The organism is Clostridium sp. cel8, assembly GCF_014050525.1.
In the GTDB taxonomy this organism is placed as follows: Bacteria; Bacillota; Clostridia; order Clostridiales; family Clostridiaceae; genus Clostridium_B.
Genome location: NZ_JACGAG010000001.1, coordinates 1 through 57,671 on the forward strand (window position 1 = coordinate 1; position 57,671 = coordinate 57,671).

Consider the following 57,671-nt stretch of genomic DNA (forward strand, 5'->3'; position numbering starts at 1 on the left):
ATTTTTATGTTACCATTAATTGTAATGTGCGTTTTCATAAGAAATTTTTAACTTTTATTTTTCAATCTATAATATTTCCTTTTTCTTGTATTTAATTTTTTAATTATGCTCATATCTATTTTAAATGATTGTAGTATATTTTATTTCCCAATTACCTTTTCCATCAACATTTCATAACTTCCTACTGCCTCATATTTTACAGTATTATTGCTTATTTTCTTAAAATGTTCTCTTGCACAATGTATTTTGGCTTTTTCAATATCATCTGTACGAATTTTTAAAGAATCAAGTGTTCCCTTAGTTTCTGCTATAAAATATATATGTCTTACCTTATCTTCATTAAATACTATAGCCCAATCTGGATTGTAGTTTCCTACAGGAGTTTGTATGAAAAATCCTTTTGGAAGCTTAGCATATACACAAACTTCTTTGCTAGCATCAAGTTCCTTTGCAAATTTCATCTCAAGTTTTGAATCAGTAACTACATAATCGTAAATATGTTTTTTAACTTCTATAGTGTCTTTACCTAAGGTACCTTTTAAATTATTATTAGTAAATATATTTTCATCAAAAACTTCGTATATAGGATTATAAGTAATATGTTGTATTATCAAAGTAGCTTTTTGCTCATTTATTATTCTTGATACTTTTAATATAAATTCTTCTGGGTTTTTTCTAAATAGATAGAAAGTATCTGGTTTTATCCCTTTTAATATCTTCGCTATAGCATTTCTAGTAAGCTTTGTTTCATCTACTAATTTACCTATTAAATCATATTTTAACATTGTAGTTATTTTGGAATAATTTTTGCTCATTTCAGATTCTTTTACTACAAAGGATTCACCTTTTTCTAATTTTTCTTTAGAATATATAGACTCCATTTCTCCTACTTTTATTTGATAAGTTAAATCTGATACTTTTAGATCTTTATCTAAAACCTTTATGCAATTTTTAATCAGTTCATCTGTATCAAAATCTACATAATATGAAGTTTTCATATTTATTTTTTTCCACAATTCTTTAAACTCTTTTTTCTTAAAGTTTTCATTAATTTTTAACTCTTTAATATTTTCAGCTCTACTATTTTCAACAAGAGGAGTAACACTTTCTGTATAAATTTTTTCTACTAACTGCACAACACCTTCCTTAAAATTTTTAAATTCATCAGGTACTATTAATTTACCTTTTTTTGCTTGTTTATAATACTTTTCAGTTAAATAATCATTATCATCAACATATTCATTTTTTATAAATGAACGATGAAGAATATTTGCTAAAGTTTTATCTATAATCAATTTCTCTCCTCTATCATTCTTAATTGCATTATTTAAGAAGAATTCTGCATTAGCTTTTTGTGGTCTATCAGTCAATGTTTCAGCAATTTCAGATTGAAGTCCCCTTGCAAAAGATTCATAGGATTCACTAGCTATAACTGTTAAGACATTTATATCATGGACATCTATTCCTGGCGTTTCCATATCTATTCTATTCCCATTTTTATCTACACAAAGTCTAAGTCCTCTACCTACCTCTTGCCTCTTTCTTATAACAGAATTGCTATGTTTTAGTGTACAGATTTGGAATACATTAGGGTTATCCCATCCCTCTCTTAATGCAGAGTGTGAAAAAATAAATCTAACTGGTTCATCAAAGCTTAGTAATCTTTCTTTATCTTTCATTATTAAATCATAGGCTGACTCATCATCAGATAGCTTTTCCTTTCCTTTAGCTTTAGGATCAATCATCCTTCCCTTTTTATCTATAGAAAAATAACCATTATGGGTATCTTTAACATCTATACTTTTTAAATACTCTACATAAGGGTCATTAAATAAAGTTATATAATCATTGAGAATATTTATATACTCTTCTTCAAATATTTTTCCATATATTCCATTTTTCTCTTCTCCATTTTCATCATACTGTCTATATTTATCAACTTCATCTATAAAAAATAAAGACAATACTTTTATACCCTTGTTATATAAAGCCTTTTCCTTTTCAAAATGAGATTTAATAGTTTCTCTTATTTGTATTCTTCTAAAATTTATTTCACTTACATCCCCTTGAACATCTCCTGCATATAGTGTAACCCCATTAGTAAAGGTTATAGTGTTTTTATATCCATTTATTTCTGCTACTCTGTATCCTTTATATTGTTCCATATAATTAGAATGTGTATATAAGTCATAACCTTCATCTACGTTTCTAGTCACTCTTTTTATACCTGACTTTTGTTTTATCTCAAACTCAATTTTAGCCATTGGTTTATTCTTTTCTCTTAAATCTATACCTTCAAAATAAACATATCCGTCAGTTCCTGTTAAACCTTTTACAGAGATTCCCTTTACTTTGATTTTCTTTACTAATTTTTTATTATAGGCGTCTAATGCATCTAATCTATAAATTTTATTAAAATCTTCTTTATGAGTTGCTGAATACCTTAAAGTAAATAATGGATTAAATAATTTTAATGCTTCCTTTGTCTTTTTACCTTCTACAGATTGAGGTTCGTCTATTATAAGTATTGGATTAGTCTGAGCTATTACATCAATAGGTCGTCTTGAAGCAAAATCATCTAACTCCATATATATTCTTCTTGCATCTTTTCCCCTTGAATTAAAAGCTTGAGAGTTTATAATCATAACATTAATACTTGAATCTGAAGCAAATTGGTCAATTTTATGGAGTTGCTTAGAATTATAAATAAAATACCTAATCTTAGTTCCATATAAATTCATAAAATGTTCTTCTGTTATTTGAAATGATTTATATACTCCTTCCCTAATAGCAATAGATGGAACTACTACAATGTATTTACTCCAGCCATAATGCTTATATAGTTCATACATAGTTCTTATATAGGTGTAGGTTTTTCCTGTTCCAGTTTCCATTTCTATAGTTAAATTATATTTTCCCTCTAATTTTTGAGATGGTTTTAATCCATTTTTTATTTGAACTTTTTTTATATTTTCAAATACATCTTCTTCTGTCAATTCTACTGCTTTATTTTTAAATCCTTCTTCATGTAAAAACTGAATTTGTCCCTTTATAACACTCTTTGTCCTACCTCTATCTAATGTAAATTTAGAATATGCATTTTTTTGTCCTTTAAAACAATCAACTACAGATTGAACAGCATCTAATTGGAATTTTTGTTCTTTAAATTTAATCTTCATTTAATCACCTCCTATAAAACATTAATCTCAGTATTAGGTGAAAAACTTTTAAATATTTCCTCTAAATTTATTTTGTCAGGACAGGACTTAAAAGAATTATCTCTAAAAACTGCCTTTAAAGGCTTAATTTTTGCTATCTTCTTAATTAATTCTTCATCTATATTTTCATCAAAACAAGCAACTAGAGAATCTTCAGCTACAAAATGAACTTCTTTTCCATTAATAATTTTAGTTTCAATTGGTAATGACAGCTCTAATCCTAGTTCTAACATTACTTGTATAAGTAAATCCAGCCCCGTTCTATCTTCTTTGATATTAGACTCCAGCTGTTCTATCATATTTTGATCTAATTCATCAGGCAAATAATATACATCCTTCATATTAGATGAATCTATTTTAAATACTCTAAATCCATAATCAATATCTGCACCAGTTTCTTCTTTAATCTTCCTGCCAGCTCTACGGATACGTTCTTTACCTATCTCTGCTATATTTTTAAAACCTGCTTTATAGGCTTCAGATTTTTCATCTGTAGGTTCTGGAAGTTGAACCATTATATATTTTCTATTACCTCCATCTTCTGCATTGAGCTGCATGACTGCATGGGCTGTGGTGGCGGAGCCGGAGAAGAAGTCGAGAACTATCATATCTTTGTCAAAATAACCTAATGTATAAATGACATATTTTATTAATGATATTGGCTTTGGATAATCTAAAATTTTTTCTATTTTAAAGATATTTTTTAATTCAGTATAAGCATCTTCATTCGTTCCAATCTTTAATTTATAATCTAAAATTGTTGTTGGTCTTTTAATTTTTTCTCCTTGATCTGATCTAAATACATTAAATCCAAACATAGATGATAATGCTATCTTTGTACCAAGTCTTAATTCATATTCTAGTTTTTCTTGTGTCCATACAAAAGGTCCTTTAACAATAACTTTACTAACAACAATTCCATCTTGTACTATAAAATCATTTAAAAATTCTATTGCTGAACTTCCTTTCCCATAAATTCCTTTTTGATAAATCCCATCATTTAATGTTGTTATAATAACATTTTCATTAATGGATAGTTTCTTGTGAGAATTAGTACGTTTAGCAAGTGGCTGCCACTTATCTGAATATGCTTTCTCTCCAAACAACTCTACTTTATTGAAATTCTTTCCATAAATTAAAATATATTCTGTCATATTCCTTATTGTCTTTGAAAGATGACTTCCTTTCTTTTTCTTCACCCACGTCATAATAGCTATAAAATTCCTCTCGCCAAATATCTCATCACATATTTTTCTTAAATTATGTACTTCATTATCATCTATTGATATAAATATTACTCCATCCTCAGATAATAAATTTCTTGCTAATTTAAGTCTTGGATACATCATAGTAAGCCAATCGCTGTGATATCTTCCATTGTACTCTGTGTTTTGAAAAAGCTTATTTCCATATTCATCAACTTGTCCTGATTCTTCTAAGTATTCTTCTTTTTCTTGGATGAAATTGTCCTTATATATAAAATCCTTTCCTGTATTGTAGGGAGGGTCTATGTTCTTACCGTCTTTGATACAATTTTATAATGTAGAATTTATATGTTGGTAGGTTTTATTAAGCAGGAAAGCCCTTATATCAAGGGCTTTATGAGGTTTAATTCTCTTTTAAAGAGTATATTTGTTTAGGTAATCTATGGAGAATAGATTCATCTCTACTAAGTTTATTCTAATATAATTATTATTGCACACACCAGCAGTGCTAATTATGTCAATAATTAAAATGTATAGATATAATTAAAAGGTTCTAATATTAAAAAGCAGATAAGATAAAACACACTTAACTAGGCTCTCTATTTTCTATTTCTTTTAGAGTTGTTCCATCTTCTGTTTTCCATTCTACAAGCCCATTTGCATGGCCACCAATAACAAAAGCTGCAGCATATGAAGGGCTATTAACTAAAACATTTTCTTGCAAAATACCATGCTCATCTATTTTTGCTTTTAACCTTCGTTCCTTTATTCCTGGTGGGATACTTTCAGAGTCAATGGTTTCAATAAGACTTCCCTTCAATATAACAAAACCTTCTCTTGTCTGCTTGCAACTTGCCTCAATTAACTTCCCACTTTTACGGCTATTCCTCTTCATAAAAAGTGTTAATTCATCATCATCAATTATTTCTTTTACTTTTGGTGTGCTGGACTTTTCAGCTAAAGCCTCAAATAATTTATGCCCCAAAGTCCCCATTACAATCTTGGCATAATCTATAAATTCTTCTAGTTCACTTTCTTTTTCTTCTGTTATATTCCCCATGGTAGGATCATTGCTGTTTTTTACTAAATAACGACCTGCTTCTGTTGCCATTCCAACAAAGCGATTTTCAAGGTAGCTTATTTCTGTCGGTCCAAAAGAGTTGTTAGAAGTTGTAAAAACGATAGCTTCCGTCCAATAATCTTTGTCGGGATTTCGTTTATGCTCTATTAATCTATATAAAATACCTTCTCCATTTTTACGAATTCCTGCCTGTCCTATATAAACGACATTTTCTCCTGTCTGGTCAGAAGTCCCAAAAAGAAAATAAACGCCACTTTGCTTAAGATCATCCCGTTCTTTACATTTATCTAGTTCTGTTCTAGGTATTTTATATGCAACGCCTGTCCAATTAGCGAGAGTGCATTTTATCCTCCCAACAGCTGTCCCATCCATCAGAAATAAGTTTATGCTTTTCCCTCGTACAGCCACAACAAAACCTCCTTTCTACTTTACTAAAGCCAAAATTTAAATTGTATCTATCCATGCAGATACTTTTTCTAAGAAGTCTTCTCTTCGGTATTGATCATTATAAAAAGGTAACCCCATTATTTTATACTCATTTCCAGATATTAAAGTTTTAGAAATATAATGCTTTTCCCCTATTTCATTTAAAAATTCCTCTTTCCATTTATCTTCCTTAAGTAAATGATTCCCTTTAGGTTCAATATAGGTTTGGTAGTTAGATATATTATCACTGTTCTTTTTAGCCACAAAAAGCAGATAATCAGGCTCAAATCGTTCACCATGTTCAAAGCTATAAATAGCAAGTTCGGGTATTCTTTCATTTCTAACTACATAATACTCTAATCCCTTAGCCTTTAATTTTGGTTCAATATCAGTTTTGAAAAATTTAATAAATAATTTTTCTTCACTAGTTCCATAATTATCGTTGAAAACATACCAACTCTCTTTTGATAAATCAATCTGATATTCTGGATTGGGACAATTCACTTGTGATATACCTTTCCCACCATTTTCATCAAGCCTAGATAGATAAATACTTTTATCCTTAATAACAGATTTAATTGCTTTTGGCTCAAATTCAGTCGTTCCAATATATTCTGGTTTCAAGGAAATTATATAGCTTGATACTTTCTCAAATGCTCCTATACAAGCCTTAAATAAATCCCTACCAGTGATGTTTTCAGTAAAATATTTAATCTCAATCGTAGAGTTCCCCAGGTATTCTTCTGAGGTTAAAAATTCTTTCAACGTTTTTACATGCGGGAACTTGCTTTGTATCACACTAAATCTAAGTTCATTAAACTTTTCACTTGCACCAAGCAATACATTATAATCAATATCTTTAAATTTTATAGTTTTTATTTCTGAAGCAGTTGTTGATGTTTTATTATCCCCAATTAAATTTACTACTGCACCTCGGGTTGTTTTTTGTGTATATCTATATACCTTATTTCTAATTCTTTCTTCTAATGATTTTACTTCATCTCTTCCTTTTGGAATACGCTTATTTGAGAATACTAATCCTTTTTTATAAAGCTCAGTATCTTTAAATTCCTTTTTTAGTTTATATTCTAATTTAATAGGATTTTCATCCTGAAGCCCTGTTGCAATTAAAGCCTGTCTTAATTCAGCTATATAACGTGAATCATTTCTGCTATGAAAAAACATAGTTTCTAATATGCGATACTCATTGTTAAGATCATTGTCATATTTTCTTTTAAATCGATCTTGTTCCTCTGAAACTTTAAATGGACAATATCTCGCACCACGACCAATTAACTGAGCCTCTTTTATAGTGTATGCACCGATTTTACCAGCTTTTCCACTTGCTTGTCTCGTATCATAAAGCCTTACTATATCGAATAGATTAAGCACATCCCAACCTTCATTTAACATATCTACAGCAAAAATAAGACGAATTGGATTGTCTTCGTCCTCTAGGGAGTTAACAAGCAATTGATTTTCTCTGCTATTATCTGCAGCTCCATTAATAATAATTGAGTTATCCTTAGTAAAACTACTTTTTAAACTATGTTCTAACAGTTGAAAGCTTGAGTCTTTAGCTTTAAAGTAATCTAATGCTTGTGTAAGTATATCTATCTTTGCGGAATAAAGTTCTTGTATTTCTGAGCCTGTTAAAGAATCTATTTTAGAGAAGAACTCCTCGTAAAAGTCCTCCGATTCTTTAATTTTTTGGGATTTAAGCATAATAACGGGTTTAATATTTAGCTTACAGTCTGCAAAAAGATACTTACGATATTCACTCATAATAAGAGCTATCAAAGTTCTCTCCCATGGTTCACTGTCTGTTCCAAAATTTTGAAAATCCTTAGTGTATCCACTAGACCTAAAGTTAATGAGTGGATAGTTGTAGATTATTTTATCTAGGTATTTATTTTTAACATTTGTATCTTTTAAATCTGCTGTAGCAGTAAATTCGAGCATTATATTGTCTCTATTTCTGTAAAAAGCATTAGTAACAGAATACTCCCAGCTATTTTTAGCTTCTTTTTCCGCTTTTGATGCCCTTTTGGTAAGAGTATTTACATGATGACTTTCATCTGATATAAATACAATTTTATTATTTTCAAAATCTTCATATGTTAAAGAGTTTTCTTTCGGTGTGAATAAATCCATATGAAGCTTCTGTGTTGTAGTAAAGCAAATTTGTATATCTTCCTCTAAATCATTTCCACTAAAATTATCCACCATTTTAATATTAATTTTATTCCCTAAATATTCAATTACATCATTGAAAAGATACTTTGACGATAGAGGATTAGTAAAGTTTTCTTTTGTTTTTTCCAATATATTAGTCTGATTAACAAAGAACATGAAATTACGATACCCTTTAGTATACAAATAAAGAATTAAGCCCGCCATAATCACTGTCTTTCCGCTACCTGTAGCCATGTGAAAAAGATTATGTATTTGCTTATTTTTCCTTAAGTTTTCTTCCTCAAAATAGGTAATAAAATAGCGAAAAGCCTCTTCTTGATACTCACGAAGATGAATATGGGGTGCTAATCCTTTTTCAATTATTTCAGGTATATCTTTTAACTGACCTAGTTCTTTTACAACATTTAATTTTTCATATAAAAACCTTTGTTCCATTAATTAAACCTCCCTTTTATAGAAGGATTCTGTAAATTTTCTATCTTTATCACTAATATTGTATGCTTTATCGTCAATATCAGATAAATTAACATACAGCTTGTTTTTATCTACCAATGCACATAAAGCCATCTTTTTCTCCTCGAGGGTCAACTTTTCAAACTCTACATCAATCGCCTCTAATTCATCTCTCGTAATATATGGAACTATTCTTTCATCTCTATATATTTTTTCTTTTATATCAGTAATTGTTGCATCCGTTGCATTTTGAATTTCATCAATAAGCTCTTTGGAGTTTTCTAGGAGCTCACAATAGACAAAAGAACCACCACCTTGCCAGTTTAAATTTTTAGATACTCCTGTTTGTTCTCCCTCAATCACCTTTTGCAACCTAGGTATTGAAACCGTATTAATATAATCCATTTGCTCTAATCCTATAAAACGTCTACCAGCTTTTAAAGCCACGGCTTGCGTAGTTCCGGAGCCCATAAAGAAATCCATAACCCAATCATTTTTTGTTGTAGAAAGTTCAATCGCTCTTAATATCAAATCTTCAGGTTTAGGATTTGTAAAAACGGTTTCACCAAATAGCTCCATTTGATCTTTTGTCGCATTAGTATTAGCATCCAATTCCTGCCAAATAATTGATTGAGTTACATCGTGCCAAATTGTGCTACTTGCTTTTCCTTTTCCAGATTCTTTTGCTTCTAAATAATAGGTTTTCAATTGTGGCTTAGCTGTTCCATTTACTCCAAATCTAATTCTACCATCCTTTAACAAGTCTAAATATGTTTTCTCTTCTGTCCTCCAACAACGGCCTACAGGCGGATAGTATTCTTCTCCTGTATTAGGATTTATTATTTTATAGGATAAGTTTTTTCTAATGTTTGGAGCATCAAATGGCTCTAAACGGTATTTCCCACGACCGTCTTTATCATCATACTTAAAAGATTCAATATCAAGAGATAAACGAAAACTATTTTTATCTATCCTATTTTTGTTTTTAGCAAAAACCAGTATATGATTACTGTTTTGCGAAAACAGTCCATCACTAGATACTGACTTTCTCGATTCCCAAGTAACATCTGCTATAAAATTTTCCATATCGAAGATGTCATCTGTAATAACTTTCAAATAATGTGCACCCTCATCTGAAATTGCCATAAATAGTACACCTTCTTCACTTAGCATTTTATGAGCAACTTCTAGTCTATTCTTCATAAAAACTAGCCAAGAGGATAATTTGAAATTTGAGTTATATGAAAAAGTATCTGATGGCTTTGTCTTATTAAAAAAATATGGTGGATCGATAAATATACACTTTACTTTTCCTTCATATCTTTTAAGTATGCTCGATAGACCTATAAGATTATTACCCTTGATAATTAGGTTGTCATCATCTTTCATCTCAATATTTTCTTCGATACCTCCCTTTGTATAACGTTTTGCATTAGTGAAAACTTTAGGTGCGAGCATTCTAGTTACTTCATCATTGGCAATAGTCTCGTGGTAGAAGATTTCTTCTCTTTTCTGATCTTCCTTATCTTGACCGCCCTGCAAATAACAATCTTTATAAGGAAAATCTAGAACCACGTCGTTCTTCTGAGAAATGAAGTTCCCATTTGATGTTAAACCTATTTTATTTGAATATCTTGTATAGCTGTCTGGAAGAAATTCTTTCGATTCAATAAGCCATGCAAATTTTTGTTTGTCAAAAATTAGAGTATTTTTTACTTTCGTAAAAAATTCTTCCTTTATTCTTTCATTGCTTAACAAAAGAGATAACAACTCTTCATCCATCATCATTATGTCTGAGTACACTTTAGCTTTTAACAAATTGTTATCTTCTGATTGGTACTTATCAGCACCTAAAAGTACCTCTTGTACTATTTCAAAAATATTTTTCATTTTCTATATTCTCCTTCTATTCAAATTTATTTATTTTTTTATTTTAATCATTACCCTTCTTTTATCAAGCCCTATACTATTTAATCCACGAATAACTCTGGTATATTGTATTTAATATCTTCAACTTCTTTTTGGACACTGACATTCCCACAATCCGCCAAACTGCTTCTTAATTTTATATCTCCATCTATTGTTTTAACTACATACTCGTCTCTATTCCTTCTTATATAAGTTGAAGTTTCCCTAGAAAAGCCATTTCTTTGAAGCATTATAGATAGTGGATTTGTTGTTCCATACTCTACATATTCATACCAGTCATTGTTAAAGGACTCTACCTCATGTATCCGTTTGTATTCTGTCGAGAATCTTAAAAAATAATTAGATATACTAAAGAGGATAACATTTTCTATTGCATCTAAAGCTTCTGATATTGCAATATTTCTATGTTCCTTAGAGTCATTGTAATCTAAAATTTTTCCGTTTACTCGGACACCTGTCTTGGGTCTATTACGCTTATACTCTAAACCTTTTTCCATTATATAACTCAAGCCTGTCCCCTTAATCCATTGAGATAATATAACAGCATACCATCTTAATTTACCGTGTCTTCCATCTTTACTCTTAAAGCCTAGAGTAGATTTTTCATATATTTCCCATTTGAATATTTTGCAAAGTTCTTCTAAAAAGTCTAATAATTCACCATACACAACATTATTATTTTCATTAATTGTAGGATATTTTAGCCCTTTCATGATTGCTGTTGTTAAGTTACTTGATTGATCAACTGAAACATTAATGTCATCATCTGGTCTGTTTTCTCTTTGACTAAACACATTCCTTATATTTTCCTCAATCTCTTTACCTAATAAATGCGAAAATTCCTTCCACACTAAGCTTTTATTGCCCTGCATTATATCTCTTAATAAAATTCCAGTAAATTTCCTCATAAGAGAATACTCTTCAACAGTTTGATTCTTAGGATATTGAGTCAGCTGAACATCGCCTTTGATTAAACTTTCAACTATTTTTACTTTTTGATTGTTTGACAATTCAGTTACAACCGATAGCTTCTGTTCTGGAATATCTTCCTTTAGTAACTCAACAAAAATTTCTGATTTTATTTTTTCTTCTGGCCGCATGAGAAATACATTGCCATAGAGGTTATATTCTATTCGTCCGACCCTTCCAATAAGATTCTTAAAATCTATGGCTGACATTCTACCTCTTCCTATTTTATAATCTGTAACAAACAAATTATCTGCTGGCAAATTAACCCCTTCCATTAGGGTACTTGTGCAAAACAAAGTTTCAATTAATCCTTCTCTATAAAGTTCCTCAATACGCATTTTTATAGTTGAAGGCAAATAACCGATATGATAAGCGACACCTTTAGGAATTAAATCAGCCAAGTAATAATCCCTATGAACTTCATTTTTTATATCCTTAGCTAAGGTAATAAGTTCCTGATTATCTTTTTTTCCTTTGTTTTTAGCGAAATCAAGTGCGTATGTAATTGCCTTGTTTATTCCAGGGCAATAAATAATATTTTGGCCTTCCCCACCTAATCGAGTTATCAATTCACATACTGTTGCCTCTCTCTTAATTTCTGCAACTTCAATAAAGTTTTTATTATTATCATTGAATACTTCTATTTTCTTGTTAGGCAAATCAATCAAATATTTCATTTGGCTTACAGGAGCAAAAGAAGTAGTTAGCTTTTGTTCATTAATGTTATATGCTTCTGGTATAAGCTTTAAATATATTTCTGGGTTAGGGATATTTGGTGATGCAAAAATAACATGAGGTTTTTCCTTTTTTCTACATAGCATATCCACTACTTTATAGTAAAACGCACTACGACTTCCTTTAGTTGAAATTTTATGTGCCTCGTCTATAAACAAATATTCAATATTAATTGCTGGATTGTCTATTAGTAAATAAAGAAGTCGCTCAGGAGTAAGCACAAAAATAAAATTATGTTCCTCTTTTAAAGATAATGCTCCTGCAGAAGTAATTAACCTATAGTTATGTTCCTTAAGAAGCTCTTTCAAATCATTAATTATTTTACTGCTAACTTCATTAATTAAGGCTTTTGTAGGAACTATTAAAGCAAAGTTAGAACGGATACCATCCATAACTTGTTTTTTCAAAAACATACGCATAATAAACGATTTTCCCATTGATGTAGGTCCCGAGTAGCTAAAGTAAGAATCCTCTAATCTATCATATACAATCTTTTGCGAACGAAAAAAATGTTGTTCTGGCTCTGCAGGAATACTCAAATAATCTTTATTAAATCCTGTATATAGTTTTTCCAGTAATGTCGTAGGCTGGAAATCTGGGGTAATCATATCCATCCCACGGTAATTACCTGTACTTTGAAGTACCGACCCCATATAATGTTTAATCCTATAATCCTGTGGATAAATCATATGTAAAAGAGCAACTATTTCTTGAGCCCAAATCTTATGTTTGTCTGATTTTTCTTTATGTACGGACTTTGAAAGTATATCAGCAAAACGTAAAGCTGCAGATATATCCAACTCACGACTTTCCCTATTAATTTTAAATAATTTCAAGGAATAATTATATAGGATGTTTTCATATAGCTCATTAAGATATTCATTATCATCAATATCTTTATAAAGTAATTCCCCAAAAACAACATTGTCATATCCACCCATTAAGACACACCTCCTGTTAGCATATCTTGTATTATTTCTTTCTTCTCTACAGGAGCATCATTAAATGGTAGGACATAAAAATAAAATGAATATCCCCCCATGCCCATACTATTTATTTTATCAACAATGTAAGGTGTAACAGACTTTATATCCTCTTTTATCTTATTAACTGCTTCAACACGGAATTGAGGATTTGATAACACCGATGAGTCAATCTCCAATGTGTAACCTAGGAATATGCCATAAGCATGGTCTATGGCACCAAGCCCACCCTTACTTGGTATAATAATATTTTTCATATATTCTGCTGTTGAATTGTCAAATACTCGTCCAAATAAAGTGCTATCTACAACACTTAATTCAGCTGACGGATCTTCCTTTATTTCTTTTACAGTATCCATTGCTCTATCAACTGCATTACGCAAATCACCAATAATCTGTGACGCTCCAAAAACTAATTGATGGTATGGTTGTCCCATGCCACTATCAATCGCCAACAAATGTATACCATCACTTTTACATCCATAATGACTCGCCGTAGTAGTTAACTCAATTTTACTCATGATTTTTGGTGCGTCTAAAACCTGCTCTAAAAAGGTATATAGAATCATATCACCAAGGGTATCGCCTGTTAATTGACCAGCTCCGCTATATTTTTTTAGTTTAGCCAATGCTGTGAGTCCCACACTTTCAACATCATCCTCTATAACAAATCGCTCTAGCTCGGCCCTTGAGTAGACATATCTTCCAATATTGCGTAGAAGAAATCTTTTTAACTCCCTATCAGAGAATTTATTATTAATCACATTCAAATGAAAAACTCTAAGCTCGTTATTATTTTTTAACGCAAGTGCCTCTGAATGCTTGACCTCATTAAATATCCCATTGAAATTTTTATCTTTGATAGTTTTCTGTATTGAGGCAGTAGATGAAACTTTATTTTTTCTAAGAGAAATACTATCTATCATTGGAGTAAACGAATTTAAGTATTCATCTGTTACTTCTATGATATCATTTTTCAATTCAGAACTTTTTACATTGGCAACAGTATATAAAAAAACATTAGCTATTAATTCTGCTGGATCAAATACAGTTTCATTAATGATCTCATCTTTAGTCTTAAAGCTTTCAAGATATATCGGAGTATCCCCTGGAATAGAATTATCATCGGCAAGGATATCCCTCAATGCTAAAATTGCAGTCTTAATCTTCGCTTTATTGAGTAAAGGGATAACATTATCTCTAAAATAATCGACAACGATAGAGACTTCGACATTCCTTGCCTCTGCTCCAGCTTCAGGAGAAACATTTCTATGTCCTGTAGCCATCCTTGATGCAGCATTATCATCTCCAGTCAAATCTTCGTAATCGTCTAATATTAGAAGCATTGTACCATTGATTAAGCTTTGCGAAACATTGTAAGGTTTACAATGATATAGGACTTTTAATAAAGAAGCATAACAAAGCCGTTTCATCTAATTCTCCTTTCTAGAAAACTATCATTTATCTTCGTTTATCACATCTACAATATCCCCTATATTACAATCTAACGCTTTGCAAATACGTGCCAAAACTTCCATGCTAACTGGTAGGTCCTTTCCCATCTTAGCCATTGTAGATGAAGTTATATTTGTCATAGCCATTAAGTCCTTTTTCATTAACTTCTTATCAATTAGCAATTTCCATAATTTATTATAGCTAAATCTCACAATCTCGCCTCCACATAAAACAGATTCAACTAATAATTTCTCGTATTATTTTACATTTTATCATGCAACTATATATCTTACAATCTTTTTTCTGTATTTCTGTATTTGTCCTTTACATTCTCAAAGTTGAATATAGGCTTTTTAAAATTAAAGTGATAGTAAAGTCAAAGTAAAGTCGCAGCCATGTAAACTCAATTTCATAACTTATAAACTGTTATTGTACAAACCAATAGCAGTTTTTTTATTTCGATTTATTAAAGATTCTTCTGTACTTATAAATCTATGAAAGGAGGAAGTCACCATGCAGGAAGTCAGAAACATCAACAACAAACGCATCTGTGATATCAGTAATGACAAAAAAGTTGTAGAGATTCGCTTAAAAGACTGTCTTACAATAATTACTGCAAATCCAGATGGAACTCTAAACATCACTCATGAATTTATAGAGTCTGTGGCATAAAACCGTTTAACAACAACTTAATAACTGGAATCCGCCAGAACGCTAAGACGGCCGTGCGGGACACTTTTATAGGTGTTCCCCCCTGCCGTCTTTTTGTTTTGAGGATTTCAGGGCTCTGGCGGATTTCAAATTTGAAAACCAAAGGAGCCAATCTAATGAAAAACTATCAAAGAGTAAATTACAGAAAATACTATGCACAAGATGAAAATGGAAACTATGTGGAGGTAGACAGGAAAACATGCTTTGCCTCTTCCGAACCACCTACTGAGGATAACCCCTATAAACAAAGATGGTTCTACGATGAAGAGGCTGGTTATGTAGTTAGGCTTAGCAGGACCAAAGAAAGTGAAGATATTCATAGATTCAATAGTAGCTCACTAAAAAGAGAAGAAAGATATCGCAATAGAAAATTCGCCTGCATCTATAAAGACACGAATAAATGTAATCAAGTCTGCGATAGATGTGAATACAAAAACACTAGCCGTACTGTAGAGCTAGATAAAAATTGGTCCAGTGACAATGATGAAATGGGCAGCTTTTTCACTCCAGCTGATGATAGCCAGGATATTCTTAGTATTTTAGAAGATAAAGAATTAAGTAATATTTTACAGTCAGCTTTTGAAAGTCTATCCCTTGAAGATCAGCTACTATTTAATTGCCTTATTGAAAAGAAAGCTAAAAAAGTAGTAGCTAAACTCTTAGGCATCACAGTTGATGGTGTTCGATACAGAGAACTTCAACTTCGTAAAAAACTCCTTTCCAACAATAATTTAAAAGAATTTTTAGAGAAATAAAAAGTTTTACTACGGATTTTGCCCTTCGATGTCCTTTAGATATTGAAGGGCAAAAAAATTATGAAAGGAGCAAATCTATATGAGTAAAATGAACGAACTATCACAAACCGTAGACGAGTTAAAGAGTGCTGCTAATTTACTTTTGTCTGTAGCTGATTCACTTCTAGACTTATTTTCTGGAACTGGTGAACCCCCAGAAGAAGCGAAAGAAACTAAAAAGCAACCTGCGGCAACTAAAGAAAAGCTTACCCTCGAATCGGTTAGAGCTATTCTAGCAGAAAAATCTCGTAGTGGTTATACAGATGAAATTAAAGCTTTATTAGAAAAACATGGTGCTAGTAAGTTAAGTGAGATTGACCCAAAAAAGTATAAGAAGCTACTGGAAGAAGTGAAGGTATTAGGTGATGGGTAAACATGCTCTCCTCTCGCCTTCTTCAAGTCATCGCTGGTTGAACTGCCCTCCGTCTTTAAGACTTAGCCAGCAATATGAAGATACAACAAGTTCTTATGCCGCTGAAGGAACGGAAGCCCATACCCTATGTGAATATAAGCTAAAAACCATTTTAGGTATGAGGGTAAAAGACCCTACTGCTAATCTTGAGTATTACAATGAAGAAATGGAAGAATGTGCAACAGATTATGCAACCTATATTCTAGAACTTTTAGAAGATGCAAAAGCCAAATGCTTTGACCCTTTAATTCTAATAGAGCAAAGACTAAATTATTCAAAATATGCTGAAGGTGGCTTTGGAACTGGTGACTGCATTATTGTTTCAGATGACACTCTTCATGTAGTAGATTACAAGCATGGGACTGGCATTTTAGTTGATGCCAATGACAACTCGCAGATGAAATTATATGGACTTGGGGCATTGGAGCTTTTCGATGGTATTTATGATATTGAAACTGTAGCTATGACCATCTATCAGCCTAGAAGAAACAATATCAGCACCTTTACTCTTTCAAAAGATGAACTTTATAAATGGGCTAATGAAATTTTAAAGCCTACTGCAAAACTAGCACTTGAAGGTGAAGGCGAGTTTAGATGTGGCGACTGGTGTACCTTTTGCAAGATTAAACATGAGTGCAGACATAGAGCTGATCATAATCTTGAACTAGCAAAATATGAGTTTAAACTCCCACCTCTATTAGAAGATGAAGATATAGAAGAAATCCTTGGAAAAATTGATGAACTCACATCTTGGGCTTCTAATATTAAGGACTACGCTCTTCAATCAGCACTTCGTGGAAAGCAGTGGCACGGTTTTAAGCTAGTCGAAGGAAGAAGTAATAGAAAATATATCAATCCAGAAAAAGTGATTGAAGTTGTTACATCGAACGGCTATGACCCCTACGAACATAAAATCAAAGGAATCACAGCCATGGAAAAAACTCTAGGAAAAGCTAGGTTTTCAGAACTTCTATCTGATTTAGTCGAGAAACCTCAAGGCAAACCTACTCTCGTTCCAGAGAGTGATAAACGTCCAGCTATTAATACAGCTGTAGATGATTTTAAAGAAAATTAAGGAGGACAAACATATGTCTAAAAATGCAAATCCAATGAAAGTTATAACAGGACCAGATACAAGGTGGTCTTATGCAAATGTGTGGGAAGCAAAATCAATTAATGGTGGTACACCAAAGTTTTCAGTATCACTCATTATCCCAAAATCTGATACTAGAACTCTTAATAAGATTAAAGCTGCTATTGAGGCTGCTTATAAAGAAGGCGAAGGCAAACTAAAAGGCAATGGTAAAACCGTACCGCCTCTATCTTCTATTAAGCAGCCCTTAAGAGACGGGGATATTGAAAGACCTGATGACGAAGCTTATGCTAATGCCTATTTTGTTAACGCAAATTCAGCAACTGCCCCAGGCATTGTAGATAGCAATCTAGACCCTATTCTTGAACGTTCTGAAGTTTACAGTGGTGTATATGGTAGAGCAAGTATTAACTTCTATGCTTTTAATAGTAACGGAAATAAGGGAATTGCTTGTGGTCTTAATAACCTACAAAAAATAAGAGATGGTGAATCACTTGGAGGAAAATCAAGAGCCGAGGATGATTTTGCAACAGATGTAGATGATGATTTCCTTTCATAAAAACTTTAAGGGCAGCAGGATTAAATCTTGCTGCTCTATTTCTATCTAGGAAAGGAGAATTTAATGAAAACATTAGAAATTGATATTGAAACCTTTAGTAGTGTAAATCTTTCTAAGTCTGGAGTCTATCGCTACTGTGAGTCACCCGATTTTGAAATCTTACTATTTGCCTATTCCGTTGATGGCGGAGATGTTAAAGTTGTGGATTTAGCTATGGGAGAAAAATTACCTCAAAATATATTAAATGCTTTATCCGACCCTAGTATTATCAAATGGGCTTTTAATGCTAACTTTGAACGTATATGCCTATCACGTTTTTTAGGTTACCCTACTGGAAAATATCTTGATCCTAAATCATTTAGATGCAGTATGATTTGGTCTGCCTATATGGGACTTCCTCTATCTCTTGAAAGTGTTGGTACGGTGTTAGGACTAGAAAAACAAAAGCTTAAAGAAGGAAAAGATTTGATTAGATACTTTTGTACTCCTTGTAAGCCTACTATCTCTAATGGTAAAAGAACAAGAAACCACCCCTACCATGACCTTGATAAATGGTCAGCATTTAAAGAATATAACAAACGTGATGTGGAGACTGAATTAGAAATACAGATGAAACTATCAAAGTTCCCTGTTCCAGAACAAGTATGGAATGAATATCACCTAGATCAAGAAATTAATGATAGAGGCGTTCTTCTTGATTTAGATTTTATAAAAAACGCAATTGAAATAGACGACTACTCTCGCACTAAGTTAATTGATGAAATGAAGGCACTAACAAATCTTGATAACCCCAATTCAGTGCAACAATTAAAAGGCTGGCTCTCTGATAATGGCCTTGAAACTGAAAGCCTTGGAAAAAAGATTGTTTCCGAGTTATTAGAAACAGCCACAGGAGATTTATCAAAAGTGCTAACTCTTAGGCAGCAGATATCAAAATCATCTGTAAAGAAATATCAGACCATGAAAAATGCCATAGGTTCTGATAATCGTGCTAGAGGAATGTTCCAGTTTTATGGTGCAAATAGGACAGGACGATTTGCAGGGAGAATTTTACAACCTCAAAATCTCCCAAGAAACAATATCCCTGATTTATCTGAAGCTAGAGAATTAGTTCTTAATAAAGACACTAAGGCCTTGGATATGCTTTATGATTCCACATCAGAAGTCTTGTCCCAGCTTATTCGTACATCGTTTATTCCAAAAGCCAATCATAAGTTGATAGTCGCAGACTTTTCTTCCATAGAAAGAGTTGTCCTAGCTTGGCTTGCAAATGAAAAATGGGTTCTTGATGCCTACAACAGAAAAGAAGATTTATACACTGCCACTGCTAGTCACATGTTTGATGTTCCTATTGAAAAAATAGATAAAAGAGGTCCTCTAAGACAAAAAGGAAAAGTTGCAGATTTAGCCTGTGGCTATGGTGGATCTGTCGGTGCTTTAATTTCAATGGGTGCTCTTGATATGGGGCTTACTGAAGAAGAATTAAAACCCTTAGTTAATTCCTGGAGAGCTGCCAATTCTAAAATTGTCGAATTTTGGTGGAGTGTTGATAGAGCTGCCCTTAAAACTGTTAGAGAAAGAACTACTACTGATACTCATGGTATTGAGTTTTCTTACAGAAGCGGAATGCTCTTTATTACTCTTCCATCTGGCAGAAAACTATCCTATGTAAAGCCTCGTATTGGTCTAAATCAATTTGGCTCAGATTGTGTAACTTATGAAGGCCTTGGTGGAACTAAAAAATGGGAAAGAATACAGTCCTATGGTCCGAAATTTGTGGAGAATATTGTTCAAGCGATTAGTAGGGATATTCTTGTTTTTTCTATGGAGAAATTAAGGCACTTTTCTATCGTCATGCATATTCATGATGAGATAGTTATTGAGGCAGAAAAGAATATTACTGTAGATGAGATATGTGAAATTATGAGTCAACCTCCTCCTTGGGCTGGTGACTTAAAGTTACGTGCTGAAGGCTTTGAGGGAAGTTTTTATAAAAAAGATTAAAAACACTACGGATTTTGGCAGGTGCTGTCCTTTAGATAATAAGGGCAGTACCTGCCTATTAAATTTTGGAGGTGTTTTTATGTTTTATGTAAAGGAAAAAGTAAGTCCCAGTCTTGATGTCACTGTAGAAATTCATGATGATAATGTCTTTTGCACCTGTCCTGAATGTGGCTGTGAAGTTGAAATAGACCTGGCCCAACTTTTTAGCGATGGTGAGGGCGACCTTTATGGTACTTCTGTATTTTGTCGTGATTGTAGTAAATCCAAGCTAGAAGCTTTAAGAAAGTAAAGGAGGTTGTTTAGATGAAACTTGAGGTTTATAAAAATCCAGAATTTGGTTCTATCCGCACTGCCCTTGTTAATGAACAAATCTATTTTGTAGGCAAAGATGTAGCTGAAAGTCTAGGCTATTCAAATACAAAGGATGCTCTTTCAACTCATGTTGATAAGGAAGATAAGACAATACTTCAAAGGTCGGAAAACACGACCTTTGCTATTCCAAATAGAGGTCTGACAATAATTAATGAATCTGGTCTATACAGCCTTATTCTTTCTAGCAAGATGCCCAAAGCTAAGGAATTTAAACATTGGGTAACCAGCGAAGTCCTCCCTTCTATTCGCAAACATGGTTTGTATGCAACAGATGAATTATTAAATGATCCTGATCTCGCTATTGCAGCTTTTACTGCACTAAAAAAAGAAAGAGAAAAGGCAAAAGCACTTGAAGAAACTATTGCCATTCAAAATCAACAGATTGTGGAGATGAAACCGAAGGCATCTTATTATGATTTAGTTCTTAACTGCAAGGATTTAGTAGCCATTTCTGTTATAGCTAAGGATTATGGCTGGAGTGCTAAAAGAATGAATAGCTATCTAAAAGAAAAAGGGGTCCAGTTTAAGCAGAGTTCTATTTGGCTCTTATATCAAAAGTATGCCCAGATGGGATACACCAGTACAAAGACTCATTCCTATAACGGGAACGATGGAACAATACACACTAGGCCACATACCTATTGGACACAAAAAGGAAGATTGTTTATTTACAGTCTCTTAAAGGAAGATGGGATTTTCCCAATTATAGAGAAGGAGGAAGCCTAATGACTATAAATAAATTCAACGGAGAGGGTTATTACGACCCTACTCCCTACGAAGCTTTAAAGAAGAAGTACAGGCCTCTTGTTTACATTGCCTCTCCCTTCTCTGGTGATATGGAAAGAAACACAAGAAAAGCACAGGGCTATTGCAGATTTGCAGTTAGTGAAGGATATATCCCTCTAGCACCCCATCTGCACTACCCTCAATTTTTAGATGATGAGGATATTGAGGAAAGAGAACTTGGACTTCACTTTGCCCTCGTCCTACTTGGTAAATGTGAGGAGCTATGGGTCTTTGACAAAGTTTCCGAGGGAATGGCTGAAGAAATCACCAAAGCAAAGAGACGAGATATGCCAATAAGATATTTCGATTCTAAATGCGAGGAGGTGCTTGAATGATTAGATTTACTCTATATACATCAAACACTTCAGGGAATCTTTCAAACTGTGTCTATCCCAAAGAAATTTTAGTTACAGATAAAGCATCGATGATAGACGCAATTAGATATGATCATGTTTCAGCCAACTTTAAAAACAACTATCGGAGCACAAGTAATTTTATTAAATCAGATAATGCTGTACTTGATTGTGATAACGATCATTCAGATGATCCAAAGGACTGGGTCACTGTGGCTGATGTGGCTACAACATTTGAAGATATTCCTTTTGTTGCTGCCTACAGTAGAAACCATATGAAACAAAAAGGGAAAAGAACACCAAGGCCGAGGTTTCATGTATATTTCATGATTAAGGAAATAACTGATCCAACCGAATACGCAAAGTTAAAACAAAAAATAGCGACCGCTTTCCCCTACTTTGATAACAACGCCCTTGATAGTGCAAGGTTCATCTTTGGTACTAGCACTCCCAACATAGAAATTCATGATGGTACTAAAAGTATTGAAGATTATTTAGATGCTGCAAGTTTTGAAGATTGGGATAGTTCTACTGAGGAAGTTCCTGAAGGAACAAGAAATAGCACCATGTCCCGATATGCTGGACGAGTTATAGTTCGTCTTGGAAATACAGATGAAGCCTATGCCCTTTTCCTTAAAGAGGCTGAAAAATGCAATCCGCCCCTAGACGAGGATGAATTAAACCTTATATGGCATAGTGCTGTTAATTTTGGTAAAAGAGTTTCTTCTCAAAAGGATTACATTCCCCCAGAAGATTATGGTGGAAAACTTCAGTTAAAGCCAAAAGATTTCTCAGATGTAGGTCAAGCCATTGTTCTTTCCAATGAATATAAAGAAATTCTTAGGTACTCCCCTGCTACTGATTTTTTAGTATATAACGGTAGCTTTTGGGAGGAATCAAAACCTAAAGCACAAGCTGTTGCACAAGAATTAACCACTAGACAGCTTAAAGAGGCTGAACTCGAAATCAATAATGCTTTAAATGAAATGACTGATAACGGTGCTCTTGACATTGTTATGGAAAAAGGTGCAAAAAAGGCTGCACAAGACTTTGGCGAGGACCAAGATGAGTCTTTTAAAAGGTATGAATCTGCTATTGCCTATAAAAAATATGTCATCGCTAGAAGAGATTCCAAAAAGATATCTTCCGCACTAAAAGAAGCACAGCCTATGCTTGAGATTCTCCCTAAGGATCTGGACACAGATGGCTTTCTACTGAACACACCAGAGGCTACTTTTGATTTAAGACAAGGTATCCAATCAAAAATGGAATCAAACTACTCCCACTTTATAACAAAGCAAACATCTGTAAGTCCAGATGATGTAGGAATGGATAAGTGGCTTGATGCCCTTGATGTGTTTTTTAGCAAAGATAAAGCTCTCATTGAATATGTGCAAAGGATTGTGGGGCTTGCTGCTATAGGAAAAGTTTATGTTGAGGCTTTAATCATAGCCTACGGTGAAGGCCGTAATGGTAAATCTACATTTTGGAATGCCATCGCCAGGGTTTTAGGAAGCTATAGTGGTAATATTTCAGCCGACATTCTTACTGTTGGCTGCAGAAGAAATGTTAAGCCAGAGCTTGCCGAGGCAAAAGGAAAAAGACTCCTTATTGCAGCTGAACTTGAGGAAGGTATGAGGCTAAATACTTCTAATATCAAACAACTTTGTTCTACTGACGAAATCTATGCAGAGAAAAAATATAAAGATCCTTTTAGCTATATCCCGACTCACACATTGGTTTTATATACGAACCACCTGCCAAAGGTTGGAGCTATTGATGAGGGAACTTGGAGAAGACTTATTGTGATTCCTTTTGAGGCAAAGATTGAAGGAAATGATGATATAAAAAATTACACGGATTATCTCATTGAAAATGCAGGTGGTGCAATTCTTACTTGGATAATTGAAGGAGCTAAAAAAGTAATCGATGATGATTACAACATAACTCCACCTAAGAAAGTTCAAGATGCCATTGATATTTATAGAGAAAATAACAACTGGTTAGCACACTTTCTAAATGAATGTTGTGAAGTTGATGGAAGCTACACAGCCAAATCGGGCGAAATCTATGATGAGTATCGTGCTTTTTGTTTAAGGGTTGGTGAATTTACAAGAAGTACAGCAGATTTCTATACGGCTCTTGAATCAGAAAACTTTGAAAGAAAGCGAACTAATAAAGGCGTTATCGTTAAGGGTTTAAGGCTAAAATCAGAGTTTCTCTAAATAAGTATTTTGTAATTAGTGTAGGTCGGTGTATGTCTATATTACAACTTTTTCATATAGATAAAAATAAATTTAAAAATATATATAAAAGTTATATAGACAGCCTACACCGACCTACACTCCCCCTAAAATTCTGATGAATCTATTTACCAAAAAAGCCGATGAATAAAGGCTTTATAGCTATAAACAATTTCTTAGATTCATTAACTAAAATATGTAGCAAGGTGAAGGTCAATGCGTGAAAAACAAATCGAGCAAAAATTTGTAAAAGAAATTAAAAAGTTGAATGGTCTTTGTCTTAAACTTACCTGTCCAGGTTTTGCTGGGATGCCCGATAGACTTATCCTTCTTCCTACAGGAAGGATTGGATTTGTAGAAGTGAAAAGGAAAGGTGAAAAACCTAGACCAATTCAAATTACAAGGCATAAACTTCTTAAATCCTTAGGTTTTAAAGTATATGTTCTTGATGATGAAAAACAAATAAAAGAAATAATTAGAAATATTCTAGGAGGTGATGCCTGATGAAGTTCATACCCCATGATTATCAGAGATATGCTACTGAATATATTGAAAGAAATCCTATCTCAGCTATCTTTTTGGATATGGGCTTAGGTTAGGAAAAACAGTCTTAACTCTTACAGCTTTAAACAATTTATTATTTGATAGCTTTGATGCACATAAGATTTTAGTTATCGCACCACTTCGAGTTGCTAGAGATACATGGCCAACAGAGATTGAAAAATGGAATCACCTAAAAGATTTAAAATATTCTGTTGCTGTAGGAAGTGAAAAAATAAGGAAATCAGCTTTAATGAAAAAAGCAGATATTTATATTATAAATCGTGAAAATGTTAAATGGCTTATAGAAGATAGCTCTCTCCCCTTCGACTTTGACACAGTAATTATAGACGAGCTTTCATCATTTAAAAATCATCAAGCCAAACGTTTTAGATGTCTTATGAAAGTAAGACCAAAGATAAAAAGAATTGTAGGCTTAACTGGAACTCCTGCAAGTAATGGACTTATGGATTTATGGGCTGAGTTTAGACTTTTAGATATGGGAGAAAGGCTTGGACGATTCATCGGAAAATATAGAGATGAGTATTTCCTTCCAGATAAGCGAAACCAGCAGATTATATTTTCTTATAAGCCTAAACCAGGAGCAGAAAAAGCCATATATAAAAAGATTTCAGATATTACCATCAGCATGAAAGGATCTGATTATCTTAAGCTTCCAGAGCTTACTATAAACGAAGTCGAAGTGAAATTATCTGAAAAAGAGAGTAAAACCTTAGATGCAATGAAAAAGGATTTAGTAGCAACCATTGATGAGGATGAAATTACCGCTTCTAATGCTGCTGCCTTATCTAATAAACTTCTTCAAATGGCAAATGGAGCTGTATATGGAGATGAGAAAAATGTAGTTCATATCCATGATAAAAAACTAGATGCTTTAGAAGATTTAGTAGAAGCGGCCAACGGTAAACCTGTTTTAATCGTTTACTGGTTTAAACATGATTTGCTTCGAATTACTAGAAGATTTAAGGTGGAGAACTTGGATAGTTCCGACTCAATAAAAAAATGGAATAAGGGAGAAATTCCTATAGCAGTTATCCACCCTGCATCTGCTGGACATGGACTCAACCTGCAATCTGGTGGTTCTACTCTCATTTGGTTTAGCCTTACATGGAGTTTGGAGCTTTACCAACAAACAAATGCAAGGTTATGGAGACAGGGACAAGAAAAAGCAGTTATTATCCATCACCTCATTGCAAAGGACACAATCGACAATCAAGTGATGAAAGCTTTAAAAAATAAGGATAATACCCAGTCTGCATTAATCAATGCTGTTAAAGTCAACTTGCAAATGGGAGGTAAAAGCAATGAATGATAAATATGAAGATTTGGCTAACGCCATTGTTCTAACAGCAGTTAAGGATTACCGTGCTGCACTTAGAAAACTAAATAAACATCCAAGAAATCAAGCTGCTTTAAATACAAAAGAAGAAGTTGAACGTTTCTTTCATTCTGGCTGGTATAGACTTCTTACCAGCCTTGACCCAGATATGCTTATAAAACAACTGAATGAGGAGGTAGCGTCATGAACGCAAAGGATTATTTAAATAAAGCTTATCGTCTAGACCAAAGAATTAATAGTAAGCTTGAGCAAGTAGAGTCTTTAAATGCACTTGCTACTAAAGCTACTTCTACCCTATCTGACATGCCAAGAAGTCCTAACAGAGCTACCTCCAAAATGGCAGATGCTATAGATAAAATTATTGACCTTCAGGCTGAAATCAATAAAGATATTGATATGCTTATCGATTTGAAAACTGAAATTGTAGCTCTTATAAAGAAAGTAAAGAACCAGGAGTATCAAACCTTACTTGAGAAACGATTCCTTTGTTTCGAAACTTGGGAGCAGATTGCAGTTGATATGGATTATAGCATTCAGCATATTTATAGACTTAGAGACAGAGCTTTAGCAGAAACAACCACTCTTTTGAAAAATGATAGGAAATGTTAGTAGATGTTCATAGACTTACTTGATACTATTAAGATAGAAAACTTTAAACCTTCACAGAAAATCTGTGGAGGTTTTTTCATGCCCAAAAAGGAGGTGCTAGAATGCCAAGGAAACCTAAGAGTCCTTGTTCTTATCCTGGCTGTCCTAAGCTTACTGATGATAGGTACTGTGAAAAACATAAGCGGTTAACAAATAAAAACTATAACAAGTACCAAAGAGATCCTATGTCTAACAAAAGATACGGCAGGGCTTGGAAACGAATCAGAGATAGATATGTAAAGGAGCATCCCCTATGCGAAGAGTGTAAGAAACACGGAAAGCTTACTCCTGTGGAGGAAGTGCATCACATCGTACCACTGTCCAAAGGTGGTGGCAATGAGTTTAGCAATCTTATGAGCTTATGCAAGTCTTGTCACTCAAGCATCACAGCTAAAAGTGGTGACAGGTGGGGGTAGTAAATCTCTAAAACTTTCATAAGCGGACAGCGGCGTGGGGCATCGTGTAAAAAAATGCAGTTTCAAAGGGGGTAATAGGGCAAGTGGAAAGTGAGGTGTTTTAATATATGGCCAAGGACGGCACTAATAGAGGTGGTGCTCGCATAGGAGCAGGAGCCAAAAAGAAAGCATTAGCAGAAAAAATAGCAGAAGGAAATCCTGGTGGAAGACCTCTTACAGTTATGGAATTTCAGAACACCGCAGACTTAAAAGGTGAAGAAATGCCAGAGCCAAACAAGATGCTAGAGGCAGTCCAAAAAGATGGAAAGACTTTAGTTGCTGGAGAAGTCTATAAAGATACATGGAAATGGCTACATGAAAGAGGTTGTTCCTCCCTAGTCTCACCTCAGCTTTTAGAAAGATATGCTATGAGTGTTGCAAGATGGATTCAATGCGAAGAGGCAATCACTGAATATGGCTTTTTAGCAAAACATCCTACTACAGGAAATGCTATTCAAAGTCCATATGTTGCAATGGGACAAAATTATATGACTCAAACAAATAGACTGTGGTTTGAGATATTTCAAATCGTAAAAGAAAACTCTCTATCAGAATACACAGGAAACAATCCTCAAGATAATGTAATGGAAAGGCTGCTTACTGCCCGCAAAGGAAAATAAATAATTGGAGGTAGAAATGAAAAGACAATTAACAGCTGAAAGTGTGTGTATCGGTCATCCAGATAAGCTATGCGATTTAATCGCTGATAATATTTTAGATGCTGCTTTTAGAAAAGATAAAGCTTCTAGAGTAGCTTGTGAAGTTATGGCGACCAAAGGAAAAATTATCGTGGCGGGCGAAATCACCTGTAGCGAGAAACTAGATATCAGATACATTGTTAGGCAAACTCTAAGGGAAATTGGATACAATCCACTTAAATTTTTAATATATGTGTATGTACAAAAACAAAGTCCCGATATAAAGGCTGGAGTTGATAATGCTATAGAAATGCGAAATGGCACAGATGACCCTTATAACTTAATCGGTGCTGGTGATCAAGGAACTATGTATGGCTATGCTACAAATGAAACTAGAGAAATGCTCCCCCTCCCTCTTGTTTTATCCCATAGAATAACTAAAAGGTTAGATAAAGCAAGAAAAGATAAATTAATAAAAGGGATATTTCCAGATGGTAAGGCACAGGTTACTGTAGAATATGATGGTGATAAACCAGTAAGAGTTAAAACTATAGTTATATCTATTCACCATCATAAAGATAAATCCTATGATGAATTAAAAAGAGAGATTTTAACCTTTGTCCTACTGCCTGCTTTTGAAGTTTTTCCTTTTGATGAGGATACTGAAATTCTTATCAATCCTTCTGGTAGATTTGTTATTGGTGGACCAAGTGCTGATACAGGTTTAACAGGTAGAAAACTTATGGTTGATACTTACGGTGGTCTTGCCTCCCACGGTGGTGGTGCTCTATGTGGCAAAGACCCGACCAAGGTAGATAGAAGTGGTGCTTATATGGCTAGATATATAGCAAAACATATTGTATGGAGCGATTTTGCAGATAAATGCGAGGTCGCTCTTTCTTATGCCATTGGAAAAGCAAATCCAGTGGCTTTTTCTATTAATACTTTTGGAACAGGTAAAGTATCAGATGAAGTATTAACCCTTGCTGCAAAAGAGGTCTTTAATTTAAAACCTGCAGCAATTATTGAAAACCTAAGGCTTAGAGATATCCATTATTCTGACACAGCTACTTATGGTCACTTTAATTCCTCTCTCCTTCCTTGGGAAGATGTAAATAGATATGACGAGTTTAAAAAGGCGGTGAAAAAATATGAAGATAGAAAAGATTAAAATTGAAAAGCTTAATCCTGCCGAGTACAACCCAAGGAAGGATTTAAAACCTGGAGACCCCGAGTATGAAAAGTTGAAAAACTCTATTCTTACCTTTGGATATGTTGAGCCAGTTCTTTGGAATAAAAGAACTGGCAATATTATAGGTGGCCATCAAAGATATAAAGTTCTAGTAGAGCTTGGCGAAAAAGAAATTGATTGTGTCGTTGTAGATATGGATAATGAAAATGAAAAGGCATTAAATATTGCTCTTAATAAAGTCAGTGGTGATTGGGATAAAGATAAACTAATGCTTTTAATCGAAGATTTGCAAGGAGTAGACTTTGATGTCTCCCTTACTGGTTTTGACCCTGCTGAACTTGATGATCTATTTAAAGATTCTCTAAAGGACAATATTAAAGAAGATGATTTTGATGTTGAAGAAGAACTTAAAAAACCAGCCATTTCACAGTTAGGAGATTTGTGGCTGCTTGGCGAACACAGACTTATCTGTGGCGATAGTACTAACCCTAAAACCTATGAAGATTTAATGGATGGAAAGTTGGCTAATTTAACGATTACTGACCCTCCCTATAATGTAAATTATGAAGGTACTGCTGGAAAAATTAAAAATGACAATATGGGAAACCAGGCCTTCTACGACTTCCTCCTTGCTTCCTTTCAAGGAATGGAAACTGTTATGGCTAAGGACGCATCCATTTATGTATTCCATGCAGATACTGAAGGCTTAAACTTTAGAAAGGCATTCTCTGATGCGGGCTTTTATCTTTCAGGTACTTGTATATGGAAAAAGCAATCCTTAGTTTTAGGTCGCTCCCCTTACCAATGGCAACATGAACCAGTTCTCTTTGGCTGGAAAAAGAAAGGCAAGCATAACTGGTACTCTGACAGAAAACAGACCACTATTTGGGAATTTGAAAAGCCTAAAAAGAACAAGGATCATCCAACAATGAAACCTGTGGCACTTGTAGCTTATCCTATTTTAAACTCAAGCTTAACTAACTGTATTGTCCTTGACCCCTTTGGCGGTTCGGGAAGCACATTAATTGCCTGTGAGCAAACAGATAGAATTTGCCATATGATTGAGCTTGATGAAAAATACACGGATGTTATTGTGAAGCGTTATATTGAACAAGTCGGTTCTGATCAAGATGTTTATTTAATTAGAAACGGTAAAAAGACTAAATATGCAAATATCTCAAAGGATTAGTATTATATGAGGCTACTGTTTTCCCTGTATCATCTTTAATAGTTACTTAGAAATAAACCATAAGAATATCTGAAATATAACTTGCATAATACATGCTTTTGAGTGATGTATAGACGTACTACATTACTTGGAGGTGTTAAATATGGATAGAAAAGAAAAAGTTAAAATTCTGGGAAAACATCTAGGAATAAAGCCTAAATATCTAGGAGTTCCAAGCTTTGCTTATGAAATTGGAGATTTTACCATTACAAGGGACGGCACAATAATTAATAAGGCAGGTGATGAAATGGAACTTGATGAAATACTAAATTCTTCAGAAGAAACCACGGAGACTGAATTTGATTCTATTGAAATATCGTTCCCCATGGAAGGTCACGATGAAAGAACTATTAAAAACCTTCTAAACATGATTTATAGCAAACAGTCACTTATTAAAAAGGTTTTTGACTACTCTGAAAACATAGTAGAAAAAGAATTAATTGATGAAATCTCTACTCTTGAATCCTTGAGTGAGATACTAACAACCATCAACAAGGAAAATTGTAAAGGCATTGATTTTAACGATGAAAAACTAACCTTCAATTTCATAAAGGGAGATATTCAAACTTCATCAGAATTTCTAAGCCTATTAATTAAAAAAGCTAAAGAGCTACAATATACTTCTTCAAAGCCAATTGAAACAGACAATGATAAATATACTTTTAGAACATGGCTTATAAGACTTGGAATGATTGGTCCAGAATACAAAGCCCACAGAAAGACACTCCTTTCAAGTCTTACTGGAAGCTCTGCATTTAGAAATGGGCTACCAGCCAATAAGGAGGTCAAATAACCATGAAAGAAATACACATAGAAATATTAGAAAAACTTAAAAAGGAGTTTCCTAGTGGCACAAGAGTTGCTCTTGTAAAAATGGATGACCCCTACTCTACATTAAAAGCTGGTGATAAAGGAACAGTTACGGGAGTTGATGATATTGGTACAATTCATGTTAACTGGGATAAAGGAAGTTCTCTTGGCATAGCTTTTGGCGAAGATATCTGCAGAAAAATTACAGAATAAAACAGGCTTAAACCCTTGATAATACTGTGTTTATTCTGAAAATAGTACTTGCTATTTATCCCCTTCTGAGTGATATATGTATGTAACAAAAAACACACTGAAAGGGGATAAACCATGCTTAGAAGAAACTTTGGAATTGAAATTGAGCTTACAGGAATCACTAGGGAAAAGGCGGCACGAACCATAGCTACACATTTAGAAGGTATTATGCAAAAACAAGGCCGTAACTACAAAGTAGTAGAGCCTAGCGGTAGAATTTGGGAAGTTGTTTATGACGGAAGCATAAAGTGTCAAAGGAAAATAAATGGACAAAAAGCTTCAGCAGGCAGTGAATATAGCGTAGAAATAGTTAGCCCAATCTTAACCTATGAAAGAGACATTAAAAGCCTTCAAGAAATGGTTAGGAAAATTAGGATAGCTGGAGGTTTTACTAACAAAACTACAGGGATACATATCCACCTTGATGGTGAGGAACATACGCCAAGAAGCCTTAGAAACTTCCTAAACATTATATACTCAAGAAATGACCTGCTCTACACTAGCCTTGAGATAGAAAGAGAAAGAATGAGATATTGCAAGAAAATAGATAAGAGCTTAGTTCAAAAAATGAATAAGAAAAAACCAACAACCTTTAAAGGAATCGAGGATATTTGGTACGAAGGCTACTATCAAAGCAGGGATAGACATTATCACGACAGCAGGTACCACTTCCTAAACCTTCACAGCTTTTTTAACGGAGTAGGAACAGTTGAACTTAGGGGTTTTAATGGAACACTCCACGCTGGGAAAATAAGAACCTACATTCTTTTAAGCTTAGCCATGAATGAACAGGCCTTAACGCAGAAGTTTGCCAGTAGCAAAAAGCCACAGTTTGAAAACCCAAAATTCGCAATGAGAACCTGGCTTAACAGAATCGGCTTTATTGGTGAAGAATTTAAAAACCCAAGAGAGCACCTATGCAAACACTTAGAAGGTTCTGCAGCTTGGAGGTTTCGAGAATCCGCCTAGATAGGCGGTTACTTAAAGCCACGAGGGGTAAATCCCCTCTTAAGCTGGTAGAAGGGTATGAAAGTACCTACTTCAAATAAAAAGCCAACACAGGCGAAACTGTGGCAAGAGAAAGGAAGATTTAGAATGGATAAAAAACTTTATGTAGCTTACGGTTCGAATTTAAACCTACCCCAAATGGCAAACAGATGCCCAACTGCAAAACTTGTAGGAGCTAGTGAACTTAAGGGTTTCAAACTTTTATTTAGAGGTGGTCACGGTAGTGCAGTTGCTACTGTTGAACCTTCTAAAGATAGTAAAGTCCCAGTACTTATCTGGGAAATCACTGCAACCGATGAAAAAGCCCTTGATAGATATGAAGGTTATCCTTTCCTCTATAGGAAGGAAAATGTCAAAGTAAAGCTAAATGGAAGAAATGTAAAAGCAATGGCCTATATTATGAATGAAGGCAAACCTTTAGGTCAGCCTAGTATGTATTATTATTCAGTTATCTATGATGGGTATAAGGCACAAAACTTTGATATAGGAACACTTCGTACCGCTTTAGAAGATTCTGTAGAAAGGGCTGGAACTACCAATGACCGAGAAGATTAAGGAGCAAATATTATCAATTAGAGATAGCGGAGTTACCAATATGTTTGATATTAATAGAGTTCAATATGAAGCTAATGAACGAAAGTTTTATGAACTAGTTATTTTCCTAGAAGATCATAAAGCTGAATATGTACACTTTATAATGACTGGAGAGTTTAAGAGATAATACTTACTCTATTTCAAAATTGGAAAACTTTTTTTTAAGGACTATTCAAATCGATAGTCCTTTTTATTTTAGAAAGGAGGCGGCTCTAATTAGAAAACTAAAAAATTATAAGCCAACTAAATTCATGGCCAAAGATTCAGTCTATGATGAAGATGCCGCTGATTATGCTGTATCTTTTATTCAAGCACTTACCCACACTAAAGGTAGATGGGCAGGGAAACAGTTTGAACTAATAGACTGGCAAGAGCAAATTATAAGAGACATATTTGGAACTATAAAACCTAATGGTTACCGCCAATTTAATACAGCCTATGTTGAGATTCCAAAGAAGATGGGAAAATCAGAACTTGCTGCAGCTATTGCTCTCCTTCTTACCTGTGGTGATGGCGAAGAACGGGCTGAAGTTTATGGCTGTGCTGCAGACAGAAATCAAGCTTCTATTGTTTTTAATGTTGCAGCCGATATGGTTAGAATGTGTCCTCCCTTAGCTAAAAGGGTTAAAATTTTAGATTCCATGAAAAGATTAATCTATCAGCCGACAGGAAGTGTATATCAAGTCCTCTCTGCTGATGTGAAAAATAAACATGGCTTTAATACCCATGGAGTTGTATTCGATGAACTTCATACTCAACCTAATAGAAAGCTTTATGATGTTATGACTAAAGGAAGTGGTGATGCTAGAACCCAGCCACTTTATTTTCTTATTACCACTGCTGGAGATAATCAAAATAGCATCTGCTGGGAAGTTCATCAAAAAGCTGTTGATTTACTTGAAGGAAGAAAAACTGACCCTACTTTCTACCCTGTTATTTATGGTGCAGATATGGATGATGATTGGACAGACCCAGAGGTTTGGAAGAAAGCGAATCCTTCACTTGGAATAACAGTTACTATGGATAAGGTTAAAGCAGCTTTTGAATCAGCTAGGCAAAATCCTGCTGAAGAAAATAGCTTTAGGCAATTGAGACTAAATCAATGGGTAAAACAAGCTGTCCGTTGGATGCCTATGGATAAATGGGATGCCTGTTCTTTTAAGGTAGATCCAGAAGATTTAAAAGGCAGGATTTGCTATGGCGGACTTGACCTTTCTTCTTCTACAGATATAACTGCCTTTGTCCTAGTCTTTCCTCCAGAGGATGAAGATGATAAATATGCTATTCTCCCCTACTTCTGGATACCTGAAGAAAATATTGAGCTTAGGGTCCGAAGAGACCATGTAAATTATGATTTATGGGAAAGGCAAGGTTTTATAAAAACTACTGAAGGTAATGTTGTTCATTATGGTTTTATAGAAAATTTTATAGAAGAATTAGGAATGGAATATAACATCAGAGAAATAGCCTTTGATAGGTGGGGAGCAATTCAGATGACACAAAACCTTGAAGGTATGGGCTTTACTGTTGTTCCTTTTGGGCAGGGCTTTAAAGATATGAGTCCTCCAACCAAGGAATTAATGAAGCTCACCCTAGAAGAAAAGCTCGCACATGGTGGTCACCCTGTACTTCGTTGGATGATGGATAATATCTTTGTTAGAACAGATCCTGCTGGAAATATTAAACCAGATAAAGAAAAGTCCAGTGAGAAAATTGATGGTGCAGTTGCAACTATAATGGCACTTGATAGAGCTTTGAGAAATGATGGTGTAAGTACGGGTAGTGTATATGATGAAAGAGGAATATTGGTCTTTTAATATCGTGAATCATTTGGTATACTTATTGTTGGTTACGAATTAAGTTGATATACGACTTAATACAAAAGTAAATATAAACGGAGGACAAATCAATGGGTATTTTTAGCATTTTTGTAATAAACACAATTCATTATCAACCAAACAAGAAATAAGTGGTTATAATGAATTGATAAATGAAAATTCATTATAACCGTGACAGAGAGGGTTATAATGAATAGAGAGAGGGTTATAATGAATAGAGAGAGGGTTATAATGAATAGAATAAATATAAAATATAGTCAAAATTTTATTACTTCGAAGAGAAATATAAATAAAATCTTGAAAAATATAAATTTAAACGAAGAAGATAACGTATTTGAAATAGGCTCGGGCAAAGGCCATACTACATTAGAATTGGCTAAAATATGTAACCATGTAACTGCAATTGAAATTGACCCTGACTTGTGTCTAGCAACTCAACAGAAATTAGTACATCAAAGGAACTTTCAAATAGTTAACCAGGATATACTAAAATTTAAATTTCCTAAAAATATAAGATATAAAATATACGGTAATATTCCTTACAACATTAGTACAGATATAATACGAAAAATTGTATTTGAAAGTACAGCTGTTGAAAGTTATTTAATCGTGGAATACGGATTTGCTAAAAGGTTATTGGATATAAAGCGAGCATTAGCATTACTTTTGATGACAGAAGTGGATATTTCAATATTAAGAATGGTCCCGAGAGAATATTTTCATCCCCAACCTAAAGTTAATAGCTCATTGATTTTATTAAAAAGGCTTACATCAAAAATATCATACAAGGATAGAAAAATGTATGAAAATTTTGTTAAGAAATGGGTTAACAAAGAATATCGAAAACTATTTACAAAAAATCAATTTAATAAAGCCTTAAAGCATGCAAAAGTAGTTGATTTAAACAATATTAGCTTTGAACAATTCCTATCTATTTTCAATAGCTATAAACTGTTTAATAACCAAAACAATATTAAGGATTATTGACGTATAGTGCATATTGCACGTCTCAACCTTATTTAAAAGCATCTCTACACGAGGTGCTTTTTTCATGCCCAATTTTAGGAGGTGATCACATTAGTATATTTTCAAGATTCTTTAAATCAAGGGCTGAACCAAAGAATAGCTTATTTGGATCTACTTACAGTTTCTTCTTTGGCTCAACTAGTAGTGGGAAAACGGTTAATGAAAGAACAGCCATGCAAACCACAGCTGTATATGCCTGTGTGAGAATACTAGCTGAAACAATAGCTTCTCTCCCACTGCACACTTATATGAATACTGAAAGTGGAAAGGAAAAAGCAAGGGATCATCCTATATATCACCTTCTATCAGATTCGCCTAACCCTGAGATGACTTCATTCGTGTTTAGAGAAACACTTATGGGTCATCTTTTATTATGGGGAAATTCCTACTCTCAGATAATAAGAAATGGGCATGGAAAAGTAGTGGCTCTATATCCCCTGCTTCCAGACAAGATGAAGGTAGGAAGAAGTGAAAATGGAGAAATTTATTATCTCTATACTAGCGAAGGGAAGGAATATTTACTAAGAAATACAGAGGTCCTTCACATACCAGGCCTTGGCTTTGATGGTCTCATTGGATACTCCCCCATTGCCATGGCTAAAAATGCAATTGGTATGGCTCTAGCAACAGAAGAATACGGAGCTAAGTTCTTCTCAAACGGTGCAAATCCTGGTGGTGTTCTAGAACATCCTGGTGTTGTAAAAGATCCTCATAGAATTAGGGATAGCTGGAATCAAGTGTATCAAGGAACATCAAATGCTCATAGAGTTGCCGTTCTTGAAGAAGGTATGAAGTTCTCTCCCATCGGCATACCACCAGAACAGGCACAGTTTTTAGAAACAAGGAAATATCAAACTGAGGAAATTTGTCGAATATTTAGAGTCCCTCCCCATTTAGTTGGTGATTTAGAAAGAGCTACTTTTTCAAATATTGAACATCAATCTATAAGCTTTGTAGTTCATACTATAAGACCTTGGCTTGTTAGAATAGAGCAATCTATTAATAAAGCCTTGTTTTCTGAGGAAGAAAGGCACAAGTACTTTGTTAGTTTCTTAGTTGAAGGCCTTCTTCGTGGTGACTATGAATCAAGAATGAGAGGTTATTCTATCGGCATTCAAAATGGATTTATGTCTCCTAACGATGTAAGGAGTTTAGAAAACATGAACCCTATACCCTCTGATGAAGGTGGAAACACATACATGGTCAATGGCAATATGCTAAAGCTTAAAGATGTTGGTGCTTATGCGAATAAAAACACTGGAGGTGATGAAAATAAAGAAGTTTTGGAACTGGATAAAGAATGATGATGAAAGGACTTTATTTTTAAATGGTGTGATATCTGATGAAACTTGGTATGGAGATGAAATCACACCTAAACTATTTAAAGATGAGTTAAATAGTGAATCTGGAGATATTGTTGTTTGGATTAATTCCCCTGGTGGCGACTGCATTGCTGCTAGTCAAATCTACAATATGTTAATGGATTATAAAGGCAACGTCACAGTTAAGATTGATGGAATTGCAGCTAGTGCGGCATCCGTTATTGCTATGGCTGGTACTGAAGTACAAATTTCACCTACAGGTCTAATGATGATCCATAATCCGCTGACTATTGCCTTTGGCGATGCAAGTGAAATGGAAAAAGCAAAAGCAATGCTATCAGAAGTTAAAGAAAGCATCATTAATGCTTATGAGTTAAAAACTAGCATACCAAGGAATGAACTCTCTCATCTTATGGATGAGGAAACCTGGTTCAATGCTAGAAAGGCTGTGGATTTAGGGTTTGCAGACAAAATAATGTTTGCACAAGGTGATGAAGACAAAAACCTTGAAGGATTAGCTTTCAGTAATATGGTAGCTGTCAATTCTATATTAAGTAAACTACCCAAAAAGGAAAAGCCACTTGCTGGCACTTCCTATAAAGAACTAAGTACAAGATTAAATCTAATTAAATAAATGGAGGTATATTCAATGAATAAAATATTAGAATTAAGAGAAAAAAGAGCGAAGCTTTGGGAAAGTGCCAAAGCTTTTTTAGATGCAAGAAGAGATGACAAAGGACTTGTTTCAGCTGAAGATACTGCTACCTATGAAAGAATGGAACAAGATGTAGTTGATTTAGGTAAAGAGATAGACAGGTTAGAAAAACAAGCCGTTCTCGATTTAGAACTATCAAAGCCTACTTCCACTCCCCTCTCTAATAAACCTAACAATGGTATGGGGAAAATAAAAGAAGGTCGTGCATCTGATGAGTATAAGAAAGCCTTCTGGAATGCTATGAGAATGAAAAACCCAAGCACTCAGATTTATAACTCCCTTTCCATCGGTGAAGATTCAGAAGGTAGTTACCTAGCACCAGATGAGTTTGAAAATACCCTTATAACAACACTTGAAGAAGAGAACGTCTTTAGGAAGTTAGCAAAGATTATAAAGACTTCAAGTGGTGATAGAAAGATCCCAGTAGTAGTAACAAAAGGAACTGCAGCTTGGCTTGATGAAGGCGAAGAATTTGAAGAAAGTGATTCTGTATTTGGTCAAACTTCCATCGGAGCTTATAAGCTTGGAACTATGATTAAAGTATCTGATGAGCTTTTAAATGACAGTATATTTAACATTGAAAGCTATATAGCTACTGAGTTTGCTAGAAGAATAGGTGCTAAGGAAGAAGAAGCATTCTTAATTGGCGATGGTGAAGGAAAACCTACTGGAATATTTAACGCTACAGGTGGTGCTGAACTTGGAATAACAGCTGGCTCTGCTACTGCAATCACAGCGGATGAGATTATTGATTTAGTATATTCTCTTAAAGCTCCTTATAGAAAAAATGCGTCTTTTATCATGAATGATGCAACTATAAAGGCTATTCGTAAATTAAAGGATGGCCAAGGTCAGTATTTATGGCAGCCATCACTTACAGCAGGAACACCAGATACTTTGCTTAATCGTCCAGTATATACATCTGCTTATGCTCCTATTCTTGAGGCTGGTGCTAAGACCATCGCCTTTGGTGATTTTGGATACTACTGGATTGCTGACAGACAAGGTCGCTCTTTCAAAAGACTAAATGAGCTTTTTGCAACTAGCGGTCAAGTAGGTTTCTTAGGTAGCCAAAGAGTGGACGGAAAACTTATCCTTCCAGAAGCAATTAAAGTCCTACAGCAAAAAGCTTAATGAGGGGTGTAAATAGATGAGTTATAATACTAAAAATTATACGGAACAAGGCGGAGAGAAAACCGTTATAGGCGGTACATTGGAAATTAAGGATGAGGCCACAGTAGTTGGCCTCTCTCTTATTGAAAATCAATCTGAAAGCACTGCTAGTACAATAGAAGATTTGGTCACAGATTTTAATACTCTGCTTTCTAAGTTAAAAACTGCAGGGCTAATGGTAGATGATACTCCATAAAGAAAGGATGGTGGCGGCTAATGACACTAATTGAAAAGGTTAAAGCAAATCTAATACTTGAACACGATAAAGATGATGAGCTTTTGGAAATGTATATTGAAGCCGCTATATCCTATGCTGAGAGCTATCAACACTTAAAAGAAGGATACTACAATGAAAATGTAATGTCTCCAGTCACTGAGCAAGCTGTTATTATGCTGTCCTCTCACTTTTATGAAAGCCGTGATGGTAGTACAGGGGGTTTCTTTGCTGATACCGCTATTGCAGGTCAGCAAGCAAGAGAAACGATTAATAATCTTTTACGCCTTGATAAGGATTGGAAGGTGTAGGTTATGGGACTTGGAAAAATCAATACTTTTATAGATATTATTCTTGTTGAAAGAATTAAAGATGATGAAGGATTTAGTAAGGTTAATGATAATATCCTAGCCACCATAAGAGCTTATAAAGAAGAAAGGCATGCTAGTGAAAAATGGGCAAACAGAGCCTTGTTTTCAGAAGCTAGTGCCCTTTTTAGGTTTCGTAAAATCCCAGATGTGGATATTACATCAAAGATGGTGATTGACTGTAGTGGTGACCGTTATGAAATTATAAGTGTAGAGGACATAAAAAACCGTGGAATGTATGTTGAAGTTCTAGCAAAAAAGGTGGTGGTATCAGATGGCTAAAGTGTCTATGAGAATGCCTGAAGATTTTCTATTGAAGATTTCAAAACTTGGTGATAAAACGGATGAAATTATCCCTAAGGTACTTGAGTCTGGTGGTGAAGTTGTCCTCGAACACGTAAAATATAATCTTAAGTCCTCCATTGGAAAAGGAACAAAAGTCAAGAGTCGCTCTACTGGAGAACTTGTATCCTCCCTTGGTCTCTCCCCTGCACTATTGGATAGAAATGGAAAGCATAATGTAAAGGTAGGTTTTAAAGAGCCAAGAAAAGATGGCGATAGTAATGCTAAAATTGCAAATATCCTTGAGTATGGAAAATCTAATCAACCAGCAAAGCCATTTTTGAAGCCTGCTAGAAGAACTTCGAGAAAACCTTGTATTGATGCTATGAGGGAAAGATTTGATCGGGAGGTAAAAAACATATGAGTATTCTAAGTGAAATAAATACTCTCTCAAGTATATGTGACATTCCTATAGAAACTGGAGTTTTTTCAGATAACCCTCCCGATATCTATCTTGTTGCAACTCCTCTTGTAGATTTATTTGAGGTTTATGCAGATAATCTTCCAGAGTATGAAATACAAGAAGTAAGACTTTCCTTATTTTCTAAAGGAAATTATATAAAGATTAAAAACACACTAACCCGTACCCTTTTAGGTGCGGGTTTTACAATAACTGATATGAGATATTTAGGGCATGAGGATGATACTGGATATCACCACTATGCTCTAGATGTAGCAAAATCTTATAAATTTAAGTTGGATAAGGAGGATTAACATATGGCAACAATCGGTCTTGATAGGCTTTATTATGCAAAAATAACAGAAGATACAAACGGTGATGAAACCTATGATACCCCTATTCCTTTAGCAAAAGCAATTAGTGCGGAGCTTTCAGTTGAACTTGCAGAAGCAACCCTTTATGCAGATGACGGAGCAGCTGAAATCATTAAGGAATTTCAAAAAGGTACACTCTCTCTTGGAATCGATGATATTGGTGTAGAAGCTGCCAGTGATTTAACAGGGGCAACAATTGATGAAAACAAAGTATTAATCTCAACAAGTGAAGATGGGGGCGATCCTGTAGCAATAGGTTTTAGGGCTAAAAAAGCAAACGGAAAATATCGTTACTTTTGGCTATACCGTGTGAAGTTTGGAATCCCAGCTACGAACCTTGCTACTAAAGGAGATAGTATTACTTTCTCAACACCTACCATTGAAGGAACTGTCATTCGTAGAAATAAAATTGACGGTCAAGGAAAGCATCCATGGAAGGCTGAAGTTAGTGAGGGTGATGAGGGTGTGTCCTCTGAAATAATAACTGGCTGGTATAACGAAGTTTATGAACCTCTCTTCACTGCTAATGGAACAGAGGAATAAGGAGGAATATTATGGACAAAGAGCGTAGTAGCCTGATAACTATAGGTGGCAAAGAATATCGCCTTATTTTAACTACAAAAGCGACAAAGGAAATAGCAAAGCGTTATGGCGGTCTAGAAAATCTTGGTGAAAAGTTAATGAAGGCAGAAAACTTTGAGATGGCCCTAGAAGAAATTGTCTGGCTTATTGCACTTTTGGCTAATCAAAGCATTTTAATTAATAACAGACTTAATGGAGAAAAGGAAGAACTATTAACCGAAGATGATGTTGAACTTCTAACCTCTCCTCATGAGTTGGCAACATATAAAGATGCAATTATGGAAGCTATGTTTAAAGGAACTAAAAGACATATAGAATCAGAGGACGAAAACTCAAAAAACGAGCAAGTCGAGTAAGCGATGAAGAATTGTTTGCTCGACTTATTTATTATGGAGTAACTCAGCTTCATAGACCAGAGCCAGATGTTTGGCTTATGGCAATAGGGGAGCTTTTGGATCAATGGGAAATTCACAAGCAATTTACTGGAATGGCAAAACCTAAAAGAGAAGTTTCTATTGATGAGATTATTCCTATGGGGATTTAGGATGTCAGAAGATAAAATCAGTACTTAAGTACTAGTGACCTTATCTTTATATAAAGGAAACTTGACAAGATAATAGGAATATGTTATTCTGTATGTAAAGGAAACTTGTCGACACAAAAGGAGGGATAGTTGCTTGGAAAATAAAGTAGAAGTGTTACGTAAAGACAAGGGCTTAAGTCAAGAAGAGTTTGCCAAAGAAATTCGGGTTTCAAGACAAACAGTAAGTTCCATTGAGACGGGAAAGTATAATCCCTCATTAGAACTAGCATTTATCATCTCAAATTACTTTGGGAAAAAGATAGAAGAAATTTTTATTTATGAAGGAGGTAATAAGAATGAAGAGAAATAACTTTATAATTGGATTAGTATTTTTGTTAGTTGGAATGGCGTGTTTGTCTGTTGTAGTACTATTTGAGACTAAATTAAATAGCATTTTGAGTGGATTTGCTGGAGGAGGAATATGTAGTGGTATAGTCATACTGTGGAAATATTACCATTGGACAAAACCAGAAAATAAAAGTAAATATAAAGAAAAGATGGAAAGTGAAAATATTGAATTATACGATGAAAGAAAGGAGATGTTAAGGAATAAAGCTGGTAGATACGCCTATCTTTTAGGATTAGTTGTATTAGCCTTATCTATTACTATATTTTCTATTCTAGGTAGTTTAGAAATTATAAATGATACTCGTTTGATTGTTTTATATCTTGGCGGACTATTATTATTCCAATATGTTACAGGAGTTATTATTTATAAAAGGCTTAGCAAAAAGTACTAAGAACTACACTAGATTTTATAGTTATGCATCACATTAAAAATAAATACTAACTTAGGAGCAATCAAAGGGTTGCTCCTTTTTCATGCCCATTTTTAAGGAGGTGGTAACTTGGCTGATAACTTTGGTTTAAAGATTGGTATTGAGGGCGAAAGGGAATTTAAGAATGCCCTTAGAGAAATCAATCAAAGCTTTAGGGTCCTTGGTTCTGAAATGAAGCTTGTGTCCTCTGAGTTTGATAAAAATGATAAGTCGATTCAATCTATTACTGCTAGGAACAATCAACTTAATAAAGAAATAGATGCACAAAAGGAAAAGGTATCTACTCTTGAAAAGGCACTAGCCAATGCTGCCACTTCCTTTGGCGAAAATGATAGAAGGACTCTTGCTTGGCAGATACAACTTAATAATGCTAATGCTGAACTTAATAATATGGAACGTGAATTAAAAGAATCTCAAGAAGAAGTAAAAAGGCTCAATAGAGAAAAGCTTGATAAACTTGTAGGTGGCTTAAAACAGGCTGGAGAGATTGCTGGTAAAACCCTAGTTGCAGGACTAAAAGCGGCTGCAGCAGCTATGGCTGCAATAGGTGCAGGTGCTGTAGCTACAGGCAAATGGATAAAGGACTCTTTGAATGTTTACGCTGACTATGAAGATTCCATGAAACAAGTGCAAGCAACTATGGGACTTACTGGCGTGGAAGGCGAAGAGGCATTTAAAAAACTTTCAGAGGCAGCTAAAGAGGCTGGTGCTAGTACAAGATTTTCTGCTTCCGAATCGGCTGATGCCTTAAACTACCTAGCCCTCGCTGGTTATGATGCTGAACAGGCCATTGATGCACTTCCAGGAGTTTTAACCCTAGCAGCTGCAGGTGGCATGGATTTAGCCAAAGCATCAGATCTTGTTACTGACTCTATGGCAGCCTTAGGACTTGAGATTTCAGATATGGATTCCTATATGGACATGATGGCTAGGACTTCTCAAAAGTCTAATACCGATGTTCAGCAACTTGGGGAAGGTATCTTAGTGGCTGGGGCCACCATGAAAAATGCAGGACAAGAACTTGATACATTAAATGTCATGCTTGGTGTTCTTGCAAACCGTGGTATCAAGGGCTCAGAAGGTGGAACAAAACTTAGAAATGTTATAATGTCACTTACTTCTCCGACTTCTGCTGCAGCAAAAGAGCTAGATTCTTTAGGGATTAGTGTGACAGACTCATCGGGTAATATTCGTGAAATGAATGAAATCTTTGAAGACCTAAATGAAAAACTTGGTGGTCTATCCGAATCAGATAAAATGAATGCACTGAGTAACATCTTTAACAAACAAGACCTTGCAGCAGTTAACGCACTTTTATCTGGTACTGGCGATGAGATGAATAACCTCTATAACGAACTTGCCAATGCTGAAGGTGCAGCTGTGCAAATGTCTGAAACCATGGAAAGCGGACTTGCAGGTTCTGTTCGAAGTTTAAAGTCAGCTTATGAAGGGTTACAAATAACAATTGGTGAGCAGTTTTCAGATATGGCTGGTGAGGTTGTTGGGGATGTGACTTCCCTTGTAAGAGATGTAACAGCAATTTTAAATGATGGTTTTCAGGAAGGTGATATTACCGCCATTGGCGAGAGAATATCATCTTTTTTAATGGATGGAATTAAAAGAATTAGTGAATACCTCCCTGAAGTTATTGAAATGGTCTCCATCATGCTAACTGAACTTGTGAATGTATTGGTAGCTTTACTGCCTACTCTCTTACCTCCACTTTTAGAAGGGGCTATTGCACTTCTAACAGGTATTATTGATGCCATAGTAGGCAATATTGAACCTTTAATTGAAATGGTGGTTTATTTGGTAACTACAGTAGCGGAATTTATTATTGAGAACTTACCTCTACTTATTGAGGCAGCTATACAAATAGTTGTAGCCCTTGCTCTAGGAATTGCAGATGCCTTGCCAGAATTAATTCCATCAATTGTTGAGGCTATAATTTTAATAGTTGATACCTTATTAAATAATATGGATCAGATACTTAACGCAGCTTTGCAAATAATCATGGGACTGGCTAAGGGATTAGTTGATGCTCTGCCAAGATTAATAGAAGCACTACCAAAAATAATTAGTGGGATAATTAATTTTATTACTAACAATCTGCCTCTTATTATTGATATGGGAATTAAGATTATACTTCAGCTTGCCATTGGATTAATAAAAGCAATACCACAGCTTGTAGCAGCAATCCCTCAAATTATAACAGCTATTATTACTGGCATTGGAAAAGCAGCAATTTCAATAGTTCAAGTAGGTAAAAATATAGTAACTGGTTTATGGAATGGTATCTCCTCAATGGTATCTTGGATTAAGGATAAGATTAGTGGTTTCGTAGGTGGAATTGTAAGTGGTGTTAAAGGAGTTCTTGGTATTAAATCACCTTCTACTGTCTTTGCAGGTATTGGTGATAATATGGCCATTGGTCTTGGTGAAGGTTTTGATAAGGCCATGAACAAGGTTTCAGATGATATTGAAGGAGCAATACCTAGGGATTTTGATGTGGATTCGAATGTAAATGTAAATGGAACTGGTGGACTTGCTCCATCCATGAATACTGGACCACTTGTTACAGTTCAGCAAATGATTGTAAGAAGTGAAGATGATATTAGAAAGGTTTCACAAGAATTATATAATCTAATGCAAACAGGCTCTAGAGCTCAAGGAAGATTTATCACAGTATAAGGAGGTTGATGTATGGGCTTTATGTATAATGGTATTCATTCTAAAAACATGAAAGTAAAAGCGAGACTTACAAGCTGGCAAGCATCTCCTCCCCTTAGAAATTCCTATGAGATTGTTCCTGGTAAAGTGGGTATTGCTGATTTTGGATGTGACAGCTCTGAAAGGTATATTAAGGTCTCTTGCAATATTTATCCTCAAAGAACTTTTGAAAACCTAGTAAAAGTACTAGATGATATATCTGCATGGTTAAATCCTATGGAAGGGCTAAAACAATTAGTTCTAGATGATGTGCCTGATAGATTCTTTTTAGCAAGATTAAATACGGAAATAGATTGTGAAAGAATATTAAGTAGTGCAGGCTCCTTTGAACTAACATTTATTTGCCCAGACCCTAATGGCTATGCAATAACAGATGAGCAATTTGCTCTTTCTACAACAGGCTCTCATGAATTAGTGCGAAATATAGGAAATATTAATTCTTACCCTATTTATCAGCTAAAAGGAAATATTGATAGTTCATCATCGTCTTTTGTGACAATCACTACAAATGGTGAAGAATTAAAGCTTATAGGAAGACTAGCTTCAAATGAAATTTTAGTCATAGATAGTTTATTGCTGACTGCAAAAGTTACTGATTTAAACGGCAATACACTAAGAAATGGATTGCCTATTTTAGATGAACTTAATTTCCCTATTCTAAATAAAGGAAGTAATGAAATTATAATAAACACCAATAATGCAACTTTTTCAGAATTAAACATTTTAGCAAATAGCTGTTGGAGGTGATGACTTTGGCTATAAAATCAGTATTGACTTCACAAGTAGACTTTACAGGAGAATTTCCTGTTAGTAATAAAACTGTGGCTCTTTGGAGATTCAACGAAACTGCACCAGATAGTAATAATATGATTGCAGATGCCTCTGGATTTAACAGAGACTTTTATGTGTCAGCTTGGTCAGGAACATCTGCATCTTTTCCTGCAAGTAGACTAGGCAGGTTTTTTAGGCAAAACATCATTAATCCAACAAGTGAAAAAACTCATTTAATAGCTACCAATGATGGTGGCTTTTTTACTGATTTAGGAGAAAAAATAGTTGTAGGTGGTTGGATAAACCCTACCACTTATTCCATTGGTCAGACCTTTATCCCCATTTTTAATACTAGACAGGGTCCTGGTCAGCCAATCTTTTATGTATCTTTATATCAAGGGCGACCACGATTGATGCTATATAATGCTTCGGGAACACTGATTTATGATCAATCAGAAACACCTCCCATCACTCTAAAGAACAACGGTTGGTACTTCTTTGCTTCCATTATCGAAGTAAATAATAAACAAGTACAAAACTTACTTTGTGATCGTAGTGATGGGGCTGTTTGGCAATCTCCAATTAGGAGCTTTACTGGTGAATTAAATAAATCTTGCACCGCAGATATTGTAATGGGGATGCATGCAAATACTTATTATTACGCTGGTGGTTTTGATGATTGGTTTTATGAAAAAGATTCTGACTTAAATATGGATGATCTTATTTTTTATTTTAAATCTTCACTGCTTGCTAATGGTGGAGATAGTTCCTCAGATGTAGATGCTATCAAAGAACCAGGAGCTGTTTTATTAAAAGAAACTGATGGCTCTTATCCTTCAAGTGGAAATTTATATACAACAGCGGCTCTTTGTAATCTTTCTGGAACTGGCAGGGTTTCTGTAACAAGTGAATATACTGCAGGAATAACTTCTATAAGTTTAGTTGAAACTTCTACTTCAGATGATTTGGATAGCTGGACTGCATGGCAGACCATTGGTTCAAGTGGTGAGTTGCAATCACCAAATAAAGCTTATATTCGTTACAGGATCACATTAACAACACAGGATTCAAGTAAGACTCCTAAACTTTTAGAAATACAGCTTCATGATATCCCAAGACCACCTTATGAAAAATTAGGTTTTGCAAGGCCAGTAGTATTAAATTCTGATGGAGCATGGGAATCGGTACTTGATAATGCTTTTGATATTTTAGTTACAAGTGAAGTAAACGGTGCTGATATTTTAGAATTTAAACTTCCCTTCCATGACCCTAAAAGGGAAACATTAGATAATGAAAAGCAAGTTCAAATTGTAAATGATGTCTATCGTATAAGGACTATAAAAGATGAAAAGAGTTCTGATGGCAAAGTAGTAACTATCGTTTATGCAGAAGCTGCCTTTTATGATTTATCATTTAGTACAGAAAAAGAAGCAAGAGACTTTATTGCTGAAACTCCTGATGCTCCTATGAATTATGCCTTACTTGGAACAGGTTGGTCAGTAGGAAATGTCACGGTAACTACAAAGAGAACTTGGCAATCTACAGAAAAGAATGCTTTATCTATCCTTAGGGCTACTCAAAATATTCATGGTGGTGATTTAATTTTTGATAGTGCTAATCGCCTCGTCCACCTTTTGACCTTTGGTGGGACTGATAGCGGAGCACTATTTTCATATAAAAAGAATATGAAAAGTATAGAGCGAGTCGTAGATACAAGAAGCCTTATTACTAGGCTTTATGTGTATGGGAAAGATGGGATGACCTTTGCATCAATCAATGGAAATAAGGAGTATGTAGAAGATTTTTCTTATTCATCTGAAGTAAGGGTAGGAACTCTGGATGCCTCCTCCTTTACTAACCCCTATCAGATGCTTGAGTTTGCCAATATGCGTCTAGGTCAGTATGCTAAGCCTAGAATTTCCTATGTCCTATCAGCTATGGACTTATCCGTTCTAACTGGTTATGAGCATGAGGCTTGGAATTTAGGAGATATTGTAACAGTTCATGATAAGGAATTAAATCTCTATGTAAAGACTAGGGTTATTCGTAGGCAATATAATCTACAAGAGCCATGGAAAACAATACTGGAGCTATCCACAAAGCTTAGGGAACTTGGTGATTCCTCAGCCCAGTGGGATAAGGCAGCTGATGTTTTATCTTCTACTGATGTACTTGATAGGCAAGAAGTCAAAGACCTAGTACCCTTTAACCATTTAAGAAATTCAAGAGCAGATGATGGTATGAGTTACTGGCTTAATTCAGGCTTTACTGTTGATCCTAATAATGGAGTGTCGGGAGATGCTTCATTTATGGCTGAGGGAGTTCTAGGTATGACAAAGAGTTTATCTCAGACTGTTTATCCTGCAAATAGAAGAAGTTATACAATATCTGCTCAAGTAGCATCAGAGAATCTTCAAAAAGGTACGAATGGTCAAGTAGGAATTGAAGTCCTTATTGAATATGAAGATGGAACAACTGAAACTAGACTTATTGAACTATTTTAGGAAGGAGCATTGTAATGGTGTTTTTTAATCAGACAGCCCATAATATTTCATCTAGTAAAAGAATTAAATCTCTGACTATCCGATTATTTGTTTCTGATTGTACTGGGGCTGTTTATTTTACAGATTTGTTTTTACAAGGCGGCTCCATTGCTACTGGTTGGGCTGGTCATGTTTCAGAAATCAAATGGACACTTGACGGGTAGGTGAAGAAATGGCAGCTATTTTTACAAGGTTTTCTGAGACTATTAATTTAAAAGAAAATAAAAAGATATTTAGTATAGCTGTAAAACCCTTTATTACTGATTGCACAGGAAAGGTATACTTTACAGATATTCAAATCCAAGAAGGTGATAAATTAACAGGCTATACTCCTAATACAGAAACAATGCTTAAAAAATATCGTGTGGATGGCACCATTGTTCCTGTTAGATTTTATAACGGTATTGTGAGAAGTAAAGAAACACTTGTCCTTTTTAATTTAGGCAGTACATCAGCAGGTCTTGATTGTCATATATACCCTATTCAAAACATGGCTAGTGGTAGTATTGAATTATCTCAAAGTGCTGGTGCTCACAGATTAAATCTTAAATCCTCTGTGAATAAAGATGATGAGATTTCAATAAAAGCATCAACACGAGAGTGTCTTAAAAATGGTAGCCCTACTGAGAAAGAGGGCTTTTTTCAATATACAGCAGCAGGTGATAGTAAGCATATAGTAACGCTTGAGGATGGTAAATCTGCAAGGGTTTTATTTGAGTTTCAAGAAATGCAAGAAGGAAGTGAACGCCTATGAATTTTCTTCAAGGTAAAAAGTGTATGGTATGGTCTTTCATGGGCAATGCCCGTATGTATGAGGCACTAAGAGAATATGGTGACCGTTTAGATACAGTAGGCATTTTCACTTTTGAAGTAGATATTACAGGAACAATAACTGAAACAGGAACAAGTATTTCAAGTATGCTACCTTATATTAATAGATGGCCACATATTAAATGGCTCTTAACTATTATGAATCACGGTACAGCATCAATTTTTACAGCCCTTAGAAATAATACTAATGGAGCAAAAGACAAGTTTTTAACTGAGATTATCCGTATTATGAATAAATACCCTTGGTGTGACGGAGTTGATATTGATTTAGAACGTGGCGGCGGATATGAAAATAAAGATGCTGCCAATATTCTATTTCGAGATATTTATAATACTGTTAAAGCTTATAATTCATCAAAACTAGTTAATATTTGCTTACCAGGAATGACAAGTGTTCAAGGTTCTGTTGGTGGCGAGAACTGGTGTGTTTATGGGGACTTAGATCCATATTGTGATACCGCAGCTATCATGAGTTATGGTATGGCATGGGCAGGTTCTGCTCCTGGACCAGTATCTCCTAGGGACTGGCTAGAAGGCATATATAATTATGCATCTAGGGTTATGACACCAGAAAAGATATTTTTAGGACTACCCGCATATGGTTGGAACTGGCGAATTCATGATTCACCTGCAAATCTAGGTAATGTTTATCGTGGAGTTTCTAATACCTATTATGCGGCACAGCTTTGGATGACTGGAGGATATAATTTTACAGACGATGGTCCACCACAGCCCATGATTCCAATTATCGCTTATTGGGATGATTATGATAAAGTGCCATGGGCTTTACCCCATGTATACGATTATATGGAAGGGCCAGATGCAACAAGTAGAACATATCCCCTCCTTGGAGAAAGTTATAACCGACGTAGATATTTAACTGCTTATAGTAAAGAGCAAGAAGTAGAATTTGGTACGGTCTATATTGACCGTGATGGGGCAAACCCTGATACCTATTCAGAAGGAGTCATTCTATCCTCTAGCTCAGCAACCCTTGGTGAAGATGGTGAGGCTGAATATGAATTTAATATTGCTAACTCTGGAACATATGATGTGGCTGTTCGCATCTTATTTCCCTTTTGGGATAAGAATAGCATCAATATATCCCTTAATGGAGTAAGTAAAAATTTTACTGAAAATAGATTATGGTGGCCATATTGGCGTTCTACCTGTTGGCTCTCTTTATCATCTAGTGTCTTTCTTTCAGCTGGTACGCATACTGTGAGCATAACTACTGGAGTTCCTGGGGTACTATTTTATGGATTTCGTGTCTGCTCTAATTTTAAAGAACAGCCCTTCGCTGGTGAGGCTGAGTTTACCTTATCACCTAGAAAGTTTAAGGACGTTAATGGTGTAATGGCTGAGCCAGATAGAGGGTTTAGATTAACAACAGAAGTTCTTCGAAGAAAACCAGATTCAGCACTTGTTTGGTATGAAGATTTTAGAGATCCTAATCCACTCCTTCCTAGCTATTGGAAAACATTAAGTGGTGAGTGGAATGTATGGAAAAACCCTAATGATACTTCAAACAGGCCATATTCTCAGCTTGACGGTTATGGACAACTTGCATGGAATTACACTAACTTCTCTGATATCCACCTAAGAGCTAGAATCGCTTTTACTGAAGAATCTAGTGGCAGGGCAGGGATTTTTTGTGGTGATGTTTTCTGTTGCTTAAATTATAACACCCAGCGAATCGAACTGTATAAAGGATCATCCCTACTTGGTAGTTATAATACTGAAATATCTAAAACTCCATCATCAGAACTTCGCTCTAACCCAAGGATGTATACCATTGAAATGAGGATACGAGGTAATAGAGTAAGAGTTTATTCAGGAGCAAGTAATATCCTCCGTTTCACAGCAAATCTTAGTGGTTTTACTGGAGGTTATGCTGGAGTTCGCTCTGATGGTCGAATTCTTTCTGAACTATTAAGAATGGGCGATTCATGGACTTATGAGCCATATGAAAGATTTGATGTCGTCTTTCCAGATGGGAGTAAAAGTGAGTATGGAAGACTTAATAGAACTGGTGTAACTTGGGATAATGAGTTTCAAGTTTTTACTGTTAATAGTGATGTAGAAGAATCTGCAACGAGAAGTGAAGACATTTCTATGGACTACGACTTCTTCCATTCAGAACTTTTACCTCTTAGCTGTGGAAATGATTATACCGTCAAGATTATTCCAAAGGATATCAATATTTGGTTATCAAGACTTTTCCTTGGTGATGCTGATGGCTTTTCTATTCTCTATTATCAAGATGTAGATAGTCTTGTTCACTGGTCAAACGAAGCTGCTTATAGGTGGAAGCTTAGAGGAATTGCCATCTGGTCTTTAGGTCAAGAAGATATGAGGATTTGGGAGGCACTCCCTAAACAAATATAACAATAAATATCTATTTAGGAGTATTTGCAAGGTCTGCAGATGCTCTTTTTTTATGTGCAAAATTATTTTTAGGAGGTCGTATGTATGAAGGAAATTTGGAACTGGGTACAAGTTGCTCTCACAGCCCTCGGTGGCTTTTTAGGCTGGTTTCTCGGAGGTTTTGATGGGTTTTTATATGCTTTAGTTGCTTTGATGGTGGCTGATTATATCACTGGGGTTATGTGTGCCATTGTAGATAAAACTCTATCCAGCGAAGTTGGATTTAGAGGGATATTTAAGAAGGTGCTCATCTTTGTTTTAGTTGGGATTGGCCATATCATCGATACAAACCTTATCGGGGACGGAAATGTGCTTAGGACTGCTATTATCTTTTTCTACTGCTCTAATGAGGGAGTTTCCATGCTTGAAAATGCGTCAAGACTTGGACTTCCAATACCAGAGAAATTAAAAGATGTCTTAGCTCAGCTACACAATAAAGGGGGAAAAAATTAATGAATTTAAGAAAACTTATTTTTACTAATAATGCTTGTTATAAGGCTGGAAGAAAGATTAAGCCTAAAGGAATTATGGTTCATTCTACTGGTGCAAACAATCCTAATCTTAGAAGGTATGTGGGGCCAGATGATGGACTCCTTGGTAAAAATCAATATAACAATCACTGGAATCAAGATAGACCAGATGGCAGGCAAGTCTGCGTTCATGCTTTTATTGGCAAGCTTAAGGATGGGTCTATTGCCACTTATCAAACCCTGCCTTGGGATCATAGAGGATGGCATGCAGGTGGTGATGCTAACAATACGCATATAGGTTTTGAAATCTGTGAAGATAATCATACTGATGCTACCTACTTTAATAAGGTTTATAAAGAAGCTGTCGAACTATGTGTGCATCTTTGCAAGCTCTATAATCTTACTGAAAAAGATATCATTGGACACTATGAAGGACATCAAAAAGGAATAGCCAGTAACCACAGCGACCCTAGAAATTGGTTTCCAAAGCACGGTAAAAGTATGGATACTTTTAGGGCAGATGTTAAAGCAACATTACGTTGCAAAAATGATTCAAAAAAGACACCTGCATCTCCCCCATCATCCTCCCCTACTAAACTATATAGAGTTCAAGTAGGAGCATATGCTGTTAAAGCTAATGCTGATGCTATGTTGAAAAAGGTTAAGGCTGCAGGTTTTACTGATGCCTTTATAAAAACTGAATAATTAAATTTTTTTACTACGGATTTTCCCCCTCACTGTCCTTTAGATAGTGAGGGGTTTTTCTTTTGCCTCTCATAGGGAGGTAAATCCATGAATGAATTACAAAAAGAAAAGATTATAGAATTTAGACAACTAGGACTCAGTTATTCAAAAATTGCTGATGCTCTTGGCATCTCAATAAATACAATTAAGTCTTTTTGTAGAAGAAACAATCTAGGCGGTTACGTTGGAAAAGGGAATAAAAAGATTGACCTTACCTTTTGCAAAAACTGTGGGAAAGAACTGAAACAAGTTCTAGGTAAGAAACCTTTGAAATTCTGTAGTGATATATGCCGTGTTAAGTGGTGGAATGCCCACCCTGAGATGGTAAATAAGAAAGCCATTTATTCTTTCTCCTGTGCAAATTGTGGTAAGCCCTTCACTGCCTACGGTAATTCTAAAAGAAAGTATTGCTGCCATTCCTGTTATATCAGCCACCGTTTTGGAGGTGATATGCATAAGTGAGGAAATGTTTCAAACAGAAAAAGATTATGGGATCACTATGGCTATTGCCAAATCTATGCTTGAAAAAGGACTAATCACAGTTTGTGAATATGACCAATTTAAAGATGAAATGCTTAAAAAATATCAACCTAAATTAGCTCCTTTAATTGCTATATTACCTTGACTTAACTGGCTTTGTAAGTGATGTATAGTAAGGAAAGGAAGTGATTAAATGAAGAAAGTTAGGAAGATAGAGCCTTCTCTACCTATCCTACCAAAAAGAAAAAAGGTAGCTGCCTATGCTAGGGTCTCAGAAGAAAAAGGTCGTACCTTCCATTCTATGTCTGCTCAGATAAGTCATTACAGTTCCTTTATCCAAAAAAACAAGGAATGGATATATGCAGGTGTTTATGCAGATGAAGGTATTACTGGAACAACAGACAATCGTACTGAGTTTCAAAGAATGATTGAGGACTGTGAAAAAGGTAAAATAGACATCATTCTAACTAAATCAATTTCAAGGTTTGCTCGTAACACTATAGATTTACTGGAAACAGTAAGGTATCTAAAAGAGCTTGGAATTGAGGTTCGCTTTGAAAGTGAAAATATTAATTCACTAAGTGATGATGGAGAGCTTATGCTCACCCTTCTAGGCTCGTTTGCACAAGAAGAAAGTCGCTCTATTAGTGAAAATGTTAAATGGGGTATTCGTAAAGGCTTCCAAAAAGGAATAGTAAATTCCTTCTGTATCTACGGATACCGATGGGATGGTGAAAAGTTTAATATTGTCCCAGAAGAAGCTGAAGTTATAAGACTTATTTATGACAATTTCCTCAAGGGCTACTCAGCTGAACATACAGAAAAGCAACTTAAAGAGATGGGAATTAAATCTTATACAGGTGGGCACTTTTCAAACACCTCCATAAGAGCCATCTTAAGACAGGAAAAATATACGGGAAATTCACTGCTACAAAAAACTTATATTGAAGACCATATCACTAAGAAAACAAAGATAAACCGTGGAGAACTTCCCATGTATTATGCTGAGAATACTCATCCTGTTATTATTGAAAAGGAAATATTTGATCAGGTTCAAGCTGAGGTTGCAAAAAGACGTGAACTAGGAGTCTTTGCTAACAAGGCTATAAAGACCACTTGCTTCACTAGCAAAATTAAATGTGACATTTGTGGAAAGAGCTATAGGCGAAGTGGAAAAAGGCAAAGAAAAAATGCTAAAGAGGTCTACTATATTTGGACCTGCAGGACAAAAAGTGAAAAGGGCATCGCTCACTGCCATCCTAAAGATGTACCAGAAAAAATGCTTAAAAAATATCTCGCTATAGCCCTTAGTTTAGAAGAATTTGATGAAGAAACATTCACTGAAGATGTAGAAAAAGTTGTGGTCAAAGGGCAAGATGAACTAATCATTCATTTCTATGATGGGCAGATTATAACTCAAAAATGGCAATCAACAGCAAGAATTGATTGCTGGACAGATGATAGGCGTGAGTCTTGGGCTGAGTACCAAATAGGTAATAAACATGCTACTGGAAACAAAGGTAGGTGGTTAAAAGATGAGAAAAACAAATAGAAATGTAACAACCATTCCTGCTACCATTAGCAGATTTACCTCCTCCCCTATTAATGAGATGAAAAAGCGAAGAACTGCTGCCTATGCTCGTGTTTCAACGGATAGTGAGGAACAAGTTTCTAGTTATGAGGCACAGGTTGATTATTACACTAATTACATTAAAAGCCGAGATGATTGGGAATTTGTAGATATCTATACTGATGATGGCATTTCTGCTACCAATACTAAGCACCGTGAAGGCTTTAGACGAATGATTGCTGATGCCCTCGATGGCAAGATAGATTTAATTATTACAAAATCAGTCAGTAGGTTTGCTAGAAACACAGTAGATAGCCTTACAACAGTTAGACAGCTTAAGGAAAAAGGAATTGAAATATACTTTGAAAAAGAAAATATCTGGACACTAGATTCTAAAGGTGAATTATTAATTACTATCATGTCCTCCCTTGCTCAAGAAGAAAGCCGTAGCATCTCAGAGAATGTTACCTGGGGACAAAGAAAGAGATTTGCAGATGGCAAAGTTTGTGTTCCTTTTAGAAGGTTCTTAGGCTACGACAGGGGTGAAGATGGAAACTTAGTATTAAATAAAGAAGAGGCTCCCATTATAAAAAGAATATATGGGATGTTCCTTCAAGGCATGACCCCTTATGGCATTGCAAAACAATTAACTAAAGAAGGCATTCTCACCCCAGCTAAAAAGAAAAACTGGAGTGCTGGCACAGTTAGGAGCATACTAACTAATGAAAAATATAAAGGTGATGCCCTTCTACAAAAAAGCTATACTGTTGACTTTCTAACTAAGAAAAAGAAAGTAAATGAGGGAGAAATTCCTCAATATTATGTAGAAAATAACCACGAAGCCATTATTGACCCTGCGGTATTTGACATGGTGCAACGAGAACTTGAAGCCAGACAAGCAGGCAAGAATAGACATAGTGGAACACATATATTTGCAGGAAAAATTAAATGTGGCGAATGTGGAAGCTGGTACGGTTCAAAAGTATGGCACTCAAATAGCAAATACCGCCGTACCGTTTGGCAATGCAACCATAAGTTTAACGGTAACAAAAAATGTGAAACTCCCCACCTTGATGAAGATACAATTAAAGATATATTTATAAAAGCTACAAATGAATTACTAACTGATAAGGATGAGATTATAGCAAACTTTGAGACTATGAAAGCAACCTTATTTGATACTGAAGATTTGGAAAATAAAAAGACTGAACTTCAAAACGAGCTCGAAGTTACAGCTGAAATGATTCAAAATATAATTAATGAAAATGCCCATACAGCTTTAGACCAAGAAGAATATCAAAGAAGATATGATAGCCTCGTAGAAAAGTTTGATACCACTAAAACTACATTGGAAGCTGTAACTGAACAGATTAAAGATAAAACAACTAGGCATAAAAACCTTGAAATTTTCCTTTATGAGCTAAGAAACCAAGAAGACTTAATAACCGAATTCAATCCTCTACTCTGGAATAGCTTAGTCAAGCATATAACGGTTTATGAAAAAGATAAAACTCAGGTTGCCTTTAAAAATGGGATAGAACTATAATATCACGACCTTAAAACTCCCCTTTACTATAGATTAACGATGGGGAGTTTTAATTATAATTTTATAGTATTTTTACTTTGAACACCATTTCTCTAAATCTGATTTTGCTTTAGGCAGATGAGATATTAGGTGAGCTTCATTCAAATAGTAAATAAAACATAAAACATCTTTTGCAGTTTGTCGTTTTTCATTTGGGGATAGATAGCTAAAAAAACCTAATTCAGGTACACCTCTTACATTATCCATAGAATGGCTCTCATTATCTAATACTAGTCTATACATCAGGTTTTTATAATAAGTTTTTGTGCCTTCATCAGGAAGCAATTCTAATGCTTTTTCATCTAAACTAATTTCACTAATTCCTAGTTTAAAAGTAAATGTTGAGAAAGCTTCCAACACTCTTCTCATCATATTTCCTATAGATAAATCTAAAATATCATTAACATCTTCACCTAGTGCATATTGATATATTTTTTCTAGCAATTGAGTATATTCATTATGTTTATTATATCGAAATTCGATTAGTTCCTTGTTTTCTAACTGAAACAAACGATATTCTGCATTGACTGAGTTCTTTTCGCAAATACCTGATATTTCACTCAATGCTTTTTGTAAATTAAATAATACACTTATATCATGTGTCATAATAAGAACTTTGCTATGAGGACAACTTTCTAGTACCTGTCCTAATTTCCATCTTAATAAGGATGTAATACCTACTCTGTTCTCTATGTCAAAGCTTGAGATTGGATCATCTATTACAAGAAGCATCTCGTCTGTGTATATGGATTTTTCATCCATCTCTTCTGCAATTTCTGTGAAAAAATAGCATAAAGCAAGTGCATTTCGTTCTCCACAAGAAACCTTATTAGGAGACACAAAGTCTCCATTAACTTTTATTCTATAAAGTTGATCTGTACCTGGGTCAATAGATAATCTATCTTCACTAAAAAATATATATTTCAAAGATTTATTTATCTCACCTGAAGCAACTTGGAAATTTTTACGCTGAGAATCTAGTTCTATCTTTTTGTTTTTCAAATCAATTGATATCTGTTTATATTCTTTTATTTCTTTTTCTAAATTTGTTTTCTCTTCTTCCTGGATTTTAAAAGTAGAATACATATCATTGATATGATGG

General features: G+C 34.7%; 59 protein-coding genes and 1 pseudogene (1 of these 60 running past the window's edge). 51 read left to right on the forward strand and 9 right to left on the reverse strand.

The genetic code is table 11. From position 1 onward, the window contains the following. Positions 1-140 precede the first annotated feature (140 nt). The 8 genes from H2684_RS00005 to H2684_RS00040 all read right to left on the reverse strand — a co-directional run bounded on the left by H2684_RS00005 (position 141) and on the right by H2684_RS00040 (position 14,862). On the reverse strand, positions 141-3,179 hold the full coding sequence (locus H2684_RS00005) for a DEAD/DEAH box helicase family protein (RefSeq protein ID WP_182087348.1): 3,039 nt from the start codon (positions 3,177-3,179) through the stop codon (positions 141-143). Positions 3,180-3,190: 11 nt separating this feature from the next. Then, positions 3,191-4,747 (reverse strand): site-specific DNA-methyltransferase, encoded by a 1,557-nt coding sequence (locus tag H2684_RS12250; RefSeq protein WP_347707501.1) that lies wholly within the window; start codon positions 4,745-4,747, stop codon positions 3,191-3,193. Between the two features lie 262 nt (positions 4,748-5,009). Beyond that, positions 5,010-5,912: a GIY-YIG nuclease family protein gene (locus H2684_RS00015; protein ID WP_182087349.1), complete on the reverse strand. Its 903-nt coding sequence runs from the start codon at positions 5,910-5,912 to the stop codon at positions 5,010-5,012. Positions 5,913-5,948: 36 nt separating this feature from the next. After that, positions 5,949-8,561 (reverse strand): DEAD/DEAH box helicase family protein, encoded by a 2,613-nt coding sequence (locus tag H2684_RS00020; protein WP_126812601.1) that lies wholly within the window; start codon positions 8,559-8,561, stop codon positions 5,949-5,951. 3 nt (positions 8,562-8,564) lie between these two features. Further along, entirely contained in the window at positions 8,565-10,469 is a 1,905-nt protein-coding gene (locus H2684_RS00025; protein ID WP_182087350.1) for a site-specific DNA-methyltransferase, read from the reverse strand. A gap of 80 nt (positions 10,470-10,549) precedes the next feature. Further along, the gene (locus tag H2684_RS00030; RefSeq protein ID WP_182087351.1) at positions 10,550-13,153 is read right to left on the reverse strand and encodes a DEAD/DEAH box helicase; all 2,604 of its coding nucleotides are present in this window, start codon (positions 13,151-13,153) and stop codon (positions 10,550-10,552) included. Continuing rightward, positions 13,153-14,628 (reverse strand): DUF1837 domain-containing protein, encoded by a 1,476-nt coding sequence (locus tag H2684_RS00035; RefSeq protein WP_182087352.1) that lies wholly within the window; start codon positions 14,626-14,628, stop codon positions 13,153-13,155. The genes H2684_RS00030 and H2684_RS00035 overlap by 1 nt, the downstream gene beginning before the upstream one ends. Positions 14,629-14,652: 24 nt before the next feature. Further along, positions 14,653-14,862 carry a helix-turn-helix transcriptional regulator gene (locus tag H2684_RS00040; protein ID WP_182087353.1) on the reverse strand — a complete coding sequence of 70 codons (210 nt, stop codon included), beginning with the start codon at positions 14,860-14,862 and terminating at the stop codon, positions 14,653-14,655. A gap of 301 nt (positions 14,863-15,163) precedes the next feature. Between H2684_RS00040 and H2684_RS00045 the strand changes: the two genes are divergently transcribed. The 51 genes and pseudogenes from H2684_RS00045 to H2684_RS00290 all read left to right on the forward strand — a co-directional run bounded on the left by H2684_RS00045 (position 15,164) and on the right by H2684_RS00290 (position 56,530). Next, positions 15,164-15,322, forward strand: a complete 159-nt coding sequence (locus H2684_RS00045; protein ID WP_182087354.1) for a hypothetical protein — start codon at positions 15,164-15,166, stop codon at positions 15,320-15,322. Positions 15,323-15,477: 155 nt separating this feature from the next. Beyond that, a complete protein-coding gene (locus tag H2684_RS00050) occupies positions 15,478-16,116 on the forward strand; it encodes a hypothetical protein (protein WP_182087355.1) in 639 nt (212 codons plus the stop codon). Between the two features lie 79 nt (positions 16,117-16,195). Continuing rightward, entirely contained in the window at positions 16,196-16,528 is a 333-nt protein-coding gene (locus tag H2684_RS00055) for a DNA ligase (protein WP_182087356.1), read from the forward strand. After that, on the forward strand, positions 16,521-17,642 hold the full coding sequence (locus tag H2684_RS00060) for a DUF2800 domain-containing protein (protein ID WP_182087357.1): 1,122 nt from the start codon (positions 16,521-16,523) through the stop codon (positions 17,640-17,642). The genes H2684_RS00055 and H2684_RS00060 overlap by 8 nt, the downstream gene beginning before the upstream one ends. Before the next feature lie 13 nt (positions 17,643-17,655). Then, positions 17,656-18,219, forward strand: coding sequence for a DUF2815 family protein (locus tag H2684_RS00065; RefSeq protein WP_126812582.1), 564 nt, complete (start codon positions 17,656-17,658; stop codon positions 18,217-18,219). A 63-nt stretch (positions 18,220-18,282) separates the two neighbouring features. Continuing rightward, entirely contained in the window at positions 18,283-20,223 is a 1,941-nt protein-coding gene (locus tag H2684_RS00070; protein ID WP_182087358.1) for a DNA polymerase, read from the forward strand. Continuing rightward, positions 20,195-20,512, forward strand: a complete 318-nt coding sequence (locus tag H2684_RS00075) for a hypothetical protein (RefSeq protein WP_243159231.1) — start codon at positions 20,195-20,197, stop codon at positions 20,510-20,512. Before H2684_RS00070 ends, H2684_RS00075 begins: the two co-directional genes overlap by 29 nt. 14 nt (positions 20,513-20,526) lie before the next feature. Further along, the gene (locus H2684_RS00080; RefSeq protein WP_182087359.1) at positions 20,527-21,321 is read left to right on the forward strand and encodes a phage antirepressor KilAC domain-containing protein; all 795 of its coding nucleotides are present in this window, start codon (positions 20,527-20,529) and stop codon (positions 21,319-21,321) included. Next, positions 21,321-21,716, forward strand: a complete 396-nt coding sequence (locus tag H2684_RS00085; RefSeq protein ID WP_182087360.1) for a DUF4406 domain-containing protein — start codon at positions 21,321-21,323, stop codon at positions 21,714-21,716. Before H2684_RS00080 ends, H2684_RS00085 begins: the two co-directional genes overlap by 1 nt. Continuing rightward, positions 21,713-23,959 carry a phage/plasmid primase, P4 family gene (locus tag H2684_RS00090; protein ID WP_182087361.1) on the forward strand — a complete coding sequence of 749 codons (2,247 nt, stop codon included), beginning with the start codon at positions 21,713-21,715 and terminating at the stop codon, positions 23,957-23,959. The genes H2684_RS00085 and H2684_RS00090 overlap by 4 nt, the downstream gene beginning before the upstream one ends. A 234-nt stretch (positions 23,960-24,193) precedes the next feature. Further along, complete coding sequence (locus H2684_RS00095; RefSeq protein ID WP_182087362.1) at positions 24,194-24,481, forward strand: VRR-NUC domain-containing protein; 288 nt, start codon at positions 24,194-24,196, stop codon at positions 24,479-24,481. Next, positions 24,481-25,850, forward strand: a pseudogene (locus tag H2684_RS00100) (DEAD/DEAH box helicase). The gene H2684_RS00095 and the pseudogene H2684_RS00100 overlap by 1 nt, the downstream one beginning before the upstream one ends. Further along, on the forward strand, positions 25,843-26,064 hold the full coding sequence (locus H2684_RS00105) for a hypothetical protein (RefSeq protein ID WP_182087705.1): 222 nt from the start codon (positions 25,843-25,845) through the stop codon (positions 26,062-26,064). Before H2684_RS00100 ends, H2684_RS00105 begins: the two are co-directional and overlap by 8 nt. After that, complete coding sequence (locus H2684_RS00110) at positions 26,061-26,486, forward strand: DUF1492 domain-containing protein (protein WP_182087363.1); 426 nt, start codon at positions 26,061-26,063, stop codon at positions 26,484-26,486. Before H2684_RS00105 ends, H2684_RS00110 begins: the two co-directional genes overlap by 4 nt. Positions 26,487-26,587: 101 nt before the next feature. Further along, positions 26,588-26,941 (forward strand): HNH endonuclease signature motif containing protein, encoded by a 354-nt coding sequence (locus tag H2684_RS00115; protein ID WP_182087364.1) that lies wholly within the window; start codon positions 26,588-26,590, stop codon positions 26,939-26,941. A gap of 107 nt (positions 26,942-27,048) precedes the next feature. Continuing rightward, positions 27,049-27,600, forward strand: coding sequence for a P27 family phage terminase small subunit (locus tag H2684_RS00120; protein WP_126812561.1), 552 nt, complete (start codon positions 27,049-27,051; stop codon positions 27,598-27,600). A gap of 16 nt (positions 27,601-27,616) precedes the next feature. Continuing rightward, positions 27,617-28,789, forward strand: coding sequence for a methionine adenosyltransferase (gene metK, locus H2684_RS00125; protein ID WP_126812559.1), 1,173 nt, complete (start codon positions 27,617-27,619; stop codon positions 28,787-28,789). Beyond that, complete coding sequence (locus H2684_RS00130) at positions 28,770-29,999, forward strand: site-specific DNA-methyltransferase (RefSeq protein ID WP_182087365.1); 1,230 nt, start codon at positions 28,770-28,772, stop codon at positions 29,997-29,999. Before metK ends, H2684_RS00130 begins: the two co-directional genes overlap by 20 nt. A 142-nt stretch (positions 30,000-30,141) precedes the next feature. Continuing rightward, complete coding sequence (locus tag H2684_RS00135; RefSeq protein WP_182087366.1) at positions 30,142-30,831, forward strand: virulence-related protein; 690 nt, start codon at positions 30,142-30,144, stop codon at positions 30,829-30,831. A 2-nt stretch (positions 30,832-30,833) separates the two neighbouring features. Next, positions 30,834-31,061 carry a DUF4314 domain-containing protein gene (locus H2684_RS00140; protein ID WP_182087367.1) on the forward strand — a complete coding sequence of 76 codons (228 nt, stop codon included), beginning with the start codon at positions 30,834-30,836 and terminating at the stop codon, positions 31,059-31,061. Between the two features lie 114 nt (positions 31,062-31,175). Continuing rightward, positions 31,176-32,069, forward strand: a complete 894-nt coding sequence (locus H2684_RS00145; RefSeq protein ID WP_182087368.1) for an amidoligase family protein — start codon at positions 31,176-31,178, stop codon at positions 32,067-32,069. 126 nt (positions 32,070-32,195) lie between these two features. Continuing rightward, positions 32,196-32,663 (forward strand): gamma-glutamylcyclotransferase family protein, encoded by a 468-nt coding sequence (locus H2684_RS00150; RefSeq protein WP_182087706.1) that lies wholly within the window; start codon positions 32,196-32,198, stop codon positions 32,661-32,663. Next, on the forward strand, positions 32,647-32,829 hold the full coding sequence (locus H2684_RS00155) for a DUF5049 domain-containing protein (protein WP_182087369.1): 183 nt from the start codon (positions 32,647-32,649) through the stop codon (positions 32,827-32,829). Before H2684_RS00150 ends, H2684_RS00155 begins: the two co-directional genes overlap by 17 nt. Before the next feature lie 88 nt (positions 32,830-32,917). After that, positions 32,918-34,519 carry a terminase TerL endonuclease subunit gene (locus H2684_RS00160; protein ID WP_347707502.1) on the forward strand — a complete coding sequence of 534 codons (1,602 nt, stop codon included), beginning with the start codon at positions 32,918-32,920 and terminating at the stop codon, positions 34,517-34,519. Between the two features lie 92 nt (positions 34,520-34,611). After that, a complete protein-coding gene (ermCL, locus tag H2684_RS00165) occupies positions 34,612-34,671 on the forward strand; it encodes a 23S rRNA methylase leader peptide ErmCL (RefSeq protein WP_182087708.1) in 60 nt (19 codons plus the stop codon). A gap of 100 nt (positions 34,672-34,771) precedes the next feature. Beyond that, entirely contained in the window at positions 34,772-35,527 is a 756-nt protein-coding gene (gene erm, locus H2684_RS00170) for a 23S ribosomal RNA methyltransferase Erm (protein WP_126812549.1), read from the forward strand. An 89-nt stretch (positions 35,528-35,616) separates the two neighbouring features. Next, positions 35,617-36,870, forward strand: a complete 1,254-nt coding sequence (locus tag H2684_RS00175) for a phage portal protein (protein WP_182087709.1) — start codon at positions 35,617-35,619, stop codon at positions 36,868-36,870. Further along, a complete protein-coding gene (locus tag H2684_RS00180) occupies positions 36,833-37,522 on the forward strand; it encodes a head maturation protease, ClpP-related (RefSeq protein ID WP_182087710.1) in 690 nt (229 codons plus the stop codon). The genes H2684_RS00175 and H2684_RS00180 overlap by 38 nt, the downstream gene beginning before the upstream one ends. Positions 37,523-37,537: 15 nt before the next feature. After that, the gene (locus H2684_RS00185) at positions 37,538-38,737 is read left to right on the forward strand and encodes a phage major capsid protein (protein ID WP_182087711.1); all 1,200 of its coding nucleotides are present in this window, start codon (positions 37,538-37,540) and stop codon (positions 38,735-38,737) included. Between the two features lie 16 nt (positions 38,738-38,753). Further along, positions 38,754-38,972 carry a Head fiber protein gene (locus H2684_RS00190; RefSeq protein ID WP_182087370.1) on the forward strand — a complete coding sequence of 73 codons (219 nt, stop codon included), beginning with the start codon at positions 38,754-38,756 and terminating at the stop codon, positions 38,970-38,972. Between the two features lie 20 nt (positions 38,973-38,992). Next, on the forward strand, positions 38,993-39,301 hold the full coding sequence (locus H2684_RS00195; protein ID WP_182087371.1) for a head-tail connector protein: 309 nt from the start codon (positions 38,993-38,995) through the stop codon (positions 39,299-39,301). Between the two features lie 3 nt (positions 39,302-39,304). Then, a complete protein-coding gene (locus H2684_RS00200; protein WP_182087372.1) occupies positions 39,305-39,640 on the forward strand; it encodes a head-tail adaptor protein in 336 nt (111 codons plus the stop codon). Continuing rightward, a complete protein-coding gene (locus tag H2684_RS00205; RefSeq protein WP_182087373.1) occupies positions 39,633-40,064 on the forward strand; it encodes an HK97 gp10 family phage protein in 432 nt (143 codons plus the stop codon). Before H2684_RS00200 ends, H2684_RS00205 begins: the two co-directional genes overlap by 8 nt. Then, positions 40,061-40,414, forward strand: coding sequence for a hypothetical protein (locus H2684_RS00210; protein ID WP_182087374.1), 354 nt, complete (start codon positions 40,061-40,063; stop codon positions 40,412-40,414). Before H2684_RS00205 ends, H2684_RS00210 begins: the two co-directional genes overlap by 4 nt. A 3-nt stretch (positions 40,415-40,417) precedes the next feature. Further along, positions 40,418-41,017 (forward strand): major tail protein, encoded by a 600-nt coding sequence (locus H2684_RS00215; RefSeq protein ID WP_182087375.1) that lies wholly within the window; start codon positions 40,418-40,420, stop codon positions 41,015-41,017. An 11-nt stretch (positions 41,018-41,028) separates the two neighbouring features. Beyond that, complete coding sequence (locus H2684_RS00220; RefSeq protein WP_126812531.1) at positions 41,029-41,412, forward strand: hypothetical protein; 384 nt, start codon at positions 41,029-41,031, stop codon at positions 41,410-41,412. Positions 41,413-41,423: 11 nt separating this feature from the next. Then, a complete protein-coding gene (locus H2684_RS00225) occupies positions 41,424-41,600 on the forward strand; it encodes a hypothetical protein (protein ID WP_182087376.1) in 177 nt (58 codons plus the stop codon). Between the two features lie 133 nt (positions 41,601-41,733). Next, complete coding sequence (locus tag H2684_RS00230) at positions 41,734-41,949, forward strand: helix-turn-helix transcriptional regulator (protein ID WP_182087377.1); 216 nt, start codon at positions 41,734-41,736, stop codon at positions 41,947-41,949. Beyond that, on the forward strand, positions 41,936-42,379 hold the full coding sequence (locus tag H2684_RS00235; protein WP_182087378.1) for a hypothetical protein: 444 nt from the start codon (positions 41,936-41,938) through the stop codon (positions 42,377-42,379). Before H2684_RS00230 ends, H2684_RS00235 begins: the two co-directional genes overlap by 14 nt. 219 nt (positions 42,380-42,598) lie before the next feature. Continuing rightward, positions 42,599-45,109, forward strand: coding sequence for a phage tail tape measure protein (locus tag H2684_RS00240; protein ID WP_182087379.1), 2,511 nt, complete (start codon positions 42,599-42,601; stop codon positions 45,107-45,109). A gap of 12 nt (positions 45,110-45,121) precedes the next feature. Next, the gene (locus tag H2684_RS00245; RefSeq protein ID WP_182087380.1) at positions 45,122-45,895 is read left to right on the forward strand and encodes a distal tail protein Dit; all 774 of its coding nucleotides are present in this window, start codon (positions 45,122-45,124) and stop codon (positions 45,893-45,895) included. Positions 45,896-45,900: 5 nt separating this feature from the next. Next, complete coding sequence (locus H2684_RS00250) at positions 45,901-48,423, forward strand: phage tail protein (protein WP_182087712.1); 2,523 nt, start codon at positions 45,901-45,903, stop codon at positions 48,421-48,423. Positions 48,424-48,437: 14 nt separating this feature from the next. Further along, the gene (locus tag H2684_RS12265) at positions 48,438-48,626 is read left to right on the forward strand and encodes a hypothetical protein (RefSeq protein ID WP_243159233.1); all 189 of its coding nucleotides are present in this window, start codon (positions 48,438-48,440) and stop codon (positions 48,624-48,626) included. An 8-nt stretch (positions 48,627-48,634) separates the two neighbouring features. Then, complete coding sequence (locus H2684_RS00255) at positions 48,635-49,216, forward strand: hypothetical protein (protein WP_182087381.1); 582 nt, start codon at positions 48,635-48,637, stop codon at positions 49,214-49,216. Next, positions 49,213-51,681, forward strand: coding sequence for a glycosyl hydrolase family 18 protein (locus tag H2684_RS00260; protein ID WP_182087382.1), 2,469 nt, complete (start codon positions 49,213-49,215; stop codon positions 51,679-51,681). The genes H2684_RS00255 and H2684_RS00260 overlap by 4 nt, the downstream gene beginning before the upstream one ends. A gap of 84 nt (positions 51,682-51,765) precedes the next feature. After that, positions 51,766-52,173 carry a phage holin family protein gene (locus H2684_RS00265; protein ID WP_182087383.1) on the forward strand — a complete coding sequence of 136 codons (408 nt, stop codon included), beginning with the start codon at positions 51,766-51,768 and terminating at the stop codon, positions 52,171-52,173. Next, positions 52,173-52,895, forward strand: a complete 723-nt coding sequence (locus H2684_RS00270; protein ID WP_182087384.1) for an N-acetylmuramoyl-L-alanine amidase — start codon at positions 52,173-52,175, stop codon at positions 52,893-52,895. Before H2684_RS00265 ends, H2684_RS00270 begins: the two co-directional genes overlap by 1 nt. An 87-nt stretch (positions 52,896-52,982) precedes the next feature. After that, positions 52,983-53,396: an RNA polymerase subunit sigma-70 gene (locus tag H2684_RS00275; RefSeq protein ID WP_182087385.1), complete on the forward strand. Its 414-nt coding sequence runs from the start codon at positions 52,983-52,985 to the stop codon at positions 53,394-53,396. Between the two features lie 4 nt (positions 53,397-53,400). After that, positions 53,401-53,559: an SHOCT domain-containing protein gene (locus H2684_RS00280; RefSeq protein ID WP_182087386.1), complete on the forward strand. Its 159-nt coding sequence runs from the start codon at positions 53,401-53,403 to the stop codon at positions 53,557-53,559. A 48-nt stretch (positions 53,560-53,607) separates the two neighbouring features. Beyond that, positions 53,608-54,966, forward strand: a complete 1,359-nt coding sequence (locus tag H2684_RS00285) for a recombinase family protein (protein ID WP_182087387.1) — start codon at positions 53,608-53,610, stop codon at positions 54,964-54,966. After that, positions 54,950-56,530, forward strand: a complete 1,581-nt coding sequence (locus tag H2684_RS00290; RefSeq protein WP_182087388.1) for a recombinase family protein — start codon at positions 54,950-54,952, stop codon at positions 56,528-56,530. The genes H2684_RS00285 and H2684_RS00290 overlap by 17 nt, the downstream gene beginning before the upstream one ends. Positions 56,531-56,602: 72 nt before the next feature. Here H2684_RS00290 and H2684_RS00295 read toward each other — a convergent pair whose 3' ends face one another. Next, positions 56,603-57,671, reverse strand: the 3' end of a protein-coding gene (locus H2684_RS00295; protein WP_182087389.1) for an AAA family ATPase. 1,304 nt of this gene lie beyond the right edge of the window; 1,069 of the gene's 2,373 nt are visible here — the last part of the coding sequence; its start codon lies beyond the right edge, outside the window — the gene reads right to left on this strand; the stop codon is at positions 56,603-56,605.

What these genes read in the sequence shown, in the direction of transcription:
- H2684_RS00280 (WP_182087386.1), top strand. Translation starts at nt 53,401, where the DNA reads ATGTTTCAAACAGAAAAAGATTATGGGATCACTATGGCTATTGCCAAA.
- metK (WP_126812559.1), top strand. Translation starts at nt 27,617, where the DNA reads ATGAAAAGACAATTAACAGCTGAAAGTGTGTGTATCGGTCATCCAGAT.
- H2684_RS00085 (WP_182087360.1), top strand. Translation starts at nt 21,321, where the DNA reads ATGACTATAAATAAATTCAACGGAGAGGGTTATTACGACCCTACTCCC.
- H2684_RS00255 (WP_182087381.1), top strand. Translation starts at nt 48,635, where the DNA reads ATGGCAGCTATTTTTACAAGGTTTTCTGAGACTATTAATTTAAAAGAA.
- H2684_RS00090 (WP_182087361.1), top strand. Translation starts at nt 21,713, where the DNA reads ATGATTAGATTTACTCTATATACATCAAACACTTCAGGGAATCTTTCA.
- H2684_RS00220 (WP_126812531.1), top strand. Translation starts at nt 41,029, where the DNA reads ATGGACAAAGAGCGTAGTAGCCTGATAACTATAGGTGGCAAAGAATAT.
- H2684_RS00210 (WP_182087374.1), top strand. Translation starts at nt 40,061, where the DNA reads ATGAGTATTCTAAGTGAAATAAATACTCTCTCAAGTATATGTGACATT.
- H2684_RS00120 (WP_126812561.1), top strand. Translation starts at nt 27,049, where the DNA reads ATGGCCAAGGACGGCACTAATAGAGGTGGTGCTCGCATAGGAGCAGGA.
- H2684_RS00105 (WP_182087705.1), top strand. Translation starts at nt 25,843, where the DNA reads ATGAATGATAAATATGAAGATTTGGCTAACGCCATTGTTCTAACAGCA.
- H2684_RS00115 (WP_182087364.1), top strand. Translation starts at nt 26,588, where the DNA reads ATGCCAAGGAAACCTAAGAGTCCTTGTTCTTATCCTGGCTGTCCTAAG.
- H2684_RS00180 (WP_182087710.1), top strand. Translation starts at nt 36,833, where the DNA reads ATGAAAATAAAGAAGTTTTGGAACTGGATAAAGAATGATGATGAAAGG.
- H2684_RS00150 (WP_182087706.1), top strand. Translation starts at nt 32,196, where the DNA reads ATGGATAAAAAACTTTATGTAGCTTACGGTTCGAATTTAAACCTACCC.
- H2684_RS00140 (WP_182087367.1), top strand. Translation starts at nt 30,834, where the DNA reads ATGAAAGAAATACACATAGAAATATTAGAAAAACTTAAAAAGGAGTTT.
- H2684_RS00260 (WP_182087382.1), top strand. Translation starts at nt 49,213, where the DNA reads ATGAATTTTCTTCAAGGTAAAAAGTGTATGGTATGGTCTTTCATGGGC.
- H2684_RS00045 (WP_182087354.1), top strand. Translation starts at nt 15,164, where the DNA reads ATGCAGGAAGTCAGAAACATCAACAACAAACGCATCTGTGATATCAGT.
- H2684_RS12265 (WP_243159233.1), top strand. Translation starts at nt 48,438, where the DNA reads ATGGTGTTTTTTAATCAGACAGCCCATAATATTTCATCTAGTAAAAGA.
- H2684_RS00245 (WP_182087380.1), top strand. Translation starts at nt 45,122, where the DNA reads ATGGGCTTTATGTATAATGGTATTCATTCTAAAAACATGAAAGTAAAA.
- H2684_RS00020 (WP_126812601.1), bottom strand. Translation starts at nt 8,561, where the DNA reads ATGGAACAAAGGTTTTTATATGAAAAATTAAATGTTGTAAAAGAACTA.
- H2684_RS00055 (WP_182087356.1), top strand. Translation starts at nt 16,196, where the DNA reads ATGAGTAAAATGAACGAACTATCACAAACCGTAGACGAGTTAAAGAGT.
- H2684_RS00265 (WP_182087383.1), top strand. Translation starts at nt 51,766, where the DNA reads ATGAAGGAAATTTGGAACTGGGTACAAGTTGCTCTCACAGCCCTCGGT.
- H2684_RS00185 (WP_182087711.1), top strand. Translation starts at nt 37,538, where the DNA reads ATGAATAAAATATTAGAATTAAGAGAAAAAAGAGCGAAGCTTTGGGAA.
- H2684_RS00050 (WP_182087355.1), top strand. Translation starts at nt 15,478, where the DNA reads ATGAAAAACTATCAAAGAGTAAATTACAGAAAATACTATGCACAAGAT.
- H2684_RS00065 (WP_126812582.1), top strand. Translation starts at nt 17,656, where the DNA reads ATGTCTAAAAATGCAAATCCAATGAAAGTTATAACAGGACCAGATACA.
- H2684_RS00290 (WP_182087388.1), top strand. Translation starts at nt 54,950, where the DNA reads ATGAGAAAAACAAATAGAAATGTAACAACCATTCCTGCTACCATTAGC.
- H2684_RS00200 (WP_182087372.1), top strand. Translation starts at nt 39,305, where the DNA reads ATGGGACTTGGAAAAATCAATACTTTTATAGATATTATTCTTGTTGAA.
- H2684_RS00005 (WP_182087348.1), bottom strand. Translation starts at nt 3,179, where the DNA reads ATGAAGATTAAATTTAAAGAACAAAAATTCCAATTAGATGCTGTTCAA.
- H2684_RS00095 (WP_182087362.1), top strand. Translation starts at nt 24,194, where the DNA reads ATGCGTGAAAAACAAATCGAGCAAAAATTTGTAAAAGAAATTAAAAAG.
- H2684_RS00190 (WP_182087370.1), top strand. Translation starts at nt 38,754, where the DNA reads ATGAGTTATAATACTAAAAATTATACGGAACAAGGCGGAGAGAAAACC.
- H2684_RS00110 (WP_182087363.1), top strand. Translation starts at nt 26,061, where the DNA reads ATGAACGCAAAGGATTATTTAAATAAAGCTTATCGTCTAGACCAAAGA.
- H2684_RS00270 (WP_182087384.1), top strand. Translation starts at nt 52,173, where the DNA reads ATGAATTTAAGAAAACTTATTTTTACTAATAATGCTTGTTATAAGGCT.
- erm (WP_126812549.1), top strand. Translation starts at nt 34,772, where the DNA reads ATGAATAGAATAAATATAAAATATAGTCAAAATTTTATTACTTCGAAG.
- H2684_RS00080 (WP_182087359.1), top strand. Translation starts at nt 20,527, where the DNA reads ATGAAACTTGAGGTTTATAAAAATCCAGAATTTGGTTCTATCCGCACT.
- H2684_RS00130 (WP_182087365.1), top strand. Translation starts at nt 28,770, where the DNA reads ATGAAGATAGAAAAGATTAAAATTGAAAAGCTTAATCCTGCCGAGTAC.
- H2684_RS00025 (WP_182087350.1), bottom strand. Translation starts at nt 10,469, where the DNA reads ATGAAAAATATTTTTGAAATAGTACAAGAGGTACTTTTAGGTGCTGAT.
- H2684_RS00145 (WP_182087368.1), top strand. Translation starts at nt 31,176, where the DNA reads ATGCTTAGAAGAAACTTTGGAATTGAAATTGAGCTTACAGGAATCACT.
- H2684_RS00195 (WP_182087371.1), top strand. Translation starts at nt 38,993, where the DNA reads ATGACACTAATTGAAAAGGTTAAAGCAAATCTAATACTTGAACACGAT.
- H2684_RS00135 (WP_182087366.1), top strand. Translation starts at nt 30,142, where the DNA reads ATGGATAGAAAAGAAAAAGTTAAAATTCTGGGAAAACATCTAGGAATA.
- H2684_RS00275 (WP_182087385.1), top strand. Translation starts at nt 52,983, where the DNA reads ATGAATGAATTACAAAAAGAAAAGATTATAGAATTTAGACAACTAGGA.
- H2684_RS00155 (WP_182087369.1), top strand. Translation starts at nt 32,647, where the DNA reads ATGACCGAGAAGATTAAGGAGCAAATATTATCAATTAGAGATAGCGGA.
- H2684_RS00285 (WP_182087387.1), top strand. Translation starts at nt 53,608, where the DNA reads ATGAAGAAAGTTAGGAAGATAGAGCCTTCTCTACCTATCCTACCAAAA.
- H2684_RS00035 (WP_182087352.1), bottom strand. Translation starts at nt 14,628, where the DNA reads ATGAAACGGCTTTGTTATGCTTCTTTATTAAAAGTCCTATATCATTGT.
- H2684_RS00060 (WP_182087357.1), top strand. Translation starts at nt 16,521, where the DNA reads ATGGGTAAACATGCTCTCCTCTCGCCTTCTTCAAGTCATCGCTGGTTG.
- H2684_RS00205 (WP_182087373.1), top strand. Translation starts at nt 39,633, where the DNA reads ATGGCTAAAGTGTCTATGAGAATGCCTGAAGATTTTCTATTGAAGATT.
- H2684_RS00235 (WP_182087378.1), top strand. Translation starts at nt 41,936, where the DNA reads ATGAAGAGAAATAACTTTATAATTGGATTAGTATTTTTGTTAGTTGGA.
- H2684_RS00215 (WP_182087375.1), top strand. Translation starts at nt 40,418, where the DNA reads ATGGCAACAATCGGTCTTGATAGGCTTTATTATGCAAAAATAACAGAA.
- H2684_RS00070 (WP_182087358.1), top strand. Translation starts at nt 18,283, where the DNA reads ATGAAAACATTAGAAATTGATATTGAAACCTTTAGTAGTGTAAATCTT.
- H2684_RS00030 (WP_182087351.1), bottom strand. Translation starts at nt 13,153, where the DNA reads ATGGGTGGATATGACAATGTTGTTTTTGGGGAATTACTTTATAAAGAT.